Origin of the sequence: Mesorhizobium sp. 113-3-9 (assembly GCF_016756515.1) — a bacterium.
Taxonomy (GTDB): Bacteria; Pseudomonadota; Alphaproteobacteria; order Rhizobiales; family Rhizobiaceae; genus Mesorhizobium.
On the sequence record NZ_AP023246.1, the window covers coordinates 1912696 to 1960000 of the forward strand.

At 63.9% G+C, this 47305-nt stretch carries 43 protein-coding genes and 1 tRNA gene (2 of these 44 running past the window's edge); 26 read left to right on the forward strand and 18 right to left on the reverse strand.

From position 1 onward, the window contains the following. Positions 1–813 carry the 5' portion of an SDR family oxidoreductase gene (locus MesoLj_RS09270; protein ID WP_202325814.1) on the reverse strand. Its footprint begins 54 nt before the window's first position, so the window shows 813 of its 867 coding nt (coding positions 1–813); the start codon lies at positions 811–813; its stop codon lies beyond the left edge, outside the window. A 59-nt stretch (positions 814–872) separates the two neighbouring features. On the opposite strand from MesoLj_RS09270, the gene MesoLj_RS09275 reads away from it, so the two are divergent. Beyond that, positions 873–1724, forward strand: coding sequence for a YihY/virulence factor BrkB family protein (locus MesoLj_RS09275; RefSeq protein WP_140772298.1), 852 nt, complete (start codon positions 873–875; stop codon positions 1722–1724). A gap of 114 nt (positions 1725–1838) precedes the next feature. Here the strand turns inward: MesoLj_RS09275 and MesoLj_RS09280 are convergent, their stop codons facing one another. Together MesoLj_RS09280 and gluQRS are read right to left on the reverse strand one after the other, a co-directional pair. Continuing rightward, positions 1839–2753 (reverse strand): DMT family transporter, encoded by a 915-nt coding sequence (locus tag MesoLj_RS09280; protein WP_202325815.1) that lies wholly within the window; start codon positions 2751–2753, stop codon positions 1839–1841. Between the two features lie 150 nt (positions 2754–2903). Continuing rightward, on the reverse strand, positions 2904–3779 hold the full coding sequence (gene gluQRS / locus MesoLj_RS09285) for a tRNA glutamyl-Q(34) synthetase GluQRS (RefSeq protein ID WP_202325816.1): 876 nt from the start codon (positions 3777–3779) through the stop codon (positions 2904–2906). 75 nt (positions 3780–3854) lie between these two features. Here gluQRS and MesoLj_RS09290 point away from each other — a divergent pair, with 75 nt between their 5' ends. Both MesoLj_RS09290 and MesoLj_RS09295 read left to right on the forward strand, forming a co-directional pair. Beyond that, complete coding sequence (locus MesoLj_RS09290) at positions 3855–4496, forward strand: DNA-3-methyladenine glycosylase family protein (RefSeq protein WP_140772292.1); 642 nt, start codon at positions 3855–3857, stop codon at positions 4494–4496. Between the two features lie 128 nt (positions 4497–4624). Continuing rightward, the gene (locus tag MesoLj_RS09295) at positions 4625–5182 is read left to right on the forward strand and encodes an HNH endonuclease (protein WP_008874122.1); all 558 of its coding nucleotides are present in this window, start codon (positions 4625–4627) and stop codon (positions 5180–5182) included. 156 nt (positions 5183–5338) lie between these two features. Here MesoLj_RS09295 and MesoLj_RS09300 read toward each other — a convergent pair whose 3' ends face one another. The 3 genes from MesoLj_RS09300 to MesoLj_RS09310 all read right to left on the reverse strand — a co-directional run bounded on the left by MesoLj_RS09300 (position 5339) and on the right by MesoLj_RS09310 (position 6780). Next, positions 5339–5857 carry a disulfide bond formation protein B gene (locus MesoLj_RS09300; protein WP_202325817.1) on the reverse strand — a complete coding sequence of 173 codons (519 nt, stop codon included), beginning with the start codon at positions 5855–5857 and terminating at the stop codon, positions 5339–5341. An 80-nt stretch (positions 5858–5937) separates the two neighbouring features. After that, complete coding sequence (locus MesoLj_RS09305; RefSeq protein ID WP_202325818.1) at positions 5938–6525, reverse strand: YqaA family protein; 588 nt, start codon at positions 6523–6525, stop codon at positions 5938–5940. A 93-nt stretch (positions 6526–6618) separates the two neighbouring features. Further along, on the reverse strand, positions 6619–6780 hold the full coding sequence (locus MesoLj_RS09310; protein ID WP_181179819.1) for a hypothetical protein: 162 nt from the start codon (positions 6778–6780) through the stop codon (positions 6619–6621). 18 nt (positions 6781–6798) lie between these two features. On the opposite strand from MesoLj_RS09310, the gene MesoLj_RS09315 reads away from it, so the two are divergent. Beyond that, positions 6799–6883 (forward strand) — tRNA-Leu (locus MesoLj_RS09315). Positions 6884–7000: 117 nt separating this feature from the next. Here MesoLj_RS09315 and MesoLj_RS09320 read toward each other — a convergent pair. The 4 genes from MesoLj_RS09320 to secA all read right to left on the reverse strand — a co-directional run bounded on the left by MesoLj_RS09320 (position 7001) and on the right by secA (position 13832). Next, positions 7001–7675, reverse strand: a complete 675-nt coding sequence (locus MesoLj_RS09320; RefSeq protein ID WP_202325819.1) for a hypothetical protein — start codon at positions 7673–7675, stop codon at positions 7001–7003. A gap of 346 nt (positions 7676–8021) precedes the next feature. Beyond that, the gene (locus tag MesoLj_RS09325; protein WP_140772286.1) at positions 8022–9302 is read right to left on the reverse strand and encodes a GNAT family N-acetyltransferase; all 1281 of its coding nucleotides are present in this window, start codon (positions 9300–9302) and stop codon (positions 8022–8024) included. Continuing rightward, the gene (locus tag MesoLj_RS09330) at positions 9302–10702 is read right to left on the reverse strand and encodes an oligosaccharide flippase family protein (RefSeq protein ID WP_140772284.1); all 1401 of its coding nucleotides are present in this window, start codon (positions 10700–10702) and stop codon (positions 9302–9304) included. Before MesoLj_RS09330 ends, MesoLj_RS09325 begins: the two co-directional genes overlap by 1 nt. A 397-nt stretch (positions 10703–11099) precedes the next feature. Continuing rightward, positions 11100–13832 carry a preprotein translocase subunit SecA gene (gene secA / locus MesoLj_RS09335; RefSeq protein WP_140772280.1) on the reverse strand — a complete coding sequence of 911 codons (2733 nt, stop codon included), beginning with the start codon at positions 13830–13832 and terminating at the stop codon, positions 11100–11102. Positions 13833–14093: 261 nt separating this feature from the next. On the opposite strand from secA, the gene MesoLj_RS09340 reads away from it, so the two are divergent. Continuing rightward, positions 14094–15014, forward strand: a complete 921-nt coding sequence (locus MesoLj_RS09340) for a peptidylprolyl isomerase (RefSeq protein WP_140772278.1) — start codon at positions 14094–14096, stop codon at positions 15012–15014. 75 nt (positions 15015–15089) lie between these two features. On the opposite strand, the gene MesoLj_RS09345 is transcribed toward MesoLj_RS09340, so the two are convergent. Further along, positions 15090–15689 (reverse strand): TetR/AcrR family transcriptional regulator, encoded by a 600-nt coding sequence (locus MesoLj_RS09345; RefSeq protein WP_202325820.1) that lies wholly within the window; start codon positions 15687–15689, stop codon positions 15090–15092. Between the two features lie 278 nt (positions 15690–15967). On the opposite strand from MesoLj_RS09345, the gene MesoLj_RS09350 reads away from it, so the two are divergent. Further along, on the forward strand, positions 15968–17185 hold the full coding sequence (locus MesoLj_RS09350) for an MFS transporter (RefSeq protein WP_140772274.1): 1218 nt from the start codon (positions 15968–15970) through the stop codon (positions 17183–17185). A gap of 19 nt (positions 17186–17204) precedes the next feature. On the opposite strand, the gene MesoLj_RS09355 is transcribed toward MesoLj_RS09350, so the two are convergent. Continuing rightward, complete coding sequence (locus MesoLj_RS09355) at positions 17205–18434, reverse strand: caspase family protein (protein WP_202325821.1); 1230 nt, start codon at positions 18432–18434, stop codon at positions 17205–17207. A gap of 168 nt (positions 18435–18602) precedes the next feature. Here MesoLj_RS09355 and argJ point away from each other — a divergent pair, with 168 nt between their 5' ends. From argJ to MesoLj_RS09380, 5 genes are all read left to right on the forward strand, one after another. Then, positions 18603–19844 (forward strand): bifunctional glutamate N-acetyltransferase/amino-acid acetyltransferase ArgJ, encoded by a 1242-nt coding sequence (gene argJ / locus MesoLj_RS09360; RefSeq protein WP_202325822.1) that lies wholly within the window; start codon positions 18603–18605, stop codon positions 19842–19844. 29 nt (positions 19845–19873) lie between these two features. Further along, positions 19874–20626 (forward strand): GNAT family N-acetyltransferase, encoded by a 753-nt coding sequence (locus MesoLj_RS09365; protein ID WP_202325823.1) that lies wholly within the window; start codon positions 19874–19876, stop codon positions 20624–20626. A gap of 8 nt (positions 20627–20634) precedes the next feature. Continuing rightward, a complete protein-coding gene (locus tag MesoLj_RS09370) occupies positions 20635–21057 on the forward strand; it encodes a (deoxy)nucleoside triphosphate pyrophosphohydrolase (RefSeq protein WP_202325824.1) in 423 nt (140 codons plus the stop codon). Between the two features lie 126 nt (positions 21058–21183). Next, positions 21184–21501, forward strand: a complete 318-nt coding sequence (locus tag MesoLj_RS09375) for a hypothetical protein (RefSeq protein ID WP_140772267.1) — start codon at positions 21184–21186, stop codon at positions 21499–21501. Between the two features lie 110 nt (positions 21502–21611). Then, the gene (locus MesoLj_RS09380; protein WP_140772265.1) at positions 21612–21791 is read left to right on the forward strand and encodes a Flp family type IVb pilin; all 180 of its coding nucleotides are present in this window, start codon (positions 21612–21614) and stop codon (positions 21789–21791) included. A gap of 30 nt (positions 21792–21821) precedes the next feature. On the opposite strand, the gene MesoLj_RS09385 is transcribed toward MesoLj_RS09380, so the two are convergent. After that, a complete protein-coding gene (locus MesoLj_RS09385; protein ID WP_202325825.1) occupies positions 21822–22694 on the reverse strand; it encodes a methyltransferase domain-containing protein in 873 nt (290 codons plus the stop codon). 64 nt (positions 22695–22758) lie between these two features. On the opposite strand from MesoLj_RS09385, the gene MesoLj_RS09390 reads away from it, so the two are divergent. Genes MesoLj_RS09390 through MesoLj_RS09405 form a run of 4 tightly spaced genes read left to right on the forward strand, consistent with a single transcriptional unit; the run spans position 22759 to position 25154 of the window. After that, positions 22759–23559: a ComF family protein gene (locus tag MesoLj_RS09390; RefSeq protein ID WP_202325826.1), complete on the forward strand. Its 801-nt coding sequence runs from the start codon at positions 22759–22761 to the stop codon at positions 23557–23559. A 26-nt stretch (positions 23560–23585) separates the two neighbouring features. Continuing rightward, positions 23586–23855 carry a glutaredoxin 3 gene (gene grxC / locus MesoLj_RS09395; RefSeq protein WP_202325827.1) on the forward strand — a complete coding sequence of 90 codons (270 nt, stop codon included), beginning with the start codon at positions 23586–23588 and terminating at the stop codon, positions 23853–23855. A 10-nt stretch (positions 23856–23865) separates the two neighbouring features. Further along, positions 23866–24732 (forward strand): carbon-nitrogen hydrolase family protein, encoded by an 867-nt coding sequence (locus tag MesoLj_RS09400; protein WP_202325828.1) that lies wholly within the window; start codon positions 23866–23868, stop codon positions 24730–24732. Beyond that, positions 24729–25154, forward strand: a complete 426-nt coding sequence (locus MesoLj_RS09405) for a DUF1178 family protein (RefSeq protein ID WP_056576228.1) — start codon at positions 24729–24731, stop codon at positions 25152–25154. Before MesoLj_RS09400 ends, MesoLj_RS09405 begins: the two co-directional genes overlap by 4 nt. Before the next feature lie 4 nt (positions 25155–25158). Here MesoLj_RS09405 and MesoLj_RS09410 read toward each other — a convergent pair whose 3' ends face one another. Continuing rightward, complete coding sequence (locus MesoLj_RS09410) at positions 25159–25644, reverse strand: MarR family winged helix-turn-helix transcriptional regulator (RefSeq protein ID WP_202325829.1); 486 nt, start codon at positions 25642–25644, stop codon at positions 25159–25161. Positions 25645–25758: 114 nt separating this feature from the next. Here MesoLj_RS09410 and MesoLj_RS09415 point away from each other — a divergent pair, with 114 nt between their 5' ends. Continuing rightward, the gene (locus tag MesoLj_RS09415; RefSeq protein WP_202325830.1) at positions 25759–26649 is read left to right on the forward strand and encodes a DMT family transporter; all 891 of its coding nucleotides are present in this window, start codon (positions 25759–25761) and stop codon (positions 26647–26649) included. A gap of 203 nt (positions 26650–26852) precedes the next feature. Here the strand turns inward: MesoLj_RS09415 and ubiG are convergent, their stop codons facing one another. After that, entirely contained in the window at positions 26853–27602 is a 750-nt protein-coding gene (ubiG, locus tag MesoLj_RS09420; protein ID WP_140772254.1) for a bifunctional 2-polyprenyl-6-hydroxyphenol methylase/3-demethylubiquinol 3-O-methyltransferase UbiG, read from the reverse strand. Positions 27603–27946: 344 nt separating this feature from the next. On the opposite strand from ubiG, the gene MesoLj_RS09425 reads away from it, so the two are divergent. Further along, a complete protein-coding gene (locus tag MesoLj_RS09425; protein ID WP_202325831.1) occupies positions 27947–30178 on the forward strand; it encodes a diguanylate cyclase in 2232 nt (743 codons plus the stop codon). Between the two features lie 211 nt (positions 30179–30389). Here the strand turns inward: MesoLj_RS09425 and MesoLj_RS09430 are convergent, their stop codons facing one another. Then, on the reverse strand, positions 30390–32255 hold the full coding sequence (locus MesoLj_RS09430; RefSeq protein WP_202325832.1) for a CHASE3 domain-containing protein: 1866 nt from the start codon (positions 32253–32255) through the stop codon (positions 30390–30392). A 238-nt stretch (positions 32256–32493) separates the two neighbouring features. Here MesoLj_RS09430 and MesoLj_RS09435 point away from each other — a divergent pair, with 238 nt between their 5' ends. The 8 genes from MesoLj_RS09435 (at position 32494) to MesoLj_RS09470 (ending at position 44246) form a co-directional block, all read left to right on the forward strand. Next, entirely contained in the window at positions 32494–33747 is a 1254-nt protein-coding gene (locus MesoLj_RS09435) for an aspartate kinase (RefSeq protein WP_140772248.1), read from the forward strand. A gap of 81 nt (positions 33748–33828) precedes the next feature. Further along, positions 33829–36099 (forward strand): phosphoenolpyruvate--protein phosphotransferase, encoded by a 2271-nt coding sequence (gene ptsP, locus MesoLj_RS09440; RefSeq protein ID WP_140772246.1) that lies wholly within the window; start codon positions 33829–33831, stop codon positions 36097–36099. 10 nt (positions 36100–36109) lie between these two features. Then, entirely contained in the window at positions 36110–37189 is a 1080-nt protein-coding gene (gene prfA, locus MesoLj_RS09445; protein ID WP_056576253.1) for a peptide chain release factor 1, read from the forward strand. After that, positions 37182–38054, forward strand: a complete 873-nt coding sequence (prmC, locus tag MesoLj_RS09450) for a peptide chain release factor N(5)-glutamine methyltransferase (protein WP_202325833.1) — start codon at positions 37182–37184, stop codon at positions 38052–38054. Before prfA ends, prmC begins: the two co-directional genes overlap by 8 nt. A gap of 310 nt (positions 38055–38364) precedes the next feature. Continuing rightward, positions 38365–39330, forward strand: a complete 966-nt coding sequence (locus MesoLj_RS09455) for a DUF4167 domain-containing protein (protein WP_202325834.1) — start codon at positions 38365–38367, stop codon at positions 39328–39330. A gap of 220 nt (positions 39331–39550) precedes the next feature. After that, positions 39551–42157 carry an ATP-dependent chaperone ClpB gene (gene clpB, locus MesoLj_RS09460; protein WP_202325835.1) on the forward strand — a complete coding sequence of 869 codons (2607 nt, stop codon included), beginning with the start codon at positions 39551–39553 and terminating at the stop codon, positions 42155–42157. A 59-nt stretch (positions 42158–42216) separates the two neighbouring features. Next, positions 42217–42582 (forward strand): MmcQ/YjbR family DNA-binding protein, encoded by a 366-nt coding sequence (locus tag MesoLj_RS09465; RefSeq protein WP_140772238.1) that lies wholly within the window; start codon positions 42217–42219, stop codon positions 42580–42582. Positions 42583–42731: 149 nt separating this feature from the next. Further along, entirely contained in the window at positions 42732–44246 is a 1515-nt protein-coding gene (locus MesoLj_RS09470; RefSeq protein ID WP_202325836.1) for a L,D-transpeptidase family protein, read from the forward strand. On the opposite strand, the gene MesoLj_RS09475 is transcribed toward MesoLj_RS09470, so the two are convergent. Next, the gene (locus MesoLj_RS09475; protein WP_202325837.1) at positions 44220–44852 is read right to left on the reverse strand and encodes a TMEM175 family protein; all 633 of its coding nucleotides are present in this window, start codon (positions 44850–44852) and stop codon (positions 44220–44222) included. The genes MesoLj_RS09470 and MesoLj_RS09475 overlap by 27 nt on opposite strands. 151 nt (positions 44853–45003) lie before the next feature. On the opposite strand from MesoLj_RS09475, the gene MesoLj_RS09480 reads away from it, so the two are divergent. Next, complete coding sequence (locus MesoLj_RS09480; RefSeq protein WP_202325838.1) at positions 45004–46563, forward strand: MFS transporter; 1560 nt, start codon at positions 45004–45006, stop codon at positions 46561–46563. Positions 46564–46574: 11 nt separating this feature from the next. On the opposite strand, the gene MesoLj_RS09485 is transcribed toward MesoLj_RS09480, so the two are convergent. Beyond that, on the reverse strand, positions 46575–47305 hold the 3' portion of the coding sequence (locus MesoLj_RS09485; RefSeq protein WP_202325839.1) for a M23 family metallopeptidase. The gene runs 1240 nt beyond the window's last position; only the last 731 of its 1971 coding nucleotides appear in the window; the start codon falls outside the window, past its right edge; the stop codon is at positions 46575–46577.

Consider the following 47305-nt stretch of genomic DNA (forward strand, 5'->3'; position numbering starts at 1 on the left):
GAATGCAGCGCCAATCCTGGCCGGCACTGTTACCACATAGTGCGGGCGCGGGCGCCGCGACAGAAGTGCATGGCGCAGAACCTTGTGGACCACTTCCGGCCCAGGCTTCAGCGCCGATTGGCTGCCGCCGGCCCGCAGCCGTTCCAGCTGCGCGGCATAGTCCGCACTGTGCACGGAATTCTCGATGTCGATGTTTTTCAGGAACCAGGGCAGGCCGTTGCTGGCGATCTTCGATTTCACCGGCCCCGGTTCGATGAGCGAAACATGGATGCCGCTGCCTTCCAGTTCCTGGCGCTGGCAGAGCATCAGCGCCTCGAGCGCATGTTTCGACGCCGAATAGGCGCCGCGAAAGCGCACCGGCACGAGGCCGAGTATCGACGAGCAATGGACAATGCGGCCGTGACCCTGGCGGCGCATCACCGGGACCAGACGGCGGGTCAGATCGTGCCAGCCGAAGAAATTGACCTCGAACTGCTCCTTGAGCGCGGCCACCGACAGGTCCTCGACCGCACCGGCCTGCGCGTAGGCGCCATTGTTGAACAAGGCGTCGAGCCGGCCGCCGGTGCGTTCGAGCACTGAAGTTACCAGGACGGCGATAGAATCCGGTTCGCCGTAGTCGAGGTAAAAAGCCTCGATGCCGTCCGCTTCGAGGGCGGCGATGTCTTGGTGCTTGCGCGCCGTCGCGAACACCCGCCAGCCCTCGGCCTTCAACGCTCGGGCGCAATAGGCGCCTATCCCTGAAGACGCGCCAGTGACGATGACGGTGCGCAACTCCGCCGCTGGAGAATTCGTGGTTTGACGAAGGGTTGCCATTTGCCGCATTCACTTCCCATATTCGCGGCGTCTAGACAATCGAAGGGGAGCGCGCGTTTTTGCTGCGGAATATTGTCGCCCTGCGCCGCGTGCTCTACGACGCTCTCGGCCATTTCAACACCGATGACGGCTGGGCCATGGCCAGCCATCTGGCGATCACCTCGCTGATGGCGCTGTTTCCGTTCCTGATCTTCGCCACGACGCTGGGCAGCTTCCTTGGCGCCGAGGCCTTTGCCGACACGGCCGTGCACCTGGTCTTCGACACCTGGCCCGATCAGATCGCCAAGCCGATCGCGCATGAGGTGCTGAACGTGCTGACCGTCCGGCGCAGCGACCTGTTGACCTATGGCGTGCTGCTCGCCGCCTACTTTGCCTCGAACGGCATCGAGGCGCTGCGCACGTCGCTCAACCGGGCCTATCGCGTCACGGAGACGCGCGGCATCATCTACCGTCGTGTGCAGAGCATCTTCTTCGTGCTGATCGCCACCGCAGGGTTCCTGGCGATCAGCGTGCTGCTGGTGTTCGCGCCGCTGCTGGCGCGGCTGGCGGAAGCTCATTTCCAGTGGATCAAGCCCTATACCGGCACGATCACGCTGTGGCGTTACGTCATTGCCTCAGCCGTCATCATCGGCGGGCTGTTTGCCGTGCATTACTGGCTGCCGGCCGGCAAGCGCCGCTTCGTGTCGCTGGTGCCGGGCATCGTCTTCACGCTGGCGGCGTGGCTTATCGGCTCGACCATGTTCGCCACTTATCTCGACCATTTCTCGTCCTATGTGACGACCTATGCCGGGCTGGCCTCGATCATGATCGCGGTGGTCTTCCTCTACATCGTCTCGGCGATCTTCATCCTTGGCGGCGAGCTCAATGCCGCGATCAGCCGCTATCTGGAGGCGCGGGCCCGGGTCGGATGAGTCGGTAGCGGGATAAGGGGAACTGAAGAACTGGGGAATTGAAGAATTGAAGAATTGAAGAAGCAGTACGCAGGCTGCTTCCTCAGTTCCTCAGTTCCTCAGTTCCTCAGTTCCTCAGTTCCTCAGTTCCTCAATCCTTCCCTTACCTGCAATTCTTCCCCTGGTCTGCCGCGCCGTTGCCAGGCCAACGCCGAAAGTCGTGATGGCCATGCCGACGATCTGCAGCGCGTTGAGCTGCTCGTCGAACAACGCCCAGGCGATGACCGCCGTTACCGCCGGGACGAGGTAGAACAGCGAGGCGACCTTTGACATCTCGCCGTCGCGGATCATCACCATCAACAGGAAGATGGCGCCGAGCGACAGCACCAGTACGAGCCAGGCCATGGCGAAGATCAGTTCGCCATTGATGACGACGGTGTGTGTCTCGAAGGCAAGCGCGGCAAGGATCATCAGCGAGCCGCCGCCGACATATTGCCACATGGTGGCCGCCACGAGGTCGCCGCCGGAAGCGAAACGCTTCTGCCAGATGGTGCCGGCGCTCATGCCGAGCACCGAGACCAGCGAGGCGGCCAGGGTCGCGGCGGTCACGCCGCCACCCAGCGCCCCGAGTTTTGGCCACAGCACGATGACGATGCCGATCAGGCCGATGCCAAGGCCAAGCCAGTGGCGCGGCAGGATTGCCTCGCCGAGGAACTTGCCGGCAAGCACCGCCGTGATCAGCGGTTGCAGGCCGACGATCAGGGCCGAAAACCCGGCCGGCATGCCCCGGTGGATGGCCCAGAAGACGGCGCCGAGATAGACGCCATGCATGAGCACGCCGGCGCCGGTGGCGTGCAGCGCCTCCTTGCGGGTGGCTCGCTTCGAGCCCAGCACCGGCATCAGGACAGCCAGCAGGATGGCGGCGATGACGAAACGCGCGGCGAGGAAGGTGAATGGCTCCGCCCATGGCATGGCGTAGCGCGCGCCGATGAAGCCGGTCGCCCACAGGACGACGAAGGTGGCGGGGATGAAACGCTTGATGCTGTGCATTCCCGGAGACCGCCGCGTTGGGGAGAGTTGACCGTGGCGATGCTCTAGTCCCGTTCAACCCGGCGCGCAAAACGAAACGATTGATCCATGCATCACGGGAATTCAACGGAGCGGTGGGTCCGGCGTCCGGTTCTCCCGACCTCGCAGAGGTCAAAGTCCAATCATCCGCCTGATGTCGTCAGGTGTCGCGCCGGCCCCGCGCAGCTTGGCAAGGCCGGTGTCGCCAAGGCTCTTCGACAGTTTTCGCCCGTCCGGCCCGAGGATGAGCCGATGGTGGAAGTAGGCGGGTTGCGGCAGCCCAAGCAATTCCTGCAGCAGCCGCTGCACACCGGTGGCGGAAAACAGGTCCTGGCCGCGCACGACATGGCTGACGCCTTGCAGGGCGTCATCGACAATGACGGCGAGGTGGTAGCTGGTCGGGATGTCGCGGCGTGCCACGATCACGTCGCCCCAATCCTGTGGACGGGCCTCGACCGGGCGCGTCGCGGATAGTGTCTCATCGGTGAATTCGGTCCAGGCGAGGTCCTTGCCGACACGCGCCATGGCGGCGCCGACATCCAGCCGCCAGGCAAAAGGCTCGTTGTCGGCGATGCGCCGTTTGCGTTCTTTCACCGGTAGCGCCTTGTCGGCGGGGGGATAGAGCGGCACGCCGTCGGGATCGTGCGGCCAGTCACGTCCGCGCTTTTCGCTGTCGGCGATGAAGGCCCTGATGTCGCCTCGGCTCATGAAGGCGGGATAGACGAGTTCTTCGCGGATCAGCCGGTCAAGCACCGCCTGATACTCCGCGAAATGCTCGGACTGGCGGCGCACTGGCTCTTCCCAGCCAAGCCCCAGCCTTTCCAGATCGGCAAGCACGCCCGCCTCGAATTGCGGCGTGCAGCGCGTGGTGTCGATATCCTCGATGCGCAGCAGCAGGCGGCCGCCAGTGACCTTTGCCAGCTTCTGGTTGAGCAGCGCCGAATAGGCGTGGCCGAGATGCAGTTCGCCGTTGGGGCTGGGTGCGAAGCGGAATGTCAGGAGCGTCATATCTTTGGCGGCAATCGGGTTGTGCTGCTGTTTCGGCGGTTGCTACCTTGCGGCACATTCCAGGACAAGGAAACCATGCAACGTATCGCGACACTGGACGACATTGCCCGCGGCCTGGATGCGCTCTGCATCATCGACCCGCGCCTGGAAAAGGTGCGCGGCATGGCCGGCGAGGTGCCGCTCAGGCTGTCCGAGCCGGGCTTCAGGAGCCTGGCCTCGATCATCGTCTCGCAACAGGTCTCCCGGGCGAGCGCCGATGCGATCTTCGGCCGGCTGACCAGGCTGGTCGATCCGCTGACGCCGCAGGCGATCCTGGCCGCCGGCGAGGACATGTTTCGCGAGGCCGGCCTGTCGCGGCCCAAGCAGCGCGGATTGATCGCGGTTGCCCAGGCCGTGGCCGGCGGGCTCGACCTCAATCACCTCTGTTCGCTCGACGCGACCGATGCGATCACGGCGATGACCGCGGTGCCCGGCATCGGTCCCTGGACGGCGGAAGTGTACCTTCTGTTTGCCGCCGGGCACCCCGACATCTTTCCCGCGCGCGATGTCGCGCTGCAAACGGCGGTCGGCCATGCGCTCGGCATCGACCCGCGTCCGCCGGAGAAAACGCTGATCGCATTGGCCGAATCATGGAGCCCGTGGCGAGGTGTCGCATCGCGGCTTTTCTGGTCCTATTATCGCGAAACCAGAGGCAGGGACGCCGCGCCGCCGTCCTGAATCCGCAAAAAAGTATAAAAATCGAGGGTTTTTGACGCCTTGGGCAAGCGACAATCCGCTTCACATCCCTGTCATGTCGGGCTTACAGTATCCGCGCCGTTCGGGTCTAGAACCAAGGAGGTAAACACGTGACGGTTGCCGTATCTCCGGATGGGCTTCCAGCACTGGTGCTGAATGCGGATTACCGTCCGCTCAGCTATTACCCCCTGTCGCTCTGGTCCTGGCAGGATGCCATCAAGGCGGTGTTCCTCGACCGGGTGAACATCGTCGCCGAATACGAGCATGCGGTGTCCTCGCCGACCTTCTCCATGAAGCTGCCGAGCGTGGTCAGCCTGAAAGCCTATGTGAAGCCGTCCCGGCATCCGGCCTTCACCCGCTTCAATGTGTTCCTGCGCGATCGCTTCCAATGCCAGTATTGCGGCACGCCCGAGGATCTGACGTTCGACCATGTCATCCCGCGCCATCGCGGCGGCGCGACGACCTGGGAGAATGTCGTCGCCGCCTGTTCGCCCTGCAACCTCAGGAAGGGCGGCATGATGCCGGCGCACGCCAAGATGTGGCCGCTGCAGAAGCCTTATCAGCCGACGGTGCATGATCTGCACAACAACGGCCGCCTGTTCCCGCCGAACCATCTGCATGAAAGCTGGATGGATTATCTTTACTGGGATGTCGAACTCGAACCATAGAGTTCGGCAGAAATCCGCCATACTGGCCGCCTGACGCAGCTTTCTGCGCTTCCGGTGCTCACGTACTTAAGTACGCTCCGCTCCGGTTCTCGAAAGCTTCGCCATTCGACTCAGCCTGCCGAATTTCTGGACGAACTCTGTGCCGCGCTGGTTTAACTAGTCGCGGGCCAGCGCACCCCGGAAGGCGACGGCGGCCAGGATGAGGCTGGCGATGGCGTTCCAGCCGGCCAGCGATAGGCCCAGGATGCGCAGCGCCGCCTTGTCGCAGGAGGGCGGCACGAATTTGTCGAGCGCGTCGAGCACGCCCTTGCCGCCGGTGTCCACCGGGCCTGCGCCCGCGGTGCAGTCGGTCGGGCCGGCCCACCACTGCCATTCGACGCCGGAATGGTAGACGCCGAGATAGAGGCCGTAGAGCATCAAGAGGCCGCCAATGCCCAGCAGGCCGCGCGTCAGCCATGCGGGCGCGCGCAGCATCGATGCGATCACCGCCAGCACCATCAGCGGTATGCCGATATAGTAGGGGGTGCGCTGTTCCAGGCAGAGATGGCAGGGGATGTAGCCGCCAATGTACTGGAAGCCGAGCGCCGAGCCGACGGTCGCGGCCATGGCGACGGCGAGAAACAGGGCAGTCCGCGTCCGCTGGCGTCCGGTATCGACATTCATGGTCGCTGTCATGGGTCTTTCGTCCGTTGTGTTCGCCGCCCGCCGGGTCCGCTTGCCCCTCAAAACCGTCACCCGGTTTTGAGACCTGGGCCTCAGAGGGCGTATTTGATCAGGATATAGAGCAAAATCAGGGCAGCCGCGGCGGCGCCGACGATCAGGCCAAGGCGCTTTTCGATGAACTCGCGGATCGACTCGCCATAGCGGCGCAACAGCCAGGCCAAGAGCAGGAACCGGGCGCCGCGCGCCACGATGGCCAGCACGATGAACAGCGCCAGATTGACGCCGATGACGCCGGACAGGATCGTCACCACCTTGATCGGCGGCAGGTGCGCCGCACCCGAGGTGATCAGCATCAGGATGATGAAGCCGACGCCCGACGAGGTGCGCAGTTGCTCGAACTCATCATACTTGCCGTAGAATTCGAGGATCGGCCGTGCCACCGCCTCATAAGCGTAGTGGCCGATGAACCAGCCGGCAATGCCGCCCAGCACCGAGGCGGCGGTGGCGATCAGCGCATAGCGATAGGCACGATCCGGCCGCGACAGCGCCATCGGCAGATAGAGCACATCGGCCGGCACGAGGAACACAGAGCTTTCGACGAAAGCGATGAAGGCCAGCCACCATTCCGCGGATTTGCGGGCCGCCAGCGACAAGGTCCAGTCGTACAGTCCGCGAAGCATCGGCTCTCCTAATGCATGTGGTCCAAAATGCGCAGCCGCCCGGGGACAATGGCAGGGATGAAAACAGGAGCCCAGGCTTGCGCGTCGGTGCCTTCAGACCCGCCACGCATCATGCGCCGCCTGTCTAGAAAGATTTTCCGCGCCGCACAATGGCAGCGCCGCCACGAAATCGAAAGGCGCAGTTGGTCGCATCCGGGGATTGCTGAGAATTGGCCAGTTGACGAACAGGCCTCCGACCGTATAGTCCGCGCCCATCCAGGCTGTCCGGCCTGAGCCCCTATGGCGGAATTGGTAGACGCGCTCGACTCAAAATCGAGTTCCGCAAGGAGTGCTGGTTCGATCCCGGCTAGGGGCACCATTCCATGTTCAGGAACTGATCCGTATTGCTCGCCTGCGCATGATGCAGGGCAAAACCCGCTGACAGGATCGAGGCGCAGGCCGGCTACAGCGCCAGCCTGCGCCCTCGTCAATCCGCTCAGAGCGAATGCTTATAGCCGATCGCGATATTCCATTTGTCACCCGCGAGATCGTTGTAGGGGGCCGAGGTGGTATCGGTCTTCTTCCAGGAATAGCCAACGCTGGCATAGACCGCGTTGGTGGAGTCGATGCTGTAGGTCAAACCGGTGGCCAGCTTGGGCGTTTCCCAGGTGGTGTTGAAGGCATTGCGGTAGCGGAAGTTGAAGACGTTCCAGGTCCATTGCTTGGAGACCTTCCAATCGCCCGCGATATACAGGGCGTAGTAAGGAACATTCGCATTGGCATCCGCGTCCTTGATGATGCCTGTATCGTGCCAGGTGTAGCCGAGCCCCAGGCTGGGGGTCAGGGTGAAGGCATCCGTGACCTTGATTTTGTAGCCGAGGCTGGCTTCGGCGTAGTACTGGGATTTTCCACCGGTCTTGAAGGTGGGCTGGATAAAGATGCCGCCGACGAAATTGTTGTCGAAACTGTGCGAAACGCTGAGCTTGAAATAGGTGTCGGCAAGCGACCGGGCGGTGTTGCTGCCATTGTTGATGGCGTAGAATTCCGGGCTCCCCTCTATTCCAATCGTCCAGGTCGGGGCTGCCGGTGGCGGGGCTTCGACCAGATCGGCCGCAAAGGCCGATGTGGCCGTGGACAAGCAAACGCCCAATGGGGCGATGATGGTGCGCAAAAGCATGGTCTTTCCTCGATATGTAGCGGCGCATCGGAATGGAGCGGCGCGTTGGGATGTGGCGGCGATTTAGCTAGGCGCGCGTCATTACAGTTATGTGACGGTGTGCCATTCGTGTGGACGACTTTGCCCACACGGCTCTCGATGGGGTCTCGGCGGTGCAGATTGGCCACACCGGCGAGACGGCGGAGGCACGCTCACACCAGCCGGTTGCGCGGCAGCCGGCTAGCCATCGAGCCGATGGCTAGAAGGGGATCCAGTCCCCGAATATATGTCTAAACAGGATCAAGAGGCCGATCAACAAGGCTATCCAAAGGCCGGGTTGTCGCAAACTGGAGGCCGGCATTCAGCGCCGTCTCAGCAGGCTCTTCATCCGGTTGCGCAGCAGGCGCGCCATGTTGCGGGTCTCGCGATAGAGATGCAGTTGCGAGGCGGCCTGGCGGGCGAGGCGGTCGGCGTCCGTGGTCAGCCCGATCACCAGCGTGCCGATCGGCTTGCGCTCGCTCCACAGCCTGCTCATCACCGGATGGTCGGGCACCGCGCAGGAATCGGTCATCATGATGTTGGGATCGTCGAGATGCTGCCGGGTGACCTCGATCATAAGCAGCGTGCCCGGCGAATAGGCGGCCAGCGTCTCGTCATAGGCCGTCTTCCAGGTATAGGCGACGCCGGCTTCGACGAAGACGATCAGGCAGGCGATGGTGCGGCCGTCGAGCGTCAGCGAATGGATGCGGCACATGTCCTGTTCGGCGAGCCGGTGCACGGCCTCGCGGGCGAAGGCGGCCCGGAAGCGGTCGATCGCCATGGCGGTGCGCTCGCGGCCCTTCCAGCCGGACGCTTCCAGCGTCAGGAAGCTCTCTATGGCATGGCGGATTTCCTCGGGGCCGCGCGCCACCACATGCTCCAGCCTGCCGAGGTCGGCAAGGCGCCGCTTCAGGCGGCGGAACTCGCGATAATGGTGCGAGCGCAGCGATGCCTTCAGATAGTCGTCGCCGTCGAGCTCGCTCTCCAGCACCGGGCGCAGGGTCTGGCCGGTGGTGACCAGCGTCAGGCCACGCGTTTCGGCCACCGTGCCGAGCAGGCTCGCCACCGGGCCGTCGAGCCTGATGTCGGGGAGCACGAAGACTTTCGGCAGTTTGAGATGCGGGCGCGACAGCATCGAGAAGAAGTCCTCGACGACACCGACCGGATCGTCGCGGTCGATCAGCGGCGTGCCGAGCGGGCCGAAGGGGCTCGACCAGGTACGCATCACCGGAACGCCGAGCGGGACAACCGGGCGCTCCACCGAGATCGGCACCAGGAGGCGCAGCCGGTTACGGTATTCGTCGCCGTCGCGGATCACGGCCAGCCTCACTTCGCGATCTTCGAGCCGGGGCATGGCGGGCGCCAGGAAGCGCGGGTTGAAGAAGACGTTCGGCTCGATCGTGCGGGCGCAGAGATAGTCCAGCTCCTCGACCAGGTCGAAACCGGCCGATGCCGGATAGATAGCAAGCTTGCGCTCGGGCCGGTTGTTGGCGAAGATTTCGATATGGGCGGGGTCGGGATCGCGCGCCAGCCCGGCAAGGCCGGACACCATGGCGCCGGCAGTGCCGCCGCTGGTTTCCTCGAGCAACGGGATGGCGGCCATCAGGCGGCTCCTTTGGCTGGCACGAAGATCGCCATGACGATGCCGAGCTTGCGCCACACCGTGAAGGACAGCGCGCTGGCTTCGAAGATCATGGCAAAGGCGGTGGCCATGGCCGCGCCCCAGAGGCCGAAATGCGGGATCAGCACCACGTTGAGGCCGATGTTGAAGGCCAGTGTCATGGCATAGACGGCGGCGCAGATGTTCTGGTTGCCGCTCATGGTGAGCAGGCTCTCGCAGGGGCCGACGGCGGCGCGCGCCACGACGCCGAAGACGAGCAGGAACAGAAGCGGATAGCCCGACGTGAATTCGGGGCCGAACAGCACCAGCATGGGTTTGCCCAGCGCCAGCACCAGCAGCGCCATCAGCAGCGAGGGCCAGAAGGTCCACGACACCGTCTCGCGGGCGAAGGCGGCGAGCTTTTCCGGCTCGCCATGGGTGAATTGCGCGTAGCGCTGGGCAACGCCGGCCTTGACGGCGAAATAGACGAAATGCACCAGCGCCAGCGTCTTGACCGTGGCGAAATAGACGGCGACGTCGTTGGGATTCATATAGGCGCCGACCATCAGCACGTCGGCATTGGTGAGCAGGAAGAAGAAGCTCTCGACCAGGAAGATCGGCAGCGAGACGACGAACCACTGCGCGAAATGCACCTTCATCGGCCCGGCCGGGATCTGCCTTTCCATACGGTGGGTGACGCCGATCAACTGAGCGAGCGTGGTGACGTAGGTGGCGGCGATCGAGGCGAAAATCGCCGTCCTGGCATCGGCGGCGTAGCCGGCGAAAAGCATCAGCGCCATGAACAGCAGGATCAGCACCGGCCGTATCAGATAGGTCGGCGACAGGGCGAAAAGCGCCCAGCTGTTCGCCCTGGCCTGGCCCTGCAACAGATCCGACACCGCGATCATCGGCAGGCAGATGGCGCCGAGGATGAACGGTATCACGTAGTAGTTTTCGATCCAGGGCGCCGCCAGCCAGACAGCGAGCGCGCCGAGCCCGGCGATGATCGTCGAGGCGATCAGCACGAACAGACGGCTGGCCACGACGATGCCGCGCAGTTCGTCCATCATGCCGCGCTCGCGGTATTCGGGGATGAAGCGGATGACCGAGGTGTGGAAGCCGAGGCAGGCGAGGTTGCCGACGATGACCATCGTCACCCAGACAAGCACGAAGATGCCGTATTCGAACGAGCCCATCCAGCGCGCCATCAGCACCTGGCTGATGAAGGCGATGACGGCGCTGACGATGCGGATGGAGAAGGCGATGACCGACATGCGGCCGGCTTCGCCGCGTTCATCGGCGGTGAACAGCACGGCGTCGATGCGGCCGAGCAACGGCTCCACGCGCAGCGCCAAACGCTGCGGCAAGAACCGCCCGGCAGTCGTGGCCGCGGAAAAGCGCACCCCGATCTCTCTCCGTTTTCCGCCTCTTTTTCAGGCTTTGGTGTAGCGGAGACACATTAAGAAACGGTTGGGTGGGTTATCCCTTCGCCCCGTTTACGGGGAGAAGGTGCCGGCAGGCGGATGAGGGGCAGCGCCGGCTTTTGGCGGTTTGCGCCAATACGGGAAGAGGAAGAAAAGCTATCTATGGATGAAGCGGCTTTGTAGAGGCGGGCGTATCATCGCTTCTGGTCGCAGACATGCGCCAATCGCGGGCCCCAGCGCAGCCCCTCATCCGCCCTTCGGGCCCTTCGCTATCGCTCCGGGCGTTCGTTGTTCGAAAAGCCAAGCAATTGGCTTTTCGTCCGCTACGTGGACCACGCCTCACCCACGTGGAACGGGGAGAAGGAAGAGCGCGTCCTTACGCGAACGCACCATGACAGTGCTTGTATTTCTTGCCGGAGCCGCAGGGGCAGGCTTCGTTTCGGCCGACCTTGCCCCAGGTCGCCTGGTTGTTCGGATCGCGATCCTCGGGGGCGACGACGGCGTTCTGCTCCTGGCGCACCAGGAGGGCGGTCTCGCCGTCACCAAAATCGTTCTCGCCGGTGGTGCCGTCGATATGCGAGCCGAACATGTCGGGCGCTTCCGGCGGCGGGGCTTCGGCGGCCTGGCGGACCAGTTCGACGCGCATCAGCTGCGCGGTAACGGCCTGGCGCAAATTGCCAAGCATTGCCTGGAACAGCTCGAATGCCTCGCCCTTGTACTCCTGCAGCGGGTCGCGCTGGGCGTAGCCGCGGAAGCCGACGACCGAACGCAGATGGTCGAGATTCACGATGTGCTCGCGCCACAGATGGTCGAGTGACTGCAGCACCACCGAGCGCTCGACATAGGTCATCACCTCGGGGCCGAAACGCTCGGCGCGCTCCTTGGCGGCGGCGTCGGCGGCTTGCGTGATGCGCTCGCGGATGTCGTCCTCGGCGATGCCTTCTTCCTTGGCCCACTCCTCGATCGGCAGGTCGAGATTGAGGAATTCGGCGACCTCGGCCTTCAGGCCCGCGACATCCCACTGTTCGGCGTAGGCGTTTTCGGGAATCGCCTTGGCGACGATCTCGTCGATGACGCCCTCGCGCATCTCGGCAATGGTTTCCGAGAGGCCTTCGCCGTCCATCAGTTCGATGCGCTGCTCGAACACCACCTTGCGCTGGTCGTTCGAGACGTCGTCATATTTCAAAAGGTTCTTGCGGATGTCGAAGTTGCGAGCCTCGACCTTCTTCTGCGCCTTTTCCAGCGCCTTGTTGATCCAGGGATGGATGATCGCCTCGTCTTCCTTGAGGCCGAGCTTCTGCAGCATGCCGTCCATGCGCTCGGAACCGAAGATGCGCATCAGATCGTCCTGCAGCGACAGGAAGAATTTCGAACGGCCGGGGTCGCCCTGGCGGCCGGAGCGGCCGCGCAACTGGTTGTCGATGCGGCGCGATTCATGGCGCTCGGTGGCGAGCACATAGAGGCCGCCGGCGGCCAGTGCCTTTTCCTTCAGGCGCTCGATGTCGGCGTGGATTTCCTTTTCCCGCGCCTCGCGCTCGGGACCTGCAGGCATGTCGCCCAGTTCGTCCTCGATGCGCATCTCGGCGTTGCCGCCGAGCTTGATGTCGGTGCCGCGGCCGGCCATGTTGGTGGCGATGGTGATGGCGCCGGGCTTGCCGGCCTGCGCGACGATCGCCGCCTCGCGCTCGTGATGGCGGGCGTTCAGCACCTCGAAATCCTTGAAGCCTTCCTTGCGCAGGCGGTCGGCCAGCTGCTCGGACTTCTCGATCGAGGTCGTGCCGACCAGCGTCGGCTGGCCCTTGGCGCTGGCCTCGCGGATCTCCTTGACGATCGCCTTGTACTTCTCCTCGACCGTCCGGTAGACCTCGTCGTCCTCGTCCTTGCGGATGACCGGCAGGTTGGTCGGGATCTCGGTGACTTCGAGACCGTAGATGTTGCCGAATTCCTCGGCCTCGGTCAGCGCCGTGCCGGTCATGCCGGAAAGCTTCTTGTAGAGGCGGAAGTAGTTCTGGAAGGTGACGGAGGCGAGCGTCTGGTTCTCCGGCTGGATCGCCACATGCTCCTTGGCCTCCAGCGCCTGATGCAGGCCTTCCGAATAGCGGCGGCCCGGCATCATGCGGCCGGTGAATTCGTCGATGATGACGATCTCGCCGTTGCGCACGATATAGTCCTTGTCGCGCTGGAACAGCCGGTGCGCCTTCAGCGCGTTGTTGACGTGGTGGACGATGGCGACGTTCTCGACGTCGTAGAGCGACTCGCCCTTCAACAGTCCGGCATCGCGCAGCAGGTTCTCCAGCTTCTCGGTGCCTTCCTCGGTGAAGATCGAGGTCTTCTGCTTTTCGTCGATCTCATAATCCTGCGGCTGCAGCTGGATGATGAAGGTGTCGATCGTGTTGTACATTTCCGAACGGTCCTCGAGCGGACCGGAAATGATCAGCGGCGTGCGTGCCTCGTCGACCAGGATGGAATCGACCTCGTCGACGATAGCGTAGTTGTGACCGCGCTGCACCATCTGGGCGCGCTCATACTTCATGTTGTCGCGCAGATAGTCGAAGCCGAGTTCGTTGTTGGTGGCGTAGGTGACGTCGGCAGCGTAGGCTGTGCTGCGTTCCTCGTCGGAGAGGCCATGGACGATGACGCCGACCGAGAGGCCGAGGAATTTGTAGACGCGGCCCATCCATTCGGAGTCGCGCGTGGCGAGATAGTCGTTGACGGTGACGACGTGGACGCCCTTGCCGGCGAGCGCGTTGAGATAGACCGGCAGTGTCGCGACCAGGGTCTTGCCCTCGCCGGTGCGCATCTCGGCAATGCCGCCATTGTGCAGCACCATGCCGCCGATCAGCTGGACGTCGAAGGGGCGCATGCCGAGCACGCGGCGCGCCGCCTCACGTGCGGTTGCGAAGGCCGGGATCAGCAGATCGTCAAGACTGGCGCCATTGGCGATATCCTGGCGGAATTTCTCCGTGCGGCCGGCAAGCTCGGCATCGGAGAGAGCCCGCATCTCGTTTTCCATGGCGTTGATCGCCTCGACGCGGGGCCGGGTTGATTTGACCCGACGGTCGTTGGAGGAACCGAAAACCTTACGGGCGAGACCGCCGAGACTGACCATCCAATGGTCCTTTCGATAGAATTCTCAATCTTGAGACAGGCGCCGGGCGGCCCCATCAAATCCGCGTGAACGCACCGCCTGAATGCGGGCAAACACAAAAAGCGCCCGGAAAACGGTTCTGGACGCCAAGTCGTTGGACAGATAAGAGGGGGCTCAACTGATGTCAACGCCGCGCTGGCCATGCAGGCCGCGCCAAATTCCGCCACAATCTGGCTGATCTGGAAGCCATCCCTCTTACAATCCTTCACCGGAGTCATCCTTATGTCCTTGTTGTTCCGCCGTGCGTCGCTCGCCAGCCTTGGCTTGGCCTTCGGCCTGTCGGCTCTTTGCCTGTCGCCGCTGATGGCGCAGGAGACCGCTCCTGCTGCTCCGGCCGATGCGGCGGCACCCGCGGCGGCGCCGGTCGATCCGAACGCCGTGGTCGCCACGGTCAACGGCCAGCCCCTGACTGAAGCCGATCTGGTGCTTGCCGAAGGCGAGCTGTCGCAGCAATTCGCGCAGCTGCCGCCCGAACAGCGCCGCGCTGCTGCCCTTTCGGCGGCCATCGAGATCCGCGTCATGGCTGCCAAGGCCGTCACCGACGGTCTCGACAAGGATCCCGATTTCCAGCGCCGCATGGCCTTCCTGCAGCAGCGCGCGCTGCATGGCGAGATGGTCGAGAAGGGCGTCGTCGACAAGGTCACCGACGCCGAGATTCGCGCCCGCTACGACCAGGAGATCGCCAATACGCCGCCGGTCAACGAGGTGCATGCCCGTCACATCCTCGTGAAGACGAAAGAAGAGGCAGAGGCGATCATCAAGCAGCTCGACGGCGGCGCCGACTTCCAGAAGCTCGCCAACGAGCACACCAGCGATCCCTCGGGCAAGTCCAATGGCGGCGACCTCGGCTGGTTCGGACCTGGCCAGATGGTGCCGGAATTCGACAAGGCGGCCTTCGCGCTTGAGGTCGGCAAATACACCGAGCAGCCGGTGCAGTCGCAGTTCGGCTGGCATGTCATCAAGCTCGAGGACAAGCGTGCCAAGCAGCCGCCGGCCTTCGACGAGGTGAAGGACCAGGCCAAGCAGGCGGTCATCCGCGACAAGTATTTCGCGCTGGTCAAGTCGCTGCGCGCCGATGCCAAGGTCGAGATCCCCGATGCCAAGCTGAAGCAGGCTGTCGATACGATGGAAGCCGGCAAGTAAGCCCGGACGGTTTTTTCAAAAAGGGCGCGGCAGCCAAGGGTTGCCGCGCCCTTTTTGTTGGTGTCGCCGATGCCGTTATCTACCGGGCGCCGCTATGCCTTGCAGGAGATAGCGGACCATCTTGCGTATCGCCGCCTCAGGCTCGTCGAGCCGGTTGGTCAAGAGATGCCGCCAGGCATAGGACGCGACGAGGTCCGCGACCGCGCCAGGCTCGATGTCGCTGGTGATCTCGCCCCTTGCCTTGGCGCGCTCGATGATCAGGCCGGTGTGGGTGCGGCGCCCTCCGGCATAACCGGCAAGGGCCGCGGCCGCGGTTTCATCCGACTGCGCCTCGGCGATCAGCGATCTGAACACGTTGCCCGACGATGTCTCGCGCCAGTGCGCGAACAGATTGACCAGGAAGCCGACGAGATCCTCTTCCAGGCTTCCCGTATCGGGGACGTCGACGCGCTTCTGGCGCTGGTAGACTTCGAGCAGCAGGGCCGCCTTGCTCGGCCACCAGCGATAGATGGTCGGCTTGCCGGCACGGGCGCGCCGCGCCACCGCCTCGATCGAGAACCCGGCATAACCGGCCTCGACCAGCACGGCCTCGGCGGCCTCCAGAATCGCTTCGGCGCTGTCGGGGTTGCGCCTGGCGCCAATCGATCTGCGTGCCGGATCGGCGATTTCGTTCATTGGCCGTTCCTCCTGAAGCGGGTTCTCGTCTCTGCTGGACCAACAACCCGCCAGCAACTCTTTGCCTCACCACATTCTTGCTCGGACAGGAACCACCCGGAGCAAAAGCGCTCGTTTTCCTGACAGCATTCGTGCGGACGCCAAATGAAGCCATTTGGCCGCAAAAAGCGCCGATGCCAAGATATGCTCACACATTCGAGATATTCATACATCATCGCTTGACGAAACGGAACGGTTCGTTCTATTCAACGGAACGTTCCGTTCCGATCGGTATCGCCATGACGACCATTATCGCATCCGGCTCCGCGCCCGCCGAGACGACGATTTCGAGTTGGATGACCTTTCTGCTGGCAGCGGCCTGCGGGCTGATCGTTGCCAATATCTATTATGCACAACCGCTGATTGGCCCGATCGGCGCCGAACTTGGCCTGCCGCCCCATGCGGCGGGCCTGATCGTTACGATGGCCCAGATCGGCTACGGGGTGGGCCTGCTGTTCATCGTGCCGCTAGGCGATCTCGTGGAAAACCGCAGGCTCGTGCTTGGCATACTCGCCGTTGCAACGCTCGCCTTGCTGGGCGCGGCGATTTCGACGCAGCCAATGGCTTTTCTGGCCGCGATGCTGTTTGTCGGCCTCGGGTCGGTCGCGGTGCAGATGCTTATCCCCTATGCGGCGCACCTGGCGCCGGAAGCAAGGCGTGGCCGCGTGGTCGGCAATGTCTCGGTGGGATTGTTGCTGGGTATCATGCTGTCACGCCCGTTTTCCAGCTTCATCACCGCGCTGTCGTCCTGGCATGTGGTCTACTTCACTTCTTGCACCGTCATGATCCTGCTGGCCGTGGTGCTGCGGTTTGCGCTGCCCAGGCGCGTGCCGACGGCGCGTCTGAGCTATGGCGCGCTTTTGGCATCCATGGTGCATATTGCGCGCACGACGCCCGTCCTGCGCCGGCGGGCTCTCTACCAGGCATTCCTTTTCGCGGCGTTCAGCCTGTTCTGGACGACGACGCCGCTGCTGCTGGCTGGTCCAGAGTTCAGCTTGACGCAGCGCGGCATCGGCTTGTTCGCCTTGGCCGGCGTCGCCGGCGCAATCGCCGCGCCGCTCGCCGGAAGAGCCGCCGACCGCGGATGGGGCCGGCCGGCAACCGCCTTTGCCATGCTGTGCGTTGCCGTCGCGTTTCTCGTAACCCACATCGCCCATACCGGCTCGACGCTTTCGTTGGCGCTGCTGGTCGTCGCCGCCATCGTGCTCGACTTCGGCGTGCAGACCAACCTTGTCCTAGGCTATCGGGACCTGTTCTCGCTCGGCGCCGCACATCGCAGCCGTCTCAACGGGCTCTACATGGCGACGTTCTTCATCGCCGGCGCGATCGGCTCGGGCGTCGGCGGCTGGGCGTATGCGCAAGGCGGCTGGCCACTGGTGTCCTGGATCGGCCTGGCGCTGCCGATTGCCGGACTGCTCTGTTTCGCCACTGAATTCATATCGCGCGAAAACGCGTGAATGCGCCGCGGATCACCTCTCATTGCATGGCTTGCGAGGTTTCGGATTCGATGCGCCATCCCCCCACGGCCTTGACCAGCCCGAGCGTGACGCGCGCCTTGCCGGTCAGCCTTGCCGCCGACTTGTCCTTCGGCACATAGTCGTAGCGCATGGCAAAGGCTGCATCGGCGCGGTCCTGCCCATGCGGGGTGATCTCCAGGCTGCCGGGTTCCAGCCCGAGCGACCACGAGGCCCATTGCGCGAACCAGTCGGTCTTCACCTTGACGAGGGCATCGTTGTCGTAGCGCGTGCCGAAGATGGTAGCGGACGGGCCGTAGATCCGCTTGACCATGTCAGCCATCGTCCTGGTGTCGGGCGTCAGATAATCCCGGCGCAGGAATTTTTCGATCGAAGCCTTGTCGTCGCCGACGGAGCGCTCCAGTGCCGCGACCTGCGAGGCCGGCGCGGGCTCGGCAGCCGGCCTGGGCTCCGGCGCAGGCCCTGCACCCGGGACGAATTCGAAGCGTTCGAGCAGCGAGCCCTGTTCCCAGGGGCGCTGGCCTTCGCGAGTTTGCGAAACCACGTCGCGGCGCACCGCGATCATCATGTCGTTGATGCTTTGGCCGGGTTCGGCGATGTGCCGCAAGAGGGCTGATGCAAAGGGCGAGTTGCGCCCGCTGCCGTCCATGGCGACCGCGCCTGGCGCCGTCGAGAAGGCGATGAAGGAGCCGCGCGTCGAATCGAACTGCGCCAGCCCGGCGAGCGCCGTCGCCGAGCGCGTGGTGGCGGTGCGGCTGAGGCTGCGGGCAAACGGGTTGTTGCGGCAGGCATCGAGAAACACCAGGCTGACCTTGGTCTGCTGTTCCATGATGTCGAGGACTTCGTCGATCGGCACCGCTTCGAGCTGCAGTTTCACCGGCATGTCGAGCCTGGCGTCGACCGGCACGATGTAATTGCGCCCGTCGACCTGCAGGCCGTGGCCGGCATAGTAGAAAAGCCCGACGCCGGCGCCTTCGAGCGCATCGGAGAACTCGCCGATGCTGCGTTCGAGCTCGCGCTTGCCGAGATCATTGCCTTCGATGACCTCGAAGCCGATGGAGCGCAGCTTGTCGGCGATGTCGAGAGCGTCGTTGACCGGATTGGCCAGCGTCCCGGCCTCTGCATAGGTGCCGTTGCCGATGACGAGCGCCACGCGCCGCGCCGGCTCAGCGTCGGCGCTCAGCAGCAAAAACCTCAGAAATGCCCATGCGAGGATCGCAAGCCTGCCCATGGGGCGCGATCATAGCGCCACAGGCGTCCGCGATGCCAACAGATTTGAAATGCAGGCTTGATCCGGCCTGGTTGGCCGCCCCGGCAGGCGCGGCGAAAACGCCCTTGCGCCCGCGCGCCGTATCGGGCAAACCGGCCTTCCCTTGCGATTTTCCCGCCCGAGGTCCCCATGTCCACGACGATTTCGCCGCTCGCGCCGAAGAAATACCCCAAGATGCCGGTCATCGAAGGGGTGCGCATCGCCACCGCCGAAGCGGGGATAAAGTATAAGAACCGCACCGATCTCCTGGCCATGGTGTTCGACGCCGGCACCACGGTCGCCGGCGTGTTCACAAAATCGAAATGCCCCTCGGCGCCGGTCGATTTCTGCCGCCAGAACCTTGGCGCCGGCAAGGCGCGGGTGCTGGTCGTCAATTCCGGCAACGCCAACGCCTTCACCGGCAAGAAGGGCCGCGACTCCACCGCGCTGACCGGCGAGGCGGCGGCCAAGGCTGCCGGCTGCACGGCCGGTGAGGTTTTCCTGGCCTCGACCGGTGTCATCGGCGAGCCGCTCGACACGACCAAGTTCAGCCATCTGCTCGCCGGGCTGGTCAGCGATGGCAAGCCCGATCTGTGGACCGAGGCGGCAAAGGCCATCATGACCACGGACACCTATCCGAAGGTGGCGACGCAGACGATCAAGCTCGGTGACACCGAAGTCACCATCAACGGCATCTCCAAGGGCGCCGGCATGATCGCCCCCGACATGGCGACGATGCTCTCCTTCATCGCGACCGACGCGCCGATCGCGGCCCTGGTGCTGCAGGACCTGTTGTCGCGCGGCACGGCCAAGACCTTCAACGCGGTCACCGTCGACAGCGACACCTCGACCAGCGACACGCTGCTGATCTTCGCCACCGGCAAGGCCGCGAAGCGCGGCGCGCCTGAGATCACCGACCCGAAAGATGCGCGCCTGGGCCAGTTCCGCCGGGCGCTCGGCAAGGTGCTGAAGTCGCTGGCGCTGCAAGTGGTGCGTGACGGCGAGGGCGCCCGCAAGCAGGTCGAAGTGACCGTCACCGGCGCGAAATCGGCCCGCTCGGCCAAGCGCATCGCGCTGTCGATCGCCAATTCGCCGCTGGTCAAGACGGCGGTCGCCGGCGAGGACGCCAATTGGGGCCGCGTCGTCATGGCCGTCGGCAAGGCCGGCGAACCCGCAGACCGCGACCGGCTGTCGATCTGGTTCGGCGACAACCGGCTGGCGCATGAGGGCGAGCGTGATCCGGCCTATTCGGAAGAAAAGACCTCCGCCTACATGAAGCGCGACGATATTCGTATCCGCGCCGATATCGGCATCGGCCGCGGCAAGGCAACGGTGTGGACCTGCGATCTCACCAAGGAATACGTTGCCATCAATGGCGATTATCGGAGCTGACGGTTTTGGCTTCCAGGCATCCGGCAAGCATGCTCGCGATCGTGCGTCGCTACGAGGCGGCCGGTTTTCGCGCCTGGCCGGCGGCCGCCGTCCATTATGACGGCACCTGGGTGGTGCGGCTGACAGCCGGCCATCCGGCCAAGCGGCTGAATTCGGTCAACCCGCTCGATCCCGGCGACATCCAGCACATCGCCGACCGCATCGGCCGGGCCAGCCGCCGTTTCGATGCCTATGGAAGGCCGCTGACGTTCCGCATGTCGCCGCTCTCGGGTCCCGATCTGGCCAATCATCTCGACAAGGAGGGTTGGAGCCGGTTCGACGAATCGCTGGTCATGCGGCTGCCGCTGGCCGATGCCCAGCTCGACGCCGCCATGGATCAGATTCCGCTCAAGGACATCAGCCGCTTCATCGGCGCGTCGCTCAAGGTCAGCGGCTCGGACGTTTCGCTGCGGCCCGGCCTGTCGGAGATCATAGGCGCCATCCAGCCCGAGGCCGGGCTGTTCGCGCTCGAGGATGGAGCAGAGGCGCTGGCGACGCTGATCTGCGTGCATGACGGCGATCTTGCCGGCCTGTTCGAGGTCGCCACCGACAAGTCGGCGCGCAACAAGGGTCACGGCCGCAACCTGATCCTGTCGGCGCTCAAGTGGGCGAGGCTGCGCGGCGCACGCGAAGCCTGGCTGCAGGTCGAGGCCGGCAATGTGCCGGCGCTTGCGCTCTACCGTTCACTCGGCTTCGAGGAAGTCTACCGATACCACTACCGCCGGCCGCCCGGTCATGAGTGAAGTTGGGCATGAATGATCTGGTGAATACCGGCAAGCGCCTGCTCCTGGTCGCGGCCTGCGCGCTGGTCGACGCCGACGGCCGCGTGCTCCTGGCGCAGCGGCCGCCAGGCAAGCAGCTTGCCGGCCTGTGGGAATTTCCGGGGGGCAAGGTCGAGCCCGGCGAGACGCCGGAACAATGCATCATCCGTGAACTGCATGAGGAGATCGGCATCGAGACCGAGATCCCGTGCCTGGCGCCGCTCACCTTCGCCAGCCATTCCTATGACGACTTCCATCTCCTGATGCCGCTGTTTGTGTGCCGCCGCTTCCGGGGCATTGCGCAGCCCAGGGAAGGGCAGGCGCTGAAATGGGTGCGGCCAAAGCAGATGCGCGACTATCCGATGCCGCCGGCCGACGCGCCGCTGATTCCGTTCCTCATCGATCTGCTCTGAGGATCGCAACTGATCGGACCACGGTCCATATCAGCCAGCGTTAATGGAAGATTTATCTCATCATGAAAAATTGATGCATGGCCGTGTCGTCGCGGCCGCACGGCCGATTTGCCCGGGAGCGACAGCATGAGCCTAGACAGGGATTGGGACTCGATCCGGCCTGACCGGAGCTTTCGTGCCGCCGATGCCGGCATGGGCATCCTGCGCGTCACGCTGCTGTTCGGGTCGGCCGCGGTGGCGCTGGCGCTGATCGCGACCCCTTTCCTCGACAGCCAGACGCGCTCGCAATCTGTGCGTGACGACTTTCCCGGTGGCCTCGACATGACAACCACCGGCTCGATCGGCCATCGCGGCACCTATACGGTGCGTCGCAGTGTGCTGCAGCCACAGCCCGGTTCGGTCTGCATAATCGGGTCCGATGGCAGGACCAGCGGTGACTGCTGACATGGTTAAGAATTTTCCGAGAAGGCGGCGGCTTCACCGCCTGTTAAGGCTTTGCCGTTAACCTTTCTTAACAGATCGGCGGTAAGGTCCTGGCAACGGGGATCAAGGTGATGAAAACAGTGCTGCTGCGTTTTCTGAAGGACGACAATGGCGCCACGGCCGTCGAATACGGCCTGATCATCATGGTGCTGTCGTTGACGATCATCGGCGGCATCGGCCAGGTCTTCAACTCAATTACCTGGTTGTTCAGCGACAACGGCAGCAGGCTCGCGAACGCTTTCGCACACTGACTTGCGACCCTGTCCGCACCCGCGGGCCGGTCAATGTCCTTCCGGACCCTCCAATACAGTCTTCAACGAGACCTTGGCTGAGCCAGGCTTCAGTGGCTTCTGCTGCGATGCATCGGGTGCCCAGCCGGACATCCAGACCATCGAGAAGCTCGCTCGGATCCGACCGTCCGGGTCGGAAAACCGCTCGGCGTAAATCTCGGCGGCGCGGGCAAACAGCCGGCGCGAGCCCGGCCGCCGGCTGCGGTCCGCGAGGGCGCTGGTTTCCCCCATGGCGCGCAGATCGGCCATCAGGGCAAACAAATTGGCATAGCGCACCGTCACCGTCTCGACGTCGGCAACCGGCAAAGCGAGGCCGGCGCGCTGCAGCAGCGCACCGGCGTCGCGCACGTCGGTGAAGGGGATGACGCGCGGGCTGACGCCGCCATAGAGCTCGGTCTCGGCCGCAAGCAGGCTTTCGCGCAGCTCGCTGAGCGTGCCGGCACCGGCGAAGGCACCGAGAAAGAGCCCGTCCGGACGCAAGGCGCGACGGATCTGGATCAGCATGCCGGGAATGTCGTTCATCGCCTGCAGCGACAGAAGCGATACCGCCAGATCGAGGCTTTGCGGCTCGAAGGGCACTGTCTCCAGCGGCGCGACCAAGCCGGCCGCACCATCCAGGAAAACCGTATCCGTCTCGACGCGGGCGATTTCCTCCACCTTGCCACTGGCGGCGAGCACGCCGGCCGCGGCCGGCGTCTGGCAAAACAGCACCGCGGCCTTGCCGAACCGGCGCTCGACGGCGCCCAGCCGGTCGGCAAGGTCCTCGGCAGCGCGGCTCATGAGGAAATCGGCACCGTCGACCGGGTGGGTGAGCGCACGCCGCTTGTGCGCCAGCCACAGTGAGGTATCGATAATAGGCTGCAACGGGCGGATCCTTGTTTGTCCACGCCCTGATATAGTTGGTATGATGGCACGGAGAACCAACCACGTGGCCGATCCGATGCCAGAGATCAAGTCCATCGGGATCAGGAACCTCACCCGATCGGCCCTCGGCTGGCCGGCGCGTATCCTGTTTCCCCCGGTCTGCGCCGGCTGCCGCCGTCATGTCTCGCAACCCGGGGTTCTCTGCGGCGCCTGCTGGCCGAAGCTGCGGCTCCTGGAGCGGCCGTGGTGCCCGGTGATGGGCACGCCGTTCACCCACCATATGGGCGAGGGCTTTCTGTCGGCCGAGGCGATCGCCGATCCGCCGCCCTTCGAACGGGCGCGGGCAGCCGTCGCCTATTCCGGCGTTGCCCGCCAGATGGTGCAAGGCCTGAAATATCAGGATCGCACCGATCTAGCGCCCTGGATGGCGCGCTGGATGGTGCGGGCGGGCGCAGATCTCATCGCCGAAGCCGATGTGGTTGTACCGGTGCCGCTGCACTGGCGGCGTTTTTTCCGGCGACGGTTCAACCAGTCGGCGGAATTGGCGCGTGCGGTCTGCGAACTCAGCGGGCTGCCTTTCGCACCCGCCGCCATGGGGCGCGTGAAACTCACCCGCCAGCAGGTCGGGCTGGAGCGGCAGGAGCGCGAGGAGAATGTGCGGGCCGCCTTTCGCGTGCCGGTCGAGGCGGAAATCGAGATCGCCGGCCGCAGGGTGCTCCTGATCGATGATGTCTACACGACCGGCGCCACCGTGCGTGCCGCCACCAAGGCGCTGAAAAAAGGGGGCGCCGGGGCCGTCGATGTTCTGACCTTTGCCCGCGTGTTGCCGGGGGACTTTCGGGCGGACGAGTCCGCGACTATATAAGTCGGCAACGAAAGTGGAAATTCGTCATGGTGGATGTCACGATCTATACGCGCATGATGTGCGGCTACTGCACGGCGGCCAAACGGCTGCTGGAGCGCAAGGGCGTCGCCTATACCGAGCGCGACGCTTCGTTTTCGCCGGAGCTGCGTCAGGAGATGATCTCGCGCGCTCACGGCCGCACGACATTTCCGCAGATTTTCATCGGCGAGACGCATGTCGGCGGCAGCGACGACCTCCACGAGCTGGAGGCCGAAGGCCGGCTCGACAAACTGCTCGCCAACGGCGCGACGATTTGAGGATTTGATGATGGGTGTTTTCAAGGCTGCCGCCGTCCAGATGCGTTCAGGCGAAAATCCCGAGCTCAATGCGGTCGATCTCGAACGGCTGGTGCGTGAAGCGGCAGGCCAGGGCGCAACCTATATCCAGACCCCGGAAATGACCGGGGCGCTGATCCGCGACAAGCAAGCGCGCGCAGCCTCCTTCACCTCCGAAGACAGGGACATCATCGTGGCGACCGCGCGCAGGTTGGCGCGCGAACTCGGAGTCTTCCTGCATATCGGCTCGACAGCCATCCTGCGCGCCGACGGCAAGCTCGCCAACCGGGCGCTGCTGTTTGGCCCGGATGGCGCCACGCTCGCCACCTATGACAAGATCCACATGTTCGATGTCGACCTCGACAATGGCGAGAGCTGGCGCGAATCCTCAGCCTATGAACCAGGCACCGAGGCCGTCGTGACCGGGGTTGCCGGCGCCAGGCTGGGCTTTGCGGTCTGCTACGACCTGCGGTTTCCCCAACTGTTCCGTGCCGAGGCGCTGGCCGGAGCCGATATTCTGACTGTGCCCGCCGCCTTCACCCGCCAGACCGGCGAGGCGCACTGGCATGTGCTGCTGAGGGCGCGCGCCATCGAGAACGGTGCCTTTGTGGTTGCCGCCGCGCAAGGCGGCCTGCATGAGGATGGCCGCGAGACCTATGGCCATTCGCTGATCGTCGATCCCTGGGGCCGCATCATCGCCGAAGCCGCGCATGACGAGCCGGCGGTGATCGTTGCCGAGATCGACCCGGCGCAGTCGCTTGCGGCACGCAAGAAGATCCCCAATTTGAAGAATGCGCGGGATTTCGACATCAATGCCGGCGAGGTCGACGCGCCGCGTCTCAGGGGTGCCGCCTCTTGATCCGCTTTTCCCTGATCTGCGAAAACGAGCACGAGTTCGAGGGCTGGTTTCGCAGCAATGACGATTTCGACACCCAGAAGAAGCGCGGCTTTGTCGATTGCCCTAGCTGCGGCTCGCACAAGGTGGAGAAGGCCCTGATGGCGCCCGCCGTTTCGACGGCCCGCAAGCAGGAGACCATCGCGCTCGCCATGGGCGAGGCGCAGAAACAGGCGCTGGCGCAACTCAAGGCGATGGCGGAGAAGGTGCGCGAGAATGCCGACTATGTCGGCGACAAGTTCGCCGAGGAAGCGCGAAAAATCCATTTCGGCGAAACAGATCCGCGCGGCATCTATGGCGAGGCGACGCTCGAAGAGGCCAAGAGCCTTGCCGAGGACGGCGTCGAGTTCATGCCGATCCCGGTGTTTCCGGACGACCGCAACTGAGCGGTTAGCTCACGCTTGCGATTAATTTGCCAAGCAATCGGGCCAGCATTTCCCGTTCGGCGTCGCTTAGACCGGCGAGAATTTCATGCTCGTTGGCGACGTGGGCGGTCAAGGCCTCGTCGATCAAGGACAGACCTTTCCCGGTAAGCTGCACGACAATGCCGCGCCGGTCATTGGGGTGGGGGCCGCGCACGATCAATCCGGCTTTCTCCAGCCGGTCGAGCCGGTTGGTCATGGCGCCCGATGTCACCATCGTCGCTTCATAGAGAGCGGTCGGCGTCAGCGCGTACGGGGCTCCGGAGCGGCGCAGCGTCGCCAGCACGTCGAATTCACCAGCCTGCAGTCCGAAACGGGCAAACAGCGGGGCGAGGCGATCCCGCGCGATCAGCGACGAGGCTTCGTTCAATCGCCCGAGCACCGCCATCGGCGAGACGTCCAGATCCGGCCGCTCCCGTTTCCACTGCTCGACCGCCTTTGCCGCGCGATCCATTTGTCTCACCGTTAAATATCTTGACGTTAAGAATCTTTGCGTTATCTTACCTCAAGATACAGAACCGGCCAAGCCGCAAGTGCCGAATTCGCGATTGAGTGACGGGACCATCCGATGAAATTTCTCTGGGATTCGGCGCTCGGACTGCTGGTCGTCACGGGCGGCCTGCTCGGGCTGACGCTGCCCTTCGGCAAGCTCGCCACGGCAGCCGGCGTGCCGGCCATGGTCTGGGCCTTCGTCATCTCGCTCGGTGCCGGCGGCGTGCTTTCGTGCGTGCTCTTGTTGCGCGGGGAGCGTGTCCGGCTCACCGCGCACAAATTGCGCTATTTCTTCGTCACGGCCGCCGTGTCCTATGCCGTCCCCAATCTCCTGATGTTCTCGGCCATTCCACACCTTGGCGCCGGCTACACCGGCATCATGTTCACGCTGTCGCCTGTCATCACGCTGGTGTTCTCGATCCTGCTGCGTGTGCGGCGCCCGAACATGCTGGGCATAGCCGGGATTGCCGTCGGCTTCGTCGGCGCCGTCATGGTGGCGGTGACGCGCGGCGAGGCCGGCCAGCCGGCCGACCTTTTCTGGGTGGTCATGGGCCTGCTCATCCCGGTCAGCCTTGCGGTTGGCAACATCTACCGCACGGTGGATTGGCCTGAAGGCACCGGCCCGATCGAACTTGCTGTCGGCAGTCATCTGGCGTCGGCGGCGCTGCTGCTCGCCGGTATTCTCACCCTGTTCGGCACCACGGCCTTCGCGCCGCTCGGCGGCGTGCCGCTGGTCGTCGTCGCGCAAGTCGCGTCCGCGTCGGCGATGTTCGCCTTCTTCTTCCGGCTGCAGGCGGTCGGCGGCCCGGTCTATCTCAGCCAGATCGGTTATGTTGCGGCCGCGGTCGGCCTGTTTGCCGGCACGATCTTCCTTGGCGAGCACTATCGGCTGCTGACCTGGGCCGGCGCCGTCATCATCACCGCCGGCGTGTTCATCACCACCAGGGCGCAAAGCCAGAAAGCCTGACGGTCTCAGTTTGTGGCGTCGCCGGCATCGCCACCGGGCTCTGGCCCAGGATGCCGGCTGCTCGCGCGCCGCCTGCGGTACGATTCCGGAACGCTAGAGCAATTCCAGGAAAAGTGTGTAACGGTTTTCCGTCCGGAATTGCGTTAAAACAAAGAGTTAGAGCGGTTCTGAGATTCCGTGAAACGCTGAACCGCTCTAGTCGGTCAGACCGATCCTTTTTCCGCCAGCACCATGTAGTTGACGTCCATGTCCTTCGATCGCGCCCAGCGGTCGGCGAGCGGATTGTAGGTGACGCCGGTGCGGTCGATGATCGTCAGGCCGGCGCCGCCAAGCGCCTTTTCCAGCTCTTCGGGGCGCACCAGCTTGCCGAACTGGTGGGTGCCGCGCGGCAGCCAGCGCAGCACGTATTCGGCGCCGATGATGGCCAGGCCCAGCGCCTTCAGCGTGCGGTTGATGGTGGCCACGAACATGATGCCGCCGGGCCGGACCATCTGTCCGCATTTGGCGACGAACAGCTCGATGTCTGCGACATGCTCGACCACTTCCATGTTGAGGATGACGTCGAATGTCTCGCCGGCGTCGGCAAGGTCCTCGGCCGTCGTGGCGCGATAGTCGACGCTCACATTGCCTTCGGCGGCATGCAGTTTCGCCACTTCGATGTTTGTTTCGGAGGCATCCGCTCCCACGACTTCGGCGCCAAGCCGCGCCATCGGCTCGCACAAGAGGCCACCGCCGCAGCCGATATCGAGGATGCGCAGGCCCTCGAAGGGCCGCGCGGCGCGCGGGTCGCGGCCGAAGCGCGCCGCTATCTGGTCGCGGATATAGGAAAGCCGGACCGGATTGAATTTATGCAGCGGACGAAACTTGCCGTTCGGGTTCCACCATTCGGCGGCAAGGGCGGAAAAGCGTTCCACTTCTCCGGCATCGATCGTGGATCGTCGGGGCTCTGGCATTGGTTGTCTCCTCGACTACAGCGCCGCGCATCCTTGGACGCGCAAAGGACGCTGTAGCACTTTGATTCTGCGCATGACCCCGAAATCGACTTCGATTTCGGGGTCATGCGCTACGAAGTCGGGCGCGGGCGCGGGAAAGTCAAGGCAACAATTTTGCCGTGCCGACAGGTCAGAGCGTTCTGCCAAGGCATGAGCGCCGCACTTGAATCCCTCAGCGCCGGGTGTCTGCTGGAGATGGTGGCCGATCGGGTTTCCTTAACATCAAATTTACGAGGTTGGCGGTTTCCTGAAGCACAACCGGGATTCGGCATATACATTGCCCTCCCATTGATTGAGATGGCTTGGTGCGGATCAAGACCCAGATTATTGCCACCTTGTTGAGCGCAGCGGCCCTGATCGGCCTGGTGGGCGGCATTGCCATCGTCTCCCAGATATCGCTTACAAGATCCGGTGCGCTCGCCGAAGCGACGAGCGTCGGACGGCAATTGGCCGAAACGATTGCCTTCAGGGCTTCCGATGCACCGCATTCCTTGTTCGAAAGGCCAGACGCGCTGCGCGAATTCGTGAAATCGCAGCACAGCGACTCGAAACGCGATCTCGTTGTCGTCGATCACGACAAGGTCATCCTTGCCGATGTCCCGGGCGAAGAAAAAAATGTCGGCACACCGTACGGCCACGATCCCGACAATGAAGTCGGCCGCACGATCGAGGATGGCATGCCGCGGGACTTCGTCGAAACCAGTGCCGACATATCGGAAGCGATCAGCCTGGTCACAGTGCCAATCAAGGATGCCCCCGGCAAGACGGTCGGCGCTGTCCTGTTCGAGTATACGCCGCTGCTGCACGCTGCCCAAAAGCGCACCAACACCATCCTTTGGCTTGTCGGTCTGTGCACCGCTGCCGCCGTGCTGATCTCCGCCTTCTCGGCTTTCCTGTTGCTACGCGGCTTTGGCGCCGGTCTTTCAGGCCTCAACCGCGGCATCGAATCGCTGGCGCGCGGCGACGCCGGGGCGCGCATCGGCCATGCCTCCAATAACGAGTTCGGCCAATTGGCGCGAGGCTTCGATAGCATGGCAGCCGAGCTCGAATCCTCGCGTGGGCAACTCGTCGAGCAGAAAGCCTATATCGAGGATATCGTCCGCACCGTCGCCGAGGGCATTGTCGTCATCGACGGCAATGGCAAGATCGTCTCGGCCAATCCGGCAGCCGCCGAGATCGTCGGGCGGCGCAACGACAAGATCGAGGGGCAGGATTGGCCTGAGGTTCTCGACATAAGGGGACCGTCGGCAGACAGGCTGGCGCAGGCAACATCGCCGATCGAACTGGCGCTGACCACGGGTCGCCGGCATCAGGCCGAGGTACGGCTGGCAAAGCCTGATGGATCGTACCTGCCGGTGATTGCAAGCTGCAATCCGCTCAATCGCTCCGATGGCGGCATCGTGCTGACGTTGAACGACATCAGCGAGTTGCGCAGCGCCGAGCGGGCGGTCAGCGATCGCGCCGAGGAACTGGCGACACTGAACCGCGAACTGAAGGAGACGTCCCAGGCAACGACCCGCCTGGTCAAGCTCGGCGAGCTGCTTCAGGCGTGCGTCACCTTCCAGGAGGCTTTTTCCGTCGTCGGCTCGGCCATGCCGGATTTCTTCGGCGGATTGAGCGGAACCGTGCATCTGACCAGTGCCTCGCGCAACCTGGTCGAGGAAATGGCGCATTGGGGCACTGTGCGTTCGAGCGTTGGCCAGTTTGCGCCGGAAGATTGCTGGGCGCTGCGGCGCGGCCAGGAGCATGTTGCCGGCCCCGGCATGTTGACCCCACGCTGCAACCACATCACCGAGAATGGCGGTCGCGGCTATGTCTGCATGCCTCTGGCGGCGCAGGGGGAGACGCTTGGCATCGTGCATCTGTGCGAACCGGACGCCGCCGACAAGCCGGACTGGCTGGCCGAGCGGCAACAGATCCTGCGCGGCGTCGTCGATACACTGGCCCTGGCATTGGCCAATCTGCGCCTGCGCGAAACATTGCGGCAGCAATCGATCCGTGATCCGAACACCGGGCTCTACAACCGCCGCTATCTCGAGGAAACAAGCAGTCGCGAACTGAGGCGCATGGAGCGTTCCCAGCAGCCGCTGGCGATGATCATGCTCGATGTCGATCATTTCAAGCAGTTCAACGACACGTTCGGCCACGAAGCGGGCGATCTCGTGCTCAAGCAGGTTGCCGGCACGCTGCTCGACCATGCCAGGGACAGTGACGTGGTGTCCCGCTACGGAGGGGAAGAATTCGCCCTGATGATGCCGGGAACGTCGCTCGCCGATGCCGCCGAGCGCGCCGAAGCGCTGCGCAAGGCGATCAAGCAGCTGCATCTGGCGCATCGCGGCCGCACGCTTGGAACCATCACGGCCTCGTTCGGCGTGTCCGCCTTCCCGGAACTCGGCGCGTCATGGGTCGAAATCGTCAACGCCGCGGATCGTTCGCTCTATCAGGCAAAAGCGGACGGCCGCGACCGCGTCGTTGCCGGATTGGGCAAGGCCGATCCCGACTGGGACCTTTCCACTGCCAACCAAAGCGTGGGTTAACGCGACAGAACGAGCTCGGCATGTCGACGCTGGCGGGATCGATGGCGCGCATGGCCTCGCAATTGCCGATCTCGGACATGATCCTCCCGGCTGCGGCGAGAGCCTGCTCGCGGCTCCGCCAGCGCACCACATCGACCCAGCTGGTCGCGATGGTGCCGGCGAACCAGCGAGCTGGCTGCCTGGACGGGGAACGTCCAGCAGAAAGCGCCGGCTACCCTTTCGCGTCCAGCACTTCGCGCAGCTTGGCCCCGAGCTGCTCGATGGTGAACGGCTTGGCCAGGAAGTGCACGTCATGGTCGAGCACGCCATTATGGACGACAGCATTCCTGGTGAAGCCGGTGGTGAAGATGACTTTCAGTCCGGGCTGGCGCGCGACCGCCTCCTCGGCGAGCTTGCGGCCGTTCATCACCGGCATGACGATATCCGTGAACAGCAGGGCGACGCCTGAGGTCGCGGCGAGCTTCTCAAGGGCCTCCGGGCCGCTTGCGGCATGGATGACGGTGTAGCCGAGTTCGCGCATGACGTCGGTCGTGGCGGCCCGCACGCGGGCATCGTCCTCGACGACGAGGATTGTCTCGGTGACCTTGACGGAGCTCTTGCCACGCTCGGCGGGTGTTGCTGCCTCCTCTGGGCCGAAAAACCGCGGCAGATAGATCTTGATCGTCGTGCCTTCACCCGGTTCGGAGTAGATCTTGACGTGGCCGCCCGACTGTTTGACGAAGCCGAACACCTGGCTCAACCCAAGTCCCGTGCCCTTGTTGACCGGCTTGGTCGTGAAGAAGGGTTCGAAGGCCTTGGCGATGACCTCCGGTGGCATGCCGGCGCCGGTGTCGGTCACCGCCACCATCACATATTGGCCAGGCGTGACTTCGGCGTGTATCGAGGCATAGGCTTCGTCGAGATAGCTGTTGGCGGTCTCGATGGTCAATTTTCCGTCATTGTCCATGGCATCACGGGCATTGACGGCCAGGTTGAGGATCGCGTTCTCGATCTGGCTCGGATCGGCGTGGGTTTTCCACAGGCCGCCTGCCAAAACCGTTTCGATACGGATGCCTTCGCCGAGCGCTCGGTGCAGAAGGTCGGACATGCCGGTGACCAGCCGGTTGGTGTCGACGACCTGCGGCGCCAGCGGCTGCAGACGGGAGAAGGCAAGCAACCGCGAGGTCAGATTGGCGGCGCGGCTGGCAGCGTCCGTCGCGGCCTCGATGAATTTCTCGATGTCGTTCTCGCCGCGCTTCAGCTTGCGCTGGGCAAGGTTCATGGCGCTAAGGATCACCGCCAGCATGTTGTTGAAATCGTGGGCGATGCCGCCGGTCAGTTGGCCGACCGCTTCCATCTTCTGCATCTGGCGGATCTGGGATTCGGCCTTCTCGCGGGTGTCGATCTCGTTGCCGAGTTCGATGTTCTTGCCCATCAGCTCTGCCTGGGCTGTGGCGACCTCGCGGAAGCGGCGGCGGGATTCGCGAATCGTATAGGTGGCGAGCAGGAAGATCGCGAAGAGGGCGGCCAGCGAGCCGATGCGCAGCCAGGTCTCGACCTGGTCGGTATGCGCGTCGCGCTCGGCAACCGCGGCGCCTCCCATGCGCCGGATCGTGTCCATGCTGGCGCGGACCTCGTCCATGGCGGCTTTGCCCTGGCCGCTGCGGACCAGTCGCAAGGCCCCGGCCACGTCGCCCTTGTCGTAAAGGGCGATCGTCACGGCCAGTTCTGCCTGTTTCTGCGCCAGCGCGTCCTTGATGTGATTGATCTGCTGGACCAGCTGGTCGTCGGAAGCCGTCATGGCATTGATGCGGGAGAGCTGTCCGGGGATTGCCTCGACGGCCTTCCGATACGGTTCGAGATAGGATTTTTCCCCGGTCAGCAGGTAGCCGCGCTGACCACTTTCGGCATCCTGCGCCATTGAAAGGAGCCCGGAAAGCAGATCCTGGTACTCGATCGTCTCGCGCGCGGCGGCACGATTGGCCCTCTGGCCCTCGACGAGCAGGGCACGCGTGCCGACGATCAATGCCAGCACGGCGAAGCCGGCGACAAGCGGGAGCGATTGCAATCGCGTGGCGCGTCGAAGACGAGCAATCATCTGTTATGCCGAACCAAAAGGAATTCCCCGCGGGCAGCATTTGGTAAGCGGCACGGGCCTGGAAGGCAATATGCCGTCTTGTTGACGTCGGCATTCCGCCGCCAGCCTTGCGAAACCTTCGTCATTTGGCTAAGGAGGCCGCGCATTCAGCGGCCGGCGCCAGCCGGGCGCTTTCCTCCGCTTTCGGCTCCCAGTTTTTTGGCAAGGGGCCGGCTTCAGTCAAAGGCATTTCGCTTCCATGGCGCGTATCGTGATGAAATTCGGCGGAACCTCCGTCGCCGACATCGCCCGCATCCGCAATGTGGCGCGTCACGTCAAACGCGAGGTCGACGCCGGCCATGAAGTGGCGGTGGTGGTTTCGGCAATGGCCGGCAAGACCAACGAGCTGGTCGGCTGGACGCGCGAAGCCTCGCCGATGCACGACGCACGCGAATATGACGCCGTCGTCGCCTCCGGCGAGCAGGTCACGGCCGGTCTGCTGGCGATCACCTTGCAGAACATGGGCGTGCATGCGCGCTCCTGGCAGGGCTGGCAGATCCCGATCAAGACCGACAACGCGCATGGCGCGGCGCGCATTCTCGACATCGACGGCGCCTTCCTGATCAAGCGCTTCGGCGAGGGGCAGGTGGCCGTCATCGCCGGCTTCCAGGGCATCGGACCTGACAATCGCATCGCAACGCTCGGTCGCGGCGGTTCCGACACAAGTGCCGTCGCCATCGCCGCGGCGGTCAAGGCGGACCGTTGCGACATCTATACCGACGTCGACGGGGTCTACACCACCGATCCGCGCATCGAGCCCAAGGCGCGGCGGCTGGCCAAGATCTCCTTCGAGGAAATGCTTGAAATGGCCTCGCTCGGCGCCAAGGTTCTGCAGGTGCGTTCGGTCGAGCTTGCCATGGTGCACAGGGTGCGTACCTTCGTGCGGTCGTCCTTCGACGATCCCGACGCGCCCGGAATGGGGGATTTGCTCAATCCTCCGGGAACGCTCATTTGCGACGAGGAAGAGATCGTGGAACAGCAGGTCGTCACCGGAATTGCCTACGCCAAGGACGAGGCCCAGATTTCGCTGCGCCGCGTCGGCGACCGCCCAGGCGTCGCCGCCGGCATTTTCGGGCCGCTGGCCGAGGCCAACATCAATGTCGACATGATCGTCCAGAACATCTCCGAGGACGGCAAATTCACCGACATGACCTTCACCGTGCCATCGGGCGACGTCGACAAGGCGCTTGCCGTGCTTGAGCGGCTGAAAGCCGAGGTCGGCTACGATGTCGTGCAGTCCGAAGCCGGCATGTCGAAGGTCTCGGTCATCGGCATCGGCATGAGGAGCCACGCCGGTGTCGCCGCCACCGCCTTCAAGGCACTGGCGGACAAGGCGATCAACATTCGCGCCATCACCACCTCCGAGATCAAGATTTCGATACTGATCGACGGTCCGTACACCGAACTTGCGGTTCGCACTTTGCATTCCGTCTACGGTCTGGATAAGCAGTAGCAAGACTGAATCAGTTGTTGCGCGCGTGCCGGCAGCGGCGGAAACTGCGCCGGCAAGTGTTTCATTGGAGAAGAAGCCGCGATGCGTGACCAGGCCAGTGGCCCGCGCGTTTTGCTGAAACGGCTCCGCGAGCTCATGCAGGAGCCGCTGGAGCCGCAGGAGCGGCTTGACCGGATCGTGCGCGACATCGCCTCCAACATGGTCGCGGAAGTGTGCTCGCTCTATGTGCTGCGCGCCGATTCGGTGCTCGAGCTCTACGCCACCGAGGGTCTGAACCCGAACGCCGTGCACCTGGCGCAACTGCGGCTGGGACAAGGCCTGGTCGGAACCATCGCCGCCAGCGCGCGGCCGCTCAACCTTTCCAATGCCCAGGAACATCCGGCCTTTGCCTACCTGCCGGAGACCGGGGAAGAAATCTACAATTCCTTCCTTGGCGTCCCGGTGCTCAGGGCAGGACGCACTCTGGGCGTCCTCGTCGTCCAGAACAAGACCATGCGTCATTATCGCGACGACGAGGTCGAGGCGCTGGAAACCACGGCGATGGTCATCGCCGAGATGATCGCCACCGGCGACCTGGCGCGGCTGACCCGCCCCGGCCTCGAACTCGACTTGCGCCGGCCTGTCAGCTTCACTGGCCTGTCCTTCAATGATGGCGTCGGGCTTGGCCATGTCGTGCTGCACGAGCCGCGCATCGTCGTCACCAATTTGTTCAACGAGGACAGCGAGGAAGAGGTCCGGCGGCTGGAAAGCTCGCTCGGGTCGCTGCGGCTCTCCATCGACGACATGCTGGAGCGCCGAGATGTCGCTTTCGAGGGCGAGCACCGCCAGGTGCTGGAAGCCTATCGCATGTTCGCCAATGACCGCGGCTGGGTGCGGCGCCTGGAAGAGGCGATCCGCAACGGCCTGACGGCAGAGGCCGCGGTGGAAAAGGTGCAGAGCGACATGCGCGCCCGCATGCTGCACATGACCGATCCTTATCTGCGCGAGCGGATGAGCGATTTCGACGACCTCGCCAACCGGCTCCTGCGCCAGCTGATGGGACGCGGGCCGGAAGATGTCGCGGCTTCGTTGCCGAAGGACGCCATCATCGTCGCCCGCTCGATGGGTGCGGCCGAACTGCTCGACTACCCTCGCGACAAGCTGCGCGGGCTGGTGCTGGAGGATGGCGCGGCCACAAGCCATGTCGTCATCGTCGCCCGCGCCATGGGCATTCCGGTCGCCGGCCAGATGAAGGGCGCCGTTTCGATGGCGGAAAACGGCGATGCCATCATCGTCGACGGCGAGGAGGGCACGATCCATCTGCGGCCGCAGTCCGATCTTGAGGCCGCCTATGCCGAAAAAGTGCGTTTCAGGGCGCGCCGGCAAGAGGTCTACCGCGAACTGCGCAAGAAGCCGTCGATGACCAGGGACGGCGTCCAGGTCGACCTCTTGATGAATGCCGGGCTTGCCGTCGACCTGCCGCAGCTGGCCGAGGCGGGTGCCGCCGGCATCGGCCTGTTCCGCACCGAGCTGCAGTTCATGGTCGCCTCGACCTTTCCGCGTGCCGAGGCACAAGAAAAACTCTATCGCGACGTGCTGGAGGCCGCACGCGGCAAGCCGGTCACCTTCCGCACCATCGACATTGGCGGCGACAAGGTTCTGCCCTACTTCAAGGGCGCCATCCAGGAAGAGAACCCGGCGCTCGGCTGGCGGGCGATCCGCCTGACGCTCGACCGGCCGGGGCTGCTGCGCACCCAGATCCGAGCCCTGCTGAAGGCGAGCGGCGGGCGCGAGCTCAAGCTGATGCTGCCGATGGTGACCGAGCTCGGCGAGATTGCCCAGGCGCGCGAGATCATCGACCGCGAAGTGCGGCATCTGTCGCGCTTCGCCCACCATCTGCCGACCAGCCTCAAGCTGGGCGCGATGCTGGAAGTGCCGTCGCTTCTGTTCCAGCTCGACGAATTGATGAAGGCGGTCGACTTCGTCTCGGTCGGTTCGAACGACCTGTTCCAGTTCGTCATGGCGGTCGATCGCGGCAACACGCAACTGGCCAACCGCTTCGACACGCTGTCGGCGCCGTTCCTGCGTGTCTTGAAGCAGATCGCCGATGCCGGCATCCGCAACCACACGCCGGTGACGCTGTGCGGTGAACTCGCCGGCAAGCCGATTTCGGCGATGGCCCTGATCGGTCTCGGCTTCCGCTCGATCTCGATGTCACCGGCCTCGATCGGCCCGGTCAAGGCGATGCTGACGGAATTGCCGCTGGATGAGCTGACGGCGTTCTTCGACGACAATCTGATGGCGCCGGCGCAGGGGCTGCCGATGCGGGCGCTGCTGCAGGCCTTCGCCGACGACCGCTCGATCCCGTTGTAGCGCCCCCATCATGGTCAATTTGCCCCGCGATCGCATGGATCAAGTCGTCAAGCGTTTCGAGATGCTCGAAGCGCAGATGTCGGCCGGCCCGGCGCCGGATGCCTATGTGAAGATGGCGTCCGAATATGCCGAACTGCAGGACATGGTGGCCAAGGTCAGGGAATTGCGAGCGGCCGAACACGAGCAGGCCGACCTCGAAGCAATGCTCGCCGACAAGGGCACCGATGCCGAGATGCGGGCGCTTGCCGAGGCGGATCTGCCGGGGGTGGAGGAACGCATCGAGGCACTGCAGAAGGATATCCAGATCCTGCTCCTGCCCAAGGATGCCGCCGACGACAAGAACGCCATCCTCGAAATCCGCGCCGGAACCGGCGGCGACGAGGCCGCGCTTTTCGCCGGTGACCTGTTTCGCATGTATGAGCGCTATGCCGCCGAGCGTGGCTGGCGGTTCGAGACGGTGTCGGCCAGCGACGGCGATGCCGGCGGGTTCAAGGAAATCATCGCCACGGTTTCCGGCAAGGGCGTTTTCGCCCATCTGAAATTCGAGTCCGGCGTGCATCGCGTGCAGCGCGTGCCGGCGACCGAGGCGAGCGGGCGCATTCATACCTCGGCGGCGACGGTGGCGGTACTGCCGGAAGCCGAAGAGGTCGACATCGAGATCCGTGCCGAAGACATCCGCATCGATACGATGCGCGCCTCGGGTTCCGGCGGCCAGCATGTGAACACCACCGATTCGGCTGTCCGCATCACCCATTTGCCGACCGGCATCATGGTGGTGCAGGCGGAGAAGTCGCAGCACCAGAACCGGGCGAAGGCCATGCAGATCCTGCGCGCCCGGCTCTATGACCTGGAGCGCGGCAAGGCCGACGAGGAGCGTTCCGAATCGCGCAAATCGCAGGTCGGCTCCGGCGATCGCTCGGAACGCATCCGAACCTATAATTTCCCGCAAGGCCGAGTCACCGACCACCGGATCAACCTGACGCTCTACAAGCTCGACCGGGTGATGATGGGCGAACTCGACGAAGTCATCGACGCGCTGATCGCCGACCACCAGTCGAAGCTGCTGGCCGATATCGGCCTCGATGGCTGACCCTCTGCCCAACGCGCTGGGGCCGCTGTTGCGGGAAGCGCGGGCCAGGCTTGTGGCGGCCGGGGTGGATGATCCCCCGCTCGACGCACGGCTGATCGTCGAACATTTTTCCGGCACGACCCGTACGCAGGCCATTGCCGACCCTGAACATGAGATCGACAGCAACGCCATCGCCGCGATCGACGCCGCCCTGGGGCGTCGAGCCGCCGGCGAACCCGTGCACCGCATCCTGGGCTACCGTGAATTCTACGGTTTGCGCCTGGCGCTGTCGCCGGAAACGCTGGAACCCAGGCCGGATACCGAAACTCTGGTCGAGGCGGTGCTGCCTTTCGTCAAGACAATTGCCGCGCGGGAGGGTTCGTGCCGCATCCTCGATCTCGGCACCGGGACGGGCGCCATCGCCCTGGCACTGCTGAGTGCGGTGCCGACCGCTACCGCCACTGGCGTCGACATCGCAGCCGGCGCGCTGGCGACGGCGGCCCGCAATGCCGGGCAAATCGGGGTTGGCGACCGGTTCGCGACGGTTCGATCGGACTGGTTCGAAAAAGTTTCCGGCCGATACCATGTAATTGCCGCAAACCCTCCCTATATACTTTCACGAGACATTGGAAATCTGCAGGACGAGGTCCGCGATTTCGACCCACGCCTGGCCCTGGATGGCGGCGTGGATGGGCTGACCCCCTACAGGATCATCGCCGCCGAAGCGGCACCATTTCTGGAAGCAGAAAGCAGGATTGCGGTCGAGATCGGCCACACGCAACGTAACGAGGTCAACGACATATTCCGTGCAGCCGGCTACGCTGCGGGTGAGTTGTTTCGTGATCTTGGCGGAAACGACAGGGTTCTTGTCTTTCAATGGGGATAAGCCTTGACGCACTGCGAAAAAACCGCTTGGCAATACCGGGGAATGCGGCTAGGGTCGCCTCAACCGGATGAGACGAAGCAGGCAGTGCTCTTAGCGATTCGGTCCTCCTTGGAAATAGCTGCCTTCTTGCGCAAACGACGCCCAAGCTTCGTGCGGGAATCGTCCGGCAAGTGATGTAACCGGAACAGGATGGCACGTGGCGCCAACGCAATTGATGCGGGCGAACGCCGGTGAAGAAACGAAACGGCTGGCTGCATGAGCGCCTCCGTTCGTGACGAGTTTTCGAAAATTTCAAGATGAAGAGAGTCGAATGAGGCCACAACAGCAGAACAGGCGCATGCGCGGTCGCAATAACAATGGCGGCGGCGGTGGCAACAACAATAACAACAACAACCGCAAGGGCCCGAATCCCCTGACGCGCAACTACGAGAGCAACGGCCCGGACGTGAAGATCCGTGGATCGGCTCAGCAGATCGCCGAAAAATACGCCACCCTGGCCCGTGACGCGCAAAGCTCCGGCGACAGGGTCATGGCGGAGAACTATCTCCAGCACGCCGAACACTATAATCGCATCATTGCCGCCGCGCAGGCGCAGATGCCGATCCAGAACGTCCAGCAGAACCGCGACGATTTCGACGATGACGGTGATGAGGATCGCGACGAGTTCGACAATGCCGGGAACAATGGGGCCGGCAACACCGTTTCCGAACCACAAGTACCTGTGATCAACCATGGCGCCGGTCCGCAGCCGGTGATCGAAGGCATGCCGGCGGAGGTCGCGCTGAACCGGGACGGCCGCGACAATCGGGACAATGCCGGGCGCGATAATAGCGGACGTGACAACAACGGACGCAACAATAACCGCGACAACAATGGCGGGCGCCACCGCGATCGCCGTCCCAATGGCGGCTTTGGCCAGAATGGCCAGCGCGATTATGCTTCGTCCGCCGAGCAAGGCGGTCAGCAGCAGCGCAACGAATTCCCGGGGCAGGCGGAAGTACAGGCAGAGCCCGGTTCGCCGGTCGAGACCGCTGCGGTAGCCGAGCCGGCTCCGCTGTTCGAGAGTTTTTCGCCAGCGGCTCTTGCCGCTCAGGCCGAGCTCAACGAGGCGGCCACCGAGAGCGGTGCCGCCCGCCGCCCGCGCCGTCCGCGCCGTCCGCGCGCCAGTGCCGACCAGGTCGACGCCGGCAGCGGCAATACGGATGCCGGCGAGGTGGCCGCGGCTCCGGCAGACAACGGCAGTTCCGAGCCGGTGATTGCCGACATCGACAACTGATCGAACACCATTTGAAGACGTGGAACGGCGGGGAGAAATCTCCGCCGTTTCCGTTTGGGCTGACGTGGAATATTATGCATTGACCGATATCAAGGCGTCTTGAGACGGCATGGTCCATGCACCATATCTCGGCTGAACAGGATCCGGCTCGAATGGGCGGGTCCGTCACCGCAATCTGATCCGGTGCCGCGAAGCGGGCCGGTGATGGAAGGAGACAGATATGAACCTTGAGAAGTACTCCGAGCGCGTGCGCGGCTTTATCCAGTCCGCGCAGACCATGGCGCTCTCCCGCAATCACCAGCAATTCACTCCCGAACACATTTTGAAGGTCCTCGTCGACGATGATGAGGGCTTGGCCGCGTCGCTGATCGAACGCGCCGGCGGCAACGTCCGCGACATCAAGCTCGGCGTCGAGACCGCGCTCGAGGCGATGCCGAAGGTGGAAGGCGGCAATGGCCAGCTTTATCTGGCACAGCCGCTGGCCAAGGTGTTCTCGACCGCCGAGGAACTGGCCAAGAAGGCCGGGGACAGCTTCGTCACCGTCGAGCGGCTGCTGCAGGCGCTCACCATGGAGAAGTCGGCAAAGACCGCCGATATCCTGGCCAAGGCCGGAGTCACCGCGCAGGCGCTGAACCAGGTCATCAATGACGTCCGCAAGGGCCGCACCGCCGATTCGGCGAGTGCCGAGCAGGGCTATGACGCGCTGAAGAAATATGCGCGCGACCTGACCGCGGATGCCCGCGCCGGCAAGCTGGACCCCGTGATTGGCCGCGACGACGAGATCCGCCGCACCATCCAGGTGCTGTCGCGGCGCACCAAGAACAATCCGGTGCTGATCGGCGAGCCGGGCGTGGGCAAGACGGCGATCGCCGAAGGCCTGGCGCTGCGCATCGTCAATGGCGACGTGCCGGAATCGCTGAAGGACAAGCAGTTGATGGCGCTCGACATGGGCGCGCTGATCGCCGGTGCCAAGTATCGCGGCGAGTTCGAGGAGCGGCTGAAGGCCGTACTCTCGGAAGTCACCTCGGCCAATGGCAACATCATCCTGTTCATCGACGAAATGCACACTCTGGTCGGTGCCGGCAAGGCGGACGGTGCGATGGATGCGTCGAACCTGTTGAAGCCGGCGCTCGCGCGCGGCGAATTGCACTGCGTCGGCGCCACCACGCTCGATGAATACCGCAAGCATGTCGAGAAGGATCCGGCACTTGCCCGTCGCTTCCAGCCGGTCTTCGTCGATGAGCCGACGGTGGAGGACACGGTCTCGATCCTGCGCGGCCTGAAGGAGAAATACGAACAGCACCACAAGGTGCGCATCTCCGACTCGGCGCTGGTGGCGGCGGCGACGCTGTCCAATCGCTATATCGCCGACCGCTTCCTGCCGGACAAGGCGATCGACCTGGTCGACGAGGCCGCCTCGCGGCTTCGCATGCAGGTCGATTCAAAGCCCGAGGCGCTGGACGAGATCGACCGCCGCATCATGCAGCTCAAGATCGAGCGCGAGGCGCTGAAGGTCGAGACGGATGACGCCTCGAAAGACCGTCTCGCCCGCCTGGAAAAGGAACTTGTCGGGCTCGAGGAAGAATCCACCGAGATCACCGCCAAATGGCAGGCCGAGAAGCAGAAGCTCGGGCTCGCCGCCGACTTGAAGAAGCAGCTCGACGAGGCGCGCAACGAACTGGCCATTGCCCAGCGCAAGGGTGAATTCCAGCGCGCCGGCGAGCTTGCCTATGGCAAGATTCCGGAACTGGAAAAGAAACTCAAGGAAGCCGAAGCCCAGGACGGCAAGGCCGGCATGGTCGAGGAGGTGGTCACCCCCGACCACGTCGCCCATATCGTCTCGCGCTGGACCGGCATTCCGGTCGACAAGATGCTGCAGGGCGAACGCGACAAGCTGCTGCGCATGGAAGACGAGATCGGCAAGCGGGTCGTCGGCCAGGGTGAGGCGGTGCAAGCCGTTTCCAAGGCAGTGCGGCGCGCCCGCGCCGGCCTGCAGGATCCGAACCGGCCGATCGGCTCGTTCATCTTCCTCGGGCCGACGGGTGTCGGCAAGACCGAACTGACCAAGGCGCTGGCAAGCTTCCTGTTCGACGACGACAGCGCCATGGTGCGCATCGACATGTCGGAGTTCATGGAGAAGCACTCGGTCGCCCGGCTCATCGGCGCGCCTCCCGGCTATGTCGGCTATGAGGAAGGCGGCGCGCTCACCGAAGCGGTGCGGCGCCGGCCCTATCAGGTCGTGCTGTTCGACGAGATCGAGAAGGCGCATCCCGATGTCTTCAACGTGCTTTTGCAGGTACTCGATGACGGCCGGCTCACCGACGGGCAGGGCCGCACGGTCGATTTCCGCAACACGCTGATCATCATGACGTCGAACCTCGGTGCCGAATATCTGGTCAATCTCGGCGAGGACCAGGATGTCGACGCGGTGCGCGACGAAGTGATGGGCGTGGTGAGGGCATCGTTCCGGCCGGAGTTCCTCAACCGCGTCGACGAGGTGATCCTGTTCCACCGGTTGCGCCGCAAGGACATGGACCGCATCGTCGAAATCCAGCTCAAGCGGCTGGAAAGCCTGCTTGTCGATCGCAAGATCACGCTGTCGCTGGATCACGAGGCGATCGAGTGGCTGGCGGCCAAGGGCTATGACCCGGCCTATGGCGCGCGGCCGCTGAAGCGGGTGATGCAGAAGGAGTTGCAGGACCCGCTGGCGGAGAAGATCCTGCTCGGCGAGATCCTCGACGGCTCGACCGTCAAGGTGACGGCCGGTTCCGACCGGCTGAACTTCCGTTCCAAGCCGACGGTCGTGGCGACCGAAGCGGCGGCTTGATCCCGCGCCGCGCGTCCACCCTGGGCGCGCGGCGTTTTCATACTGATGATGGGGCGTGGATGACGCTGGACGACTACAACAGCTTCTGCGCCTCGCTTCCCGCAACAAACCATGTCGTCCAGTGGGGTGGCGCCCATGTCTGGAAGGTCGGGACCAAGGTGTTTGCGATCGGCGGCTGGGATCAGGGCCAGCAGCTCTTCGTCACCTTCAAATGTTCCGACATCGCCTATGACGTGCTCAAGGAGCAGCCGGGCTTGCTGCCCGCGCCCTATCTTGCTTCACGCGGCATGAAATGGATCCAGCGTCGGACAAGCCAGAGCATGGATGATGGTGCGCTGAAGGACTATTTGCGCGAAAGCCATCGCCTTGTCGCCCTGAAGCTGACCAAGCAGGCGCGCAAGGAACTGGGCCTTGCCGCAAGCTAGCTGATATTCGTCTATACGCCGGAAAACCGCCATCTTCATGCCCGGTTCATGTTGGAACCATATGGTGGGGTAACTGGTTTGCTGGCGAAGGGGTTCGCCGAAGAACAACGCCGGGCGGCGGCAATTACGGACCGGAGAGTTTGGCCACAATGTTCCGCACGATCTTTGCCGTTTCGGCGCTTGCCGCCGGGCTTGTGTCTTTTGGTGCGCTTGCTGCGCCGACACAGGACAATGCACCACGGCTTGTCCGCGCTGCCGATGACGGCGGCATTCTCGTCGCCCAGGATGGGAATCTGGATATCTACTATGATGCCCGCGGCAACCGCGTCATCGTTGATGCCGATACCGGCAAGGTCATCGCCATCCAGCCGCCGCAGACACGGCTTGACCGGCGCGCGCTGCGCCGCGAGACAAGGCTGCGCGAGTTGGGCCGGGCTCCCGCCGATGACGACCGTTACTATCTCGACAATCCGGAAGACATGGCGCGGTTCCGCCGCAAGCAGTTGGAAGAGGAAGGCCGGGTCATCCCGCCGCCGGCCGACGAATATGACCCCTATGGCGACAATTCGGTGGAAGCCTATCCGCCGGCGCCGCAGGACGACGGCAATTACGACAACAACTATCCCGATGCGCCGCAGCCGGCAAAGCCGGGCACGATCAAGCGCCAGCCGCTGAACGAGGCCTCGATAGACCCTGTGCAGCCGACGGAACAGGCACCGCCCGCCGACCAATCGGCATTGCCGCCGAAGATTGACGGCAAGACCACGGTTGACCCATCGCTGTCGCTGGGCGCCCGCCAGGATGTAGCGGCGCTGCAGGTGCTGCTCGACCGGGGTGGCGCTTCGCCTGGCGTCATCGACGGGCGGTTCGGCTCGAATGTCGACAAGGCGATCGCCGCGTATAATGAGATCACCGGCAGCAATCTCAAGTCGACCGATGCTGTCGGTATCCAGACGGCCCTTGCGCAATCCGGTGGCGACGCGTTTGCCAACTATACGATCACCGCGGAGGATGCGGCCGGTCCCTATGTCGCCTCGGTCCCGGAAGACTACAGCCAGAAGGCGCAGCTCAACTGCATGTGCTACACCTCTGTCACCGAGGCGCTGGCGGAGCGCTTCCACATGGACGAGAACTATCTGAAGTCGATCAACAAGGGCCTCGACTTCAACCGCCCCGGCACGATCATCAAGGTCGCCAATTTCGGCAAGCTGGTGTCAACGCCCGTCGCGCGTATCGTTGCCGACAAGACCAAGAAAGAAGTGTACGCCTACGATGCGGGTGGCAAGCTGGTCGCGGCCTATCCCGCCACCATCGGCTCGGCCGATACGCCGTCGCCCACCGGTATCCACGCCGTGTCGCGCATCGCGCTCGATCCGAACTACACCTACAACCCGAACATCAATTTCAAGCAGGGCCAGAACGACAAGATCCTGACCATTCCGCCTGGCCCCAACGGACCTGTCGGGTCGGTCTGGATTGCCCTGGACAAGCCGACCTATGGCATCCACGGAACGCCCGAACCGTCGAAGATCGGCAAGACCGAAAGCCATGGCTGCGTGCGCCTCACCAACTGGGACGCGCGCGAACTCGCCAAGCTGGTGTCGCCGGGCGTTACCGTGGAGTTTGTCGGCGGACCTTCAGCCGATGACGTTGCGCAGCAATGAGCCGCGCAGCGCGGCGGCATAGATCAGCTGCACGACCAGAATGAAGCCGACGCTGAGCAACGGGTTGACCAGGCAGAGTGCGGCGCCGATCACCCACAGGATCTGCGCCTTGACGATACGCATGTAGACCATGCGCCTCGTTTCGGCGTCGACATCTTCCGCGACAAAGCCGTTCTTTTCCGCATAGTGCCAGCTGGCGAACAGGGTGACGCCGAGCATCAGCAGGTTGAACCAGTAGACCAGCACCGCGGTCCTGAATTCGAGGAAGTCCGCCAGCAGGTCGGTCGAAAACGGCAAGAGCGCGATAAAGGCGAGAAAGCAGAGGTTCAGCGTGGCGAGCCGTCTGTCGGACTTGGCGATCAGTCCATGCTGGGCCTGCTGGCCGAACCAGAATATGGTCAGGGTCAGGAAACTCAACGCATAGGTCAGGAAGCGCGGCGCCAGTGCCGCGATGGCGGCAAGCAGATCGTGCTCGGAATGAACAGTCTCATTCGCCGGCACCCTGATCTCGAGCACGATCAGCGTGAGCGCGATGGCGAAGACGCCGTCGGTGATGCCGACAATGCGGCCGCGTCCTTCCGCCGACGCTTCGAGTGGGCGCTTCATCGGTTCCTCCGCCTGCGGTTCCCGGAAAAATCTAGCACGACTGAGGCCATTTGCATCCGGACGGGATGTTTCCTGGCAATATGGCTGGTTTCAAGGACTACAAGCTGCTGGCCGGTTGTTGCCAGCCCAGCGGCGGTCTAAGCAGAGTGCCATGCATTCGCCAGATGAAGCCGCCGCAATTCCGCTGACCAGACCGGTCACGAACGGGACGTTCTGCCCGCAATCGCAGCGCCGATACGTGCTGATCGCGGCGATCCTGGCGTCGGCGCTCGGCTTCATCGACGGTTCGATCCTGGCCATCGCCATGCCGGCGATCCGCGTCAATCTTGGCGCCAGTCTCGCCGAGGCGCAGTGGATCTCCAATGGCTATGCGTTGACGCTGTCGGCGCTGATCCTCGCCGGCGGGGCCGCCGGCGACCGGTTCGGGCTGCGCCGCGCCTTCGTGGCCGGCATCGTGTTGTTTGTCGCAGCCTCGCTTGCCTGTGCGCTGGCACCGAATGCTGTCGTGCTGATCGCGTTTCGCGCCCTCCAGGGCATTGGCGCGGCGATCATGGTGCCGGGCAGCCTCGCCATCATCGCCAAGGCCTACCCAAAGAAAGAACGCGGCCGTGCGATCGGCATCTGGGCGGCGGCCTCGGCGCTGACCACCGCACTCGGCCCCGTGCTCGGCGGCCTCGTTTTGTCGGCTTTCGGCGACGGCATCTGGCGGGCGATCTTCGCCGTCAACCTGCCTCTCGGCCTGATTTCGATCTATCTCCTGCTTGCCAAGATTCCAGCCGATGCGCCGACGGAGAAACGCAGCCTGGATCTCGGCGGTGGGGCGCTGGCGACATTGGCCTTCGGCGCGCTTGCATATGGGCTGACGTCAATGAGTTCCAGCGGCGAGGGCCACATGGCAGGGCCGAGCATTGCCGCCGGCGGGGTGCTGCTTGTGGTCTTCATCCTGTTCGAGCAGCGACAGCGCGAGCCGATGATCGATCTCAGCCTGTTTCGCATCGGCGCTTTCGCCGGCGCCAATGTAGCGACCTTCTTTCTCTATTTCGCGCTGTCGGCCAATCTCTTCTATCTGCCGATGCTGCTGATAGCCGGCTGGGGGCTGAGCACGGCCGAGGTCGGCTTCATCTTCCTGCCTCTGTCCGCATCGATCGCACTTCTGTCGGGACCGGTCGGTCAATTGTCTGACCGGATCGGGCCGCGTTTCCCGATCGCCTGCGGCAGCCTGATCGTGGCCTTCGCCTTTGCCGGACTTGCCTTGCTCACCCATGCCGGCATCCATAATTTCTGGACGGGGACGTTCCCGCTGATGGCGCTGATGGGACTAGGTATGGCGCTGGTCGTCTCGCCACTGTCGACCGCGATCATGACAGCGGTGGAAGACAAGGATACGGGGGCTGCTTCCGGCATCAACAATGCCGTCTCGCGCATTGGCGGCCTGATCGCGGTGGCGGCGATGGGATCGCTGGCGGCCTGGGTCTATGCCCATGCATTGGACGGAAGTGCGATTTCAGCCGTGCCAGGCTTCGGCGAACCGGCACCGGCTGGACTTGCGCCCGCACTCGATGCGGCACGGCAGGCCGCCAGTGACGCTGCCTTCTCCGTGGTCTCTTGGGTGACGGCGCTGCTTTGCCTGCTTTCAGCTGTCATCGCGTGGACGACAATTTCCGGAGAGCTGCTGCCATGGTCGCGGCGTGCGGAAACCAGGCAAGACTGAAACGCGCAGGTTCAGCCTTCGATCTTGGCGCTGGCGACTTTCAGTGAATTGCCATCTTCCTGCTTCAGCAGATCGTCGATGCGCTCGCGCTCGCGCTTGAAGGCAACGAGGTCGTCGCCTTTCAGCACCTTGCCGACCGGCAGGCGGACCCGCATCGGATCGACCTTGGTGCCGTTGACGATCAGTTCGTAGTGGAGATGCGGGCCGGTGGCGAGGCCGGTCTGGCCGAGATAACCGATGGTCTGGCCCTGGCGCACCCGCATTCCCGGCTCGATGCCTTTGGCAAAGGCGCTCTGGTGATTGTACGAGGTTTCGTAGCCATTGGCATGGCGGATGATGATCTGCTTGCCGTAGCCGCCGGCCCAGCCGACCTTCTCGACGACGCCATTGCCGGCGGCGATGATCGGCGTGCCGATCGGAGCCGCCCAGTCGACGCCGGTATGCATGCGGACATAGCCGAGGATCGGATGTTTGCGGGCGCCGAAACCGGAGCGGAATTTTCCGGCCGGCAGCGGATTGCGCAGCAGGAACTGCTGGGCGCTCGAGCCGTCCTCGTCGAAATAGTCGGTGCTGCCGTCCTGCATCTGGAAACGGTAGAAGTTGCGCGTCGTGCCGCCAAACGTCGCCGAGACGTAGAGAAGTTCGGAATTGTCCGATGTCTGGTCGTCACCGTCGGGCTGCGAGAACAGCACTTCGAGGCGGTCGGAGGGATTGAGGCGGGACTGGAAGTCGACGTCGGACG

Excerpts from the sequence above, each read along its gene's own strand:
- MesoLj_RS09280 (WP_202325815.1), bottom strand. The coding sequence starts at position 2,753 with ATGCACAGCATCAAGCGTTTCATCCCCGCCACCTTCGTCGTCCTGTGG.
- gluQRS (WP_202325816.1), bottom strand. The coding sequence starts at position 3,779 with ATGACGCTCCTGACATTCCGCTTCGCACCCAGCCCCAACGGCGAACTG.
- MesoLj_RS09290 (WP_140772292.1), top strand. The coding sequence starts at position 3,855 with ATGCAACGTATCGCGACACTGGACGACATTGCCCGCGGCCTGGATGCG.
- MesoLj_RS09300 (WP_202325817.1), bottom strand. The coding sequence starts at position 5,857 with ATGACAGCGACCATGAATGTCGATACCGGACGCCAGCGGACGCGGACT.
- MesoLj_RS09305 (WP_202325818.1), bottom strand. The coding sequence starts at position 6,525 with ATGCTTCGCGGACTGTACGACTGGACCTTGTCGCTGGCGGCCCGCAAA.
- MesoLj_RS09310 (WP_181179819.1), bottom strand. The coding sequence starts at position 6,780 with ATGGGCGCGGACTATACGGTCGGAGGCCTGTTCGTCAACTGGCCAATT.
- MesoLj_RS09325 (WP_140772286.1), bottom strand. The coding sequence starts at position 9,302 with ATGGCCGCCATCCCGTTGCTCGAGGAAACCAGCGGCGGCACTGCCGGC.
- secA (WP_140772280.1), bottom strand. The coding sequence starts at position 13,832 with ATGGTCAGTCTCGGCGGTCTCGCCCGTAAGGTTTTCGGTTCCTCCAAC.
- MesoLj_RS09340 (WP_140772278.1), top strand. The coding sequence starts at position 14,094 with ATGTCCTTGTTGTTCCGCCGTGCGTCGCTCGCCAGCCTTGGCTTGGCC.
- MesoLj_RS09345 (WP_202325820.1), bottom strand. The coding sequence starts at position 15,689 with ATGAACGAAATCGCCGATCCGGCACGCAGATCGATTGGCGCCAGGCGC.
- MesoLj_RS09350 (WP_140772274.1), top strand. The coding sequence starts at position 15,968 with ATGACGACCATTATCGCATCCGGCTCCGCGCCCGCCGAGACGACGATT.
- MesoLj_RS09355 (WP_202325821.1), bottom strand. The coding sequence starts at position 18,434 with ATGGGCAGGCTTGCGATCCTCGCATGGGCATTTCTGAGGTTTTTGCTG.
- argJ (WP_202325822.1), top strand. The coding sequence starts at position 18,603 with ATGTCCACGACGATTTCGCCGCTCGCGCCGAAGAAATACCCCAAGATG.
- MesoLj_RS09365 (WP_202325823.1), top strand. The coding sequence starts at position 19,874 with ATGCTCGCGATCGTGCGTCGCTACGAGGCGGCCGGTTTTCGCGCCTGG.
- MesoLj_RS09370 (WP_202325824.1), top strand. The coding sequence starts at position 20,635 with ATGAATGATCTGGTGAATACCGGCAAGCGCCTGCTCCTGGTCGCGGCC.
- MesoLj_RS09375 (WP_140772267.1), top strand. The coding sequence starts at position 21,184 with ATGAGCCTAGACAGGGATTGGGACTCGATCCGGCCTGACCGGAGCTTT.
- MesoLj_RS09380 (WP_140772265.1), top strand. The coding sequence starts at position 21,612 with ATGAAAACAGTGCTGCTGCGTTTTCTGAAGGACGACAATGGCGCCACG.
- grxC (WP_202325827.1), top strand. The coding sequence starts at position 23,586 with ATGGTGGATGTCACGATCTATACGCGCATGATGTGCGGCTACTGCACG.
- MesoLj_RS09400 (WP_202325828.1), top strand. The coding sequence starts at position 23,866 with ATGGGTGTTTTCAAGGCTGCCGCCGTCCAGATGCGTTCAGGCGAAAAT.
- MesoLj_RS09410 (WP_202325829.1), bottom strand. The coding sequence starts at position 25,644 with ATGGATCGCGCGGCAAAGGCGGTCGAGCAGTGGAAACGGGAGCGGCCG.
- MesoLj_RS09415 (WP_202325830.1), top strand. The coding sequence starts at position 25,759 with ATGAAATTTCTCTGGGATTCGGCGCTCGGACTGCTGGTCGTCACGGGC.
- ubiG (WP_140772254.1), bottom strand. The coding sequence starts at position 27,602 with ATGCCAGAGCCCCGACGATCCACGATCGATGCCGGAGAAGTGGAACGC.
- MesoLj_RS09430 (WP_202325832.1), bottom strand. The coding sequence starts at position 32,255 with ATGATTGCTCGTCTTCGACGCGCCACGCGATTGCAATCGCTCCCGCTT.
- MesoLj_RS09435 (WP_140772248.1), top strand. The coding sequence starts at position 32,494 with ATGGCGCGTATCGTGATGAAATTCGGCGGAACCTCCGTCGCCGACATC.
- ptsP (WP_140772246.1), top strand. The coding sequence starts at position 33,829 with ATGCGTGACCAGGCCAGTGGCCCGCGCGTTTTGCTGAAACGGCTCCGC.
- prfA (WP_056576253.1), top strand. The coding sequence starts at position 36,110 with ATGGTCAATTTGCCCCGCGATCGCATGGATCAAGTCGTCAAGCGTTTC.
- prmC (WP_202325833.1), top strand. The coding sequence starts at position 37,182 with ATGGCTGACCCTCTGCCCAACGCGCTGGGGCCGCTGTTGCGGGAAGCG.
- MesoLj_RS09455 (WP_202325834.1), top strand. The coding sequence starts at position 38,365 with ATGAGGCCACAACAGCAGAACAGGCGCATGCGCGGTCGCAATAACAAT.
- clpB (WP_202325835.1), top strand. The coding sequence starts at position 39,551 with ATGAACCTTGAGAAGTACTCCGAGCGCGTGCGCGGCTTTATCCAGTCC.
- MesoLj_RS09465 (WP_140772238.1), top strand. The coding sequence starts at position 42,217 with ATGACGCTGGACGACTACAACAGCTTCTGCGCCTCGCTTCCCGCAACA.
- MesoLj_RS09470 (WP_202325836.1), top strand. The coding sequence starts at position 42,732 with ATGTTCCGCACGATCTTTGCCGTTTCGGCGCTTGCCGCCGGGCTTGTG.
- MesoLj_RS09475 (WP_202325837.1), bottom strand. The coding sequence starts at position 44,852 with ATGAAGCGCCCACTCGAAGCGTCGGCGGAAGGACGCGGCCGCATTGTC.
- MesoLj_RS09480 (WP_202325838.1), top strand. The coding sequence starts at position 45,004 with ATGCATTCGCCAGATGAAGCCGCCGCAATTCCGCTGACCAGACCGGTC.